This is a genomic window from Anaerostipes sp. AF04-45 (genome assembly GCF_003461725.1).
Lineage (GTDB): Bacteria > Bacillota > Clostridia > Lachnospirales > Lachnospiraceae > Anaerostipes > Anaerostipes caccae.
On the sequence record NZ_QTXQ01000005.1, the window covers coordinates 230,687 to 287,764 of the forward strand.

Sequence of the window (57,078 nt, forward strand, 5' to 3'; positions counted from 1 at the left end):
ATTTTAAAAATCTCGAAATTTCCCCTTTCCTGAGAGGTGTGCTGTGAAACTCTTCCCACACCCTCATCAGCTGTTTTTTTTCATAAACGCCGTACAAATGGGCCAGAGCTCTTGCATACCGGTAAAACTCCTGGTTGCGGACGACTGTCTCCCTGTTTTTTGTATTGGACAGGAATCTTGCGATCTTTGCTTCTACTTCGGGCGGCACAACTAACTTCCTCCCGCCGTCTTCACCGAACACAAAAAGCCAGCCTCTTCTCTGGTATGTCCAGATCCCGGTGCTTTCCCCGTCCGGCTCACTCAAAAGCAGCTTCAGTCCTCTCAGATCTTCGGAAGAGCTGTATTTTAAAACGGCTGGCGTCTGGGCTAAAATCTCGTATTCCAGTTTCTCCACCAGTTCATGCTTCCTGTACCGTGTGCCGTCCATTCCATAAAAAGAGGCAATCTCTAAAAGCTGGCTCTTTGTATAACACTGAAGGCAGTCCAATAAACCTTGTGCAGAGCTTTTCAGAATTGTCCATTTCATTTCTTTTTTCTGCTCCATCTTGCACCTCTTTTCTAAACTGTACATCTTTTTTTTATTTTACCATAGAATACGTATCCTTCCTACCAGTATACAATATACTTTTTCTCTGAAGCATCTTCCCCCTCGTTTTTTCTTTCACATATTTTATCCGGCACCATAAAATATAGAAAGACAAATTATGGATGTGATGTTTTGAATCATTTTACTGTCTCCTGCCAATCCATGGGAAGCCATCTGCCCTCCTGCGCCCAATATAGTATTGATGCCGATTCTGCCTCCGAAAGTCTCCTTCCCTTGTTTCAGGTCTTTGAACAGGGCGGACAGATCAGACAGGCAGATGAACATACAGCCATATTGATGCCGTCTTCGTTTTACTTTGTAAGCTATCATTTTATTGCGGGTCCCGGAAGCTGGAAGTATTTTCGTATCCTTCCGTGCATTAACAGCAATCCCGCGCTTTTATATGCTTCTTTTTCCCCCGCCGCCTCAGACGGGCTTGCATCGGCATCGGCTTGTTTTATCACAGATAAAGCCCTGCACAGCCCTGCTTCCCTGAGTTTCCGGGTGAGCTATCCGGAATCTCCAAAAGCCTTCAGCATTACGGGGGCCGTGAGCATTGCAGCATATGATGCCTGAACACAGGAGAGAACAGCAAGGACCATATCCCGCTGTTCTCTCTCAGCAGTTTCCCACAAATACATATTTCAAATAAGCTCTCGCTGTCTCTGCCAGCCGGTAGACCTCTTCGGTTTCCGTGGCCTTCTTGTCCGCCATGTTCCATATCGGAAAAAACCGGTTCACGTGAAGCGGAATGTCCGGATTTACAGAGGCCACCCAGGCGGCCATCTCCTCCATCTCTTCCCTCGAATCATTTTCTCCGGGAACGATCAGTGCGGCAAGTTCCACATGACATCTGTCTGCCGCTTTTTTGATAAAATTCTGTACCGTCCCCAGATCTCCTCCCAATTTCCTGTAGTAATCTTCTCTTATGCCTTTCAAGTCCACATTCATCGCATCAATATAAGGAAGCAGCGATTCTTCCACGGCTTCAGAAAAGGCACCGTTGGTCACCAAAACATTCTTCATTCCGTACTGTTTTACTATTTTTGCCGCGTCTCTCACATATTCATAACCTGTCAGCGGTTCGTTGTAAGTATATGCGACTCCGATGTTGCCTCTGGCCCTGAGTTCCGATGCCTTGAGTGCAAGCTTCTCCGGTGCAAGAAAGACCGTCTCCGCCTCATCTGCATTCTTCATGGAAATGTCATGGTTCTGGCAGAAGGGACAGTGTAAGTTGCATCCGAAGCTTCCCACAGACAGTATGACGCTCCCAGGATAAAACATAGAAAGCGGTTTCTTTTCGATAGGGTCCAGAGCCAGGGCAGTAATCCTGCCATAGTTTTCACACACGATCATACCGTTTACATTTTTCCTGGCCCCGCACCTTCCAAACTGGCCTGGTTTCAGCCTGCAGCGGTGCATGCATACCGTACATGTCTCTTTCATCTTCTCACCTGTGCCTTATGACTTCAAACCGTTCGACCTGTACAGATTCCTCTTCTCCGATTCCGGCTTTTTGTTTTGCAATCTCAATCTGTTCATCCACGGTATCCACGCCGGAAAGATTCGGAAGCAAAAGCCCTCTCCGCCCTCCCCGTGTTACGATGACTCCATATTTTTGGGCATCTAGTTCCTCCATTGATGTTACCTTCTGAGTCTTTCCCAGGACATCCACGCTGTACTCCAGCTGAGCCAGTTCTTCTTCTCTGACAGGAGAGAATCTCGGATCTCTTGCTCCGGCGCTGACTGCATTTTGTATGATTTCCTCCGCAACAGAAGATTTCGTCGCACATATAGTGCCGATGCAGCCTCTCAGCCTTCCCTCTTTCTTCAGAGAGACAAAGACTCCTGCCCTGCTGCTCAAGAGGTCTTCCGGAAGCCCTTTCGGAACTCCGATCATAGTTCCGTTTCTCACATAAGATTCCAATGACAGCCTCGCCAGACGCACAAAGCTGTCTTCCCTGGCCTGCCTTCGCTCCGCCTTCTTTCTCTGAAGTCTCACATACTCGTCCTTAAACTTTCGGCCCGGGTCCTCCCTGAGCGGCTCAAAGGCACAGACCCCATATCCCACGCCAAAAGGCCCCTCGTAAGAGAGTTTCTCCGTTTTCACTGCTATGCCGTCCAGGGCTCCTGCCAGCATCACAAAAGCCCTGTGGCCGCACTCTCCTGCTTTCTCAAGAAATTCCTCGTCAAAATTAAAAAGCTCCAGAAAATCTCCGCTTTCCATAGTCTTCATGATCCTGCTGTCATAACGCGGACCTTCCTCACAGTATCCGTAAGGCCCGTCCTCCATCAGCCGGTGGGACAAATCTCCGCTGGCAATAAAAACTGTCTTTCTTCCAAGGCAGTCTGCCGCCTTTTTCACATACTGCCCCATTGTATAGTGGTCAGAAAGAGAAAGACCCGAAAGGCTGATCCTGACCGTCTGAAACTCCTGATAAGTCTGCTGTATGAAATAGATAGGAATCATCGACGCGTGATCCAGCTGTTTCTCCTGCTCTCCTGCAGTGCCTGCCATAAATCCGTCTTCTTCGGCCAGCCGCGTGATCAGTTCTGTCATTTCCCGGTCATAGCCGGTACTGATCCGGCTCTCTTCCGCTCCAAACTGTGAGAAATCCCCCCGGGCCCCGTCTCCCGGAGAAATGTGAAAGTAGTCCGTATACATGACAGAGTGGGGTGTCGCGATCACGACTGTCTCCGGGGCAAGACATGCGATCTTTTTTCCGGCTTCTCTGTAAGCTTTTACGGTGTCTGCCGCCGCCTGCTCCTTTCCGCATCCCACCCCGGGAATGAGCAGCGGGGGATGCGGTACCATAAATGCACCAATTACAGCCATTTTCCATCATCCTTTCTGTGGTATTTATATTTGGTAATGTCATGGCAGGACAGCATACATGCATCTTTTTCTCCCCACCGGATCAGCGATGCATCTGCTTCCGTCCATACATTCAGGACAGGATTGAAAATCTCCATGGTCCTGTTGATATTTCTGCTTATATTCTTTGCCGGACACTCCTCACACGGCCTGGTCCTTGCAAAAAACACCTCATAGCAGTACATTCCTGTCTTCACATCCGGTGCCATCCTGTTTGTCTTTTCGTTGATATAAATCAGATGAAAATCATCGGGGTCGATGATATAGATCCAGGAATTCTGGTTATCAAGAGCCATCTGAAGGCCTGCGGCAGTTTTCTCGGCCCTGTCTTGTGCCCGCTTTTTTAATAAAAAAACCGAAAGGAACATTGCGGTCAGTGTCAGAGCATAAATCTGATCCTTCGTCCACATTCTCCTGATAACACACTCGTCAAATCCCACAAAGCCTTTGCATTCACCCCCATCCCTGATAGCGCACTGAAGGACTGATTTGATCCCTCTGAGCTCTAACGCTTCCTTCTGTTCTTTTGGAAGCTGCGCGATATCAGGGCAGTAGAACAGCCCGTTCTCATCAAAATTATTCTTGCAGTGTGCTTCAAACTGATCATCGGATATAGTCTGGCGATATTCTGCCAGCGGCCTGATGCCCCTGCTGCACCATTCAAATGTATTGGCGCACCCTTTTTCCGATTTCTCGAAGATATAAGCCCTGCTCACGCCGAAATGTCTGCCTGCTGTCTTAAGAATCGAATCTACCGCTGTCTCCAGATCTTTCTCTTCACATATCTTTTGAATGATCTGCTCGATCAGATCATTTATTTTCTTCCCCTGTTCTTCGTTGGAATCGATCCTCGTATTTGCGGCAGGCAGTATTCCGGGAAAACCGCCCCCCTGTTCTGACAGTGAATGCTCATACAGGCTGTACCCGTTTTTACCCCTGGATTTTGCATCATACAGTGCCAGATCACTGTGTCTGAACAAGTCTTCAAAACGGGTCCCGTCCTGAGGGCAGCAAGCGATTCCTATGCTTGTGGAAAACTCGCAGGATGTCATATTCTGCCGGAACATAGACTGAAAAGATTCCCTGATCTTTTCCGCCCTGCTCTTCAAGATATCTACCCTGCGGATATCCTTCATAAAAATCAGAAATTCGTCGCCGCCGATCCTTGAAATAACATCTTCTTTCCTGAGCACTCTCGTGAGAACCGATGATATCTCCTGAAGCACGGCATCCCCGAACATATGCCCGTACCGGTCATTGATCAGTTTAAAATCGTCCACATCAATAAGCATCATGGCTGCCATTTCTTTTGGATCTCTTCTTTCCAGATAGTATTCAATCTCTTTTCTGGCAGTTTTTCGGTTGTAAAGTCCGGTCAGTTCATCTCTGGACGCCTTTTCTTCCAATGCCTGTGAAGCTCTCTTTTCATCGTCAATATCTGCCATGATCCCCACGGCTTTAAACGGTTTTCCGGCCCGGTCGAACTGAGCCGTAGCTTTTACTTTGTACCAGCGGTAGCAGCCGTCCCTGTCCGCGAGGCGGAACTCAGCCTGCCCATACGGCATGCTGCCTCCCATATCACGGAGCAGTTCTTCCACAACTTCCAGATCTTCAGGATGAATATGGGACTGTGTCAGCAGTCTCTCACTGGCTTCCTCCATGACCGGAATATATCCGAACTTCTTCTCCCAGTTGGAAGAGTACAGCATTTTATCCTTCTTCATATCCCATTCAAAAATGACATCATTGGACTGTTCCATGATGATTCTGTGTCTTTCAAGAGTCAGCCTCAGTTCCTCCTGAGCCTGTTTGGACTGAGTGATATTGATCAGTGTCCGGAAGATATGTTCCTTTCCGTCCGTCCCTGTCACCAGATTTCCCTTATCCAAAACCCATATGATCTGCCCGTCCCTTGCCACAACGCGGTACTCCAGTTCAATAACATTCCCCGAACTCAGCTGTTTTTTCGTCTGAGCCAGGACTTCCTCCCGGTCAGGCGGGTAAATGACCTCAAGATAATGTCCGCGGAATTTTTCTTTGATTTCCCAGGCCTCATAGCCGAGCAGATTTTCCAGCCCTTCATTGATCTGAAGCATCGTAAAATATTTATCGTTTAAGCACTGCTGGATACCCCCGAGAAGGTTTCCTGCTCCCCCTGTGCCCGGAATCCTGGAAGTTCCGGGCTGCTTTAATTCTCCTGCTTCTTTCAACTCTTTCCAGACCAGCATGATCCTTCTCTGGTAAGGGTGCCCGTCGGAGATTCTGAGAATCGTACATTCACACCAGCCGTATGTTTTCAAGTGCCTGTCGTAAATGCGGAATTTCCGGCTTATTTTCATCAAACCGTCATCGAGAAACTGTTCCAGATCCGGTCCCAGAAAATGAAGCATGCTTTCCCGGTCCTCCGGGTGTGCAGATTTTTCCGCAAAATTTTTCAGGACATCTTCAAACCGGTCTCCGGATTTTAATGCTGAGAAGTTACTGCTGGCCGCATATACAAGATGGTGAATGCCTGTTCCAAGATCCACTTCCATAACTGTAGAGTCTGCATATCTCAGAAGAGTAAAATATTTTGCCTGCCCCATCTGAAGGGTGTCTATCGCTTCCCTGTGATGGTTTTTTTCCGATATATCCAGATCCGAAGACTCCCCTTTTGGCACGCTCCTGTCCGCATATATTTCTGAATATTCTGCAAATATGTCTTTTACATTTTTAAAAGATTCCAATAATTTCGGAGAAAAAGTCCCGCACTCGCCGTTCAGGATCATCGTAAATGCCTTCTCCGGAGCGATAGCTTTTTTATAGACCCTGTCAGTGGTCAGGGCATCGTAGCAGTCTGCAATCCCCACGACCTGGGCATAGATCGGGATGCTGTCCCCTTTCAGACCGTCCGGATACCCCCTGCCGTCCCACCGTTCATGGTGGTATCTGCATATATTATACGCATATTTAAGGTATTGTCTGTCACTCATCCGGTCCAGACCTGCAAGAATCTCACATCCTTTGACCGAATGGGTCTTCATGATCTCAAATTCTTCTTTTGTGAGGCGGCCCGGCTTGTTTAAGATTGCATCGGGGATTGCGATCTTGCCGATATCGTGCATGGATGAGGCGCTGACGATCATCTGGATCTCGGAATTTTCCAGACCGTATTCCGGGTAACTCAATGCCACATCATGAAGCAGTGCTTTTGTAAAAATCCTGATCCGCCGGATATGCTGTCCCGTCTCTGCGCTGCGGTATTCGATTATGGACGAGAGGGCATCGATCATGGCAGAGTTGGACTCCCTGAGCCTTGCCGCCTGTTCCTCGATGAGTTCTTCCTGGTTCAGCCGGTGCTGATTCAGCTCAACAATATTCTGAACGCGCCGTTTCACCACATAGGGTTCAAAGGGTTTCATAATGATCTCGGAAGCCCCCATGTCAAAAACCTGCATCTCATTCTGGACTGAATCTTCTGCTGTGATGACGATCACAGGAAATTCAGAGATCATGCCGCTTTGCCCGATCTCCTTCAATACTTGAAACCCGTCTTTTACAGGCATGACCAGATCCAGCAGCACCGCGGCGATCCGTCCGTGGTACTGCTCCAGAAGGACGTGAGCCTGCTGTCCGTTTTCAGCCTCAAGAAGATTATAATCTGCTTCAAACACTCCTCGGAGGATGACACGGTTTATCTCCATATCATCAACGATTAAAATAGTGTCTCTTCCTGTCATCACATTTCCCCCGTTACTTCACTCCAAATATTTCCGCTTTTATTTCCAATTTACACTATATTATTAATTATAACACAAAACAAGAAGAAAAACGGAACAAAGTGGGCAAACCCACACTTCATCTCCCCAACCCCTCACTCTTTGTGGGGCTTGACAACTTTGCGTACCAGATGCGATTTGACGTAGTCAAATGATTTCCTTACGCATCTGTGTGCAACCCGCGGAACGTTTTTTGTTACTTAGGAAAGACTCTCACGCATTAGAGTGACAAGGTCTTTCCTAAGTAACAAAAAACAGCCGGATAAACCAGCTGTTTTCATACGATATTTTCCACTCTGCAATCGTTTTTTCTTCATTTGCTTTCTCTGACAGATACTGCGTTAAATTCACTTGACAATACCTGTTAAGTTTTTATTTATACAGTACAGTGTGCAAAAAACGATCGCAGATGGCATCTTTGGTTTCTAAGTAACCTGCTCCAGCAGATATTACGTCCATTTTGACCAGTTTGGAGGCCCTGCATTCGAAGAGATGTTAGTTTTTCTTCTTTCAGCAAAGGCTCGGAGGCAATGAGGTTCGATTCACTAAATTCGCACTTCGCCTACGGCTCCTGCTCATTAAGTTCCTTCGAACGGCCTTCGTACTAAGCTCAGTTCGCACTTCGTTTGCCTTCCCTAAGTACTCTAGGCCAGCGTCAGCGAGTTCCGAATAGGCCGCCGCAGAGACTTTGCTGAAAGTTAGAAAATCTTACGTCTCTAAGACAGCAAGCCGGAAAACTGGTCAAAATGTCACACATAGATAATCGTCACTCCCCCAAAGCTGATTCTTCCGGTCAGTCTGATCCGTATCGTACCGTCGCCGTGGTTCCTGTTTTTCTCATCCACAGCCCCGAAGACAGCACTGGCCTGATTGATCACCGTCCACTCTTTCGGCAGGAAAAGTTCCATCCCGGCAAACGATACGTCCACATTGATTTCAGCATCTCCACCCTCTACTTCTGCGTTGTCGAAGTAAGCCTTGATCTCCCCGAAGCTTACGTCAAACTGTGCATATTTGAAATGATCAGAATTTACATATTTGACGGTAGAACCGAATGTAGTTCTGTGGCAGACAGCAGTTCCGTCCTCCTCGTCAATGACTGACTCAAACGGCTCATCTCTGTGCCATTCCTTCCATCTCTTTTTCCTGGAAGGAAACAGCAGATGGCACCCGATGCTTCCCAGGAGTGCAGCTCCTAATACCGGCCATGGCGTGACAGCGGTGATTCCCAGCGGCCCTGCATAAATGATGCAGAGAAATGCAATGGAAAACAGGATTCCCGTATACTCCAGATGCATCAGGCTTTTGATCAGCATAGCCGCAAAAAATATCGTCAGCATGAGGCTGAATACACTGACTTCTCTCAAGTATCCCAGTCTTCCAAAAATAATAAACACTGCTCCAAAGATAAAAAACAATCCCCAGAAAATCTTTTCTTTCTTCATCTCCCGATCCTCTTTTCTTCTAATTTTTGTTTCAGCGGTTTCAGATAAAGTCTCGACACATACAGCTGTTTATGGGTATGTTCAAACTGTATGATGCCGGAAGCCGATATCCCCCTGCTGATGGAATAGATCCTGTTGGTGTTGACAACGGCCGACTTTGAGATCCTCATGAAGGACCCCGGAAGCATCTCTTCCAGTTCATACAGCCGGTACCTGGTCTCGTAGATATCATCCGCCGTGTGCACGTTGATGGTGTTTCCGTCTGTCTCAAAAAACAGAACCTTGGACAAGGGAAAATAGTACTCCTGCTCTCCCTTGGAAAACACGGCCGTCTGTGTCCCGGATGCTGCCTCCGAGACCGCTTTCTGCACTTCCTGGACGATGTCATTTAAACCGGCACACCGGATGATGACCTCTTCTTCCATTAAATTTTCATCAATCTCAATCTGTATCTTCATCTTTTCATCTCCACGCCTTTATTATAGCAGAGCCCGTGAGGCTGTAAATGAAAAACAGCCAAGTGGTAAAAAACAGAGGGTAAGTGACACATTCCTCTGTATATATGGTATAATAGCTGCAATCAGAATGGAGGTATCATACTATGTCCAAAAAAATTTTTTTCTTTGATATCGACGGGACCCTTGCGGATCAGGAAGACATCCTTCCCTCGAATCAGAAAGCCCTTCGGGAACTGAGGTTAAAAGGACACACGGTCATGATCGCATCAGGAAGGCCCGCCGGCTATATCAGGCGTATGTTTTCCGGGCTGTCCGACGGATTTATCGCCGCAAACGGCAGACGCATAGAGCACGAGGGAAACGTCCTGCTGGACAACAGCTTCACCGTCGCAGAACTGAAAGAAATCATTAAGCTGTGCAGGGTTTCCCAGTGCTCCTACTGTCTCCTCGGAGACGGCGTCGTATACCACGGCAATCCGCTATATCTGTACGGACATACGAGACCATACGAATCCATCGATGTAATTCATGAAGATAGCTGGGACATCCGGGATGTCAGAGCCTATGCATTTGATATCATCTACAAAGATGCGGCACATCTAAAGACAATCAAGCAGAATTTTGACGGCAAATATATCATTAACGACCACTTTGACGGCTCCGCCGATGTCTCCAGCGTATCCTTCAACAAAGGACATGCTGTTGCCTATACGACCAGTGCCCTCGGCTTTTCACAGGATGACAGCTATGCATTCGGAGACGGAGACAATGACGTTCACATGTTTGAGGCCGCCGGTACGGCAGTTGCCATGGAAAACGCAACCCGGGCAGCGAAAAAAGCCGCAGATTACGTCACCCGCCATTATAAAGAGGATGGAATTTTCCATGCCCTGAAACACTTAAAAGTAATCAGCTGTCTGCTTTAATACAAAAAGAAAAATCACCAGACCTGCGAAACTACAGTCTGGTGATTTTTTTATGTGGAAAATTGTGAGTGGTAAAGCTGTTCGTAGTATCCCTTTTTTTCAAGCAGTTCCGTGTGCGTGCCGGTCTCGACGATCCGGCCTTCTTTCAGCACGAGGATCAGATCTGCATTTTTTATCGTCGACAGCCTGTGGGCAATGACAAAGCTGGTCCTTCCGGCCAGCAGCTTATGCATGGCTTCCTGAAGTATCTTTTCAAGCCTTGTATCCACGGAAGATGTGGCTTCATCCAGAATCAAAATTTTCGGGTCCTTTAACACCGCCCTTGCAATCGTAAGAAGCTGTTTTTCACCCTGGGAAATATTGCTTCCTTCTTCGTCGATCTCCATATCATAACCTTTCGGCAGCGTCCGGATAAAGTGATGAACATTTACCGTCTTGGCCGCGTCGATCACCTCATCCTTTCTGGCATCCAGCCTTCCATACCGGATGTTTTCATAAATCGTTCCGGAAAACAGCCATGTGTCCTGAAGGACCATGCCGAACATGCTTCTTAAGTCTTCTCTTTTCATGGACTTGATATCCACGCCGTCAATCAGGATTCTTCCGCTGTCTGTGTCATAGAAGCGCAGCAGCAGGTTGATGATCGTTGTTTTCCCGGCCCCTGTAGGACCTACGATAGCGACCATCTGGCCGCTTTTTATATGAATATCCAAATCCTTTATGACCGGTTTGTCTCCGTATCCAAAGGCCACATGCTCGAATGAAACCTCTCCTCTTACATCCAAGATGCGTGTTCCCGGTTTTGGATCTGGAATCTCCTCAGGTTCATCGAGGATCTCGAAAATTCTTTTCATCCCTGCAAATGCTGCCTGTATCTGTGCTGAAAGCTGGGCCACCTGTGAGAGGGGTTCATTGCACTGCCAGATATATCGGATGAAAGCCTGGAGATTGCCCACGGTCAGCATCCCCTGTATGACAAAGACAGTCCCGGACACCGCCACGCCTCCGATACACAGATATACAGACAGAGAAATCAGCGGACTCATCATGGAAGAGACAAACTGTGCTTTCAGAGCATGCTTCTGGAGTCTTCCGTTGATCTCTTTAAACCGTTCCTGGGAAGACTGCTGCCTTCCGAACAGCAGGATCTCATTGTATCCCGTATATAGCTCCGTGATCGTCCCGTTCAGTTCTCCCAGAGAATCCTGCTGCGCCTTGAAGTGCTTCTGGCTTTTCCTTACCACAGCCACACTGATCAGAATACTGACAGGAATGATCAGCACGACCAGCCATGCCATCACCGGCTGAATGGTAAACACCATCACAAGGACCAGGATGAGCGTCAGGACGCCGCTGATAACCTGGGTAAAGCTCTGCTGCAAACCGTTGGATACCGAATCGATATCATTTGTCACCCGGCTTAACGTATCCCCAAAGCTGTGGGTATCGAAATATTTCACCGGAAGCCTTCGGATCTTATCCTGCACCGCATTTCTCATATCATGCATGGCGCTCTGGATGGAATTGGTCAGCAGAAACATACTGATGACCTGGGATGCCATCTTTATGATATAGATTACCGCCAGTACAGCAAGAATTTTCACGATCACATCAAACTGTACTCCCGCGCCGGGTACTTTTCCTGCAATCTGCGCTGCGTCTTTGGCCAGCTGGGTGGTAATCATTCCCTCGATCCTTGGCGCCGAGGTCATGGCGGCCACGCTTAAAACCGTCATCACAACCGCTCCGATGAATCCCCATTTATAAGGAGCGATAAACGGCCTGAGTCTGCTGATCACCGCACCTGCCTGTTTTATTTTCTTAATCATGGGCCAGTTCCTCCTTATCCAGCTGGGATGCGGCGATCTCCTGATAAATCCTGCAGCTTTCCAGCAGTTCTTTATGAGTTCCGGCTCCCACGACCCGGCCCTCATTGAGCACCATGATCTTATCTGCATCCATGATGCTGGTGATTCTCTGGGCTACGACCATCATGACCGCGTCCTTCAAAACCTTTTTCAGTTCTTTTCTGAGCTTTACATCGGTCTTAAAATCAAGAGCAGAGAAAGAATCGTCAAAAATATAGACTTCCGGCTTTCTCACAAGTGCCCGCGCGATGGAAAGCCTCTGCCTCTGTCCGCCGGATACATTGGTTGCATTTTCCGTGATCTGCACGTCAAACCCGCCTTTTTCCATGATAAAATCATATGCCTGGGCGGTTTTTGCCGCCTCCTCCATTTCTTTCAAAGAGGCATCTTCTTTTCCAAACTTGAGGTTATCAGCGATGCTTCCGGAGAAAAGCATAGCCTTCTGCGGTATAAAACCGATAGAATTTCTCAGAGACTTAAGATCGATCTCCCTGATGTCCTTCCCATTGACCAGAATCCTTCCGCCGGACACATCATAAGCCCTGGGTACGAGATTGATCAGAGTGCTTTTCCCGGAACCCGTGCTGCCAATAAATGCAATCGTCTCTCCCTTTTTCACAGTGAAGGACACGTCGGTGAGCACTGCTTCCTCCCCGTCCGGGTATGCGAAGGTCACATGGTCAAACGTGATCTCATCAATGCGGATAGGGCTGCCTCCTTCTCCCGAAGCATTTTCAACTGCCGGCACAGCGTCGAAGATTTTTGTAATCCTCCTGGCGCTGACCGCCGCTTTCGGATACATCATGAAAACCAGACAGAACAGCATAATAGAGAACATCACATGGAACAGATAATCCATGAAGGCTACCAGCTGTCCAATGTTCAGCCCTCCCTGCTCTATCATAATGCTGGAAATCCAGTAAATGAGCATGCCGGCTAAATTCATAAGAAAATAAAAGGCCGGCTGAGTGACAGACATCAGTTTAAACAGCTTTTTGGAATATCCCATATAGGCACTGTTTGCCTCATCAAAGCGCTTCTTTTCATGCCGGTCGTTGGTAAACGCCCGGATGACCCGGATACCGCTGATATTTTCCTTGGAAATGCGGTTGATCCATTCCAGCGAAGACTGCTGGCGCTCACTTAAAAGTTCAGAGCGTTTTGCCACAATGATCACACCTACGACGATAAAGGGAACCGTCCCCAGGATCACCATGGAAAGACTCAGAGAAGCTTTCAGCACAAGCACGATGCTGCCAACAGTCATTACCGGGGTCATCAGCGCGGTGCGGAACAGAATATTCAAAAACATCTGAATCTGAAAAGCGTCGTTGGTCGTCCTCGTAATCAGGGATGCCGTCCCGAATTCTTTGAATTCCCTGTGTGAAAATTCCTGCGTCTTTTCAAACATGTCATTTCGGATGTCCCGCGTAATCGAAGTGGACAGATAGGCACAGCAGTAGCCCAGCAGGATCGTCCCAGCAGTTCCGAGCAGAGAGATCAGGAGGATCACTCCTCCCATCTCAAAAATAAAAGCCGTGTCCTTTTCCGATACGCCCCGGTCGATCATCCACGCTACGATGGTCGGTATCCCCAGCTCCACGAGAGCAAAGCCGAATACCGAAAAAACATTCAGCGCAAACATTTTTTTATAATGTTTCAAGTAAGATAAAATTAGTTTCATTTTGTCATTTCCTCGTTCATTCCCCCATCTTCATTCTTGACGGGATTTACGTGTACCATACAATGTTTCACCGGCGCAAACTTCTCCTCAATTTTCAAGTGGACTTTTTCCGCCGTCTCGTGGGCCTTTCTGAGCGGAAGATTCCCGTCCATACAGATTTCCACATCCACATATACCCTGGCTCCGAATTTTCTCGTCCGGATATCATCAATCCCCCTGACTCCCTTCTGGTCAAGGATCACGCTTCTCATCTGTTCCACCGTCTCCCTGCTGCACGACTCATCGATCATTTTGCGCACGGCATCTGCGAAAATGTCGTAGGACGCTTTTACGATAAAAATGCAGATCACTACACTCGCCAGGGGGTCCAGAATCGGAAAACCCATCCTGGCTCCCAGGACGCCGACAAAGCTGCCGACGGAAGACAGTGCGTCAGAGCGGTGGTGCCACGCATCCGCCATCAGCGCAGCAGAATCAATTTTCCTGGCCGCATTCCTCGTATACCAGTACATTCCCTCTTTGACGGCTATGGAGATCAGGGCGGCCGCCATGGCCAGAGCTCCGGGAATCACAAGTTTTCCCTGATCCCCCGCAAAAATCTTCTGAAGTCCGGCCGCTCCTATGAAAAGCCCTGTGATGCACAGTACTGCTCCCAGCAGGACCGCCGCCACACATTCCATCCGTTCGTGGCCGTACTGATGTTTTTCATCTGCTTCCCTGGAAGCCAGAACAACCCCCGCCATGACAATGACCGTGCTGAACACGTCGGATGCAGAGTGGGCCGCATCCGAGATCATGGCTCCGGATCTTGCCGCAATGCCGGCAAATAACTTAAATGCCGACAATATCAGGTTTACAAGAATACTATTGACAGACACTTTCATGGCTATCCGTTCTTTTCTTTGCTGTCTCACCGGTCCCTACACCCTTCAAATCTGAGTACTTATAGAATATGCATATTCTCTGAAAATGTACGATAAAGATTCACCGTCTGTCCGGGTGTGCATATTATAAAAACAACTGAAACAGCAAAGGATGTTTTATATGACATTTTGTGATTCTTACCATCCGGCGGTCACAGACCCCCATCCCTACCCGCCTGTAAAAGCAGCCCGGCGGAATCCCCGGTATGCGGAAATGATACTGCCAGCACTGAGAGCCCAGTCCAGCGAACTGACGGCTGTCACCACATATATTTATCAAAACTGGATCTTCTTTAAAAAGTATTCCTCGCTGGCCGATACTCTGATGAAAATAGCAAAGGTGGAAATGCACCACATGCAGATGCTCGGCACACTGGTCTCCCTTCTGGGCGGCGATCCCAGATTTGCGGAAGACCCCTGCCAGTGCTGGAGCGGAGATGCCCCTGATTATACAAAGGATCTTCACCAGGCACTGAAAAGCAACATGGAAGCAGAAGAGGCTGCCGCCAGCTTTTATCTGGAGACTGCCTCTAAGATACAGGACCCGTTTGTCTGTGCTGTGCTGAACCGGATCGCCATGGATGAAAAAGTCCATGTTCAGATCTTCCGTCATTATCTGGGTGCTTCTGGCTGCTGACATTTTTCGTTACAGCTTCAGCACCTCCAGGTCATCGGGCACATAGACATTCCCTGAGTACAGCAGTTTGACCTCTTTTGTATACTGCTTCTTCCGATTCTTTAAATCGGTATCCTCCGTATGGTAAAGCACCAGATTTCTGACTTTAAGTTTTTCGGCCAGATTCCCGGCGTCCAGCGCCGTGCTGTGGTGCTTTTCATATGGATGGAAAATATCCCTCATACCGTACAGACAAAAGGCTTCGCAGAGCATCCAGTCTGCTCCTTCCACATAGGGCTTACATAAGCTGTTGTACGGTTCATCACCAAGACATACCAGTGAAATGTCTTTCTCCAAATCCGTTCGAAATCCAAATTGCTTCGCCTTTGTGGAATGTATATCAAAAAAACGGACACACATGTCTGAGATCTGTATCCCTTCTCCGTCTTTTACTTCCTGTATTCGTATTTTACTGCCCAGAAACTTTAAGAATTTTCCGGCCAGCGTCAGTTCGCATATCTCCCTAAGAACCTTCGCCGCCTCATCGTGGCAGTAGATCGTAAAACGTCCGTGATAGGTTTCGGCGAGCATCATAGCAGCGGCTTTCCTTATGATCCACACGGCACCGAGAATGTGGTCTGTGTGGGCATGGGTTAAAAACATATGGCGGATCTGTTCAAATGGGATCTGTGCTTTTTCCAATTGTGAAAGGATCCCATTTCCTCCCCCCGCATCCACAAGAAAATATTCTTCCTCATTCCGGAGAGCAAAGCATGTATTATAGCACTTGGTAACCATCGCATTTCCGGTTCCAAGCATAATCAGTTCCGGCTTCATAAAATCAACTCATTCCTTTTTCGTTCACTGCACTCTTTTTTCAGTTTCACAGATGCTGCCATGAGCACCGGTCTGCTGACTTTCCTCGCGTGTTCCGGACAGACGGCGATGCACCGCATACAGGAGATACATGTTTCCTTCAGTGTCTCTTCCGGATGCTCTGCGGGTATGGCGCCGACCGGACAGAGACGGGCACACAGGCCGCACTTCTTACACTGTTTACCGGCAGAAGGCTTCATGGGAACTCCATTGTACTCCCGGTATGGCCGGTTTCCTTTCACGGAAAGTTCTGTCATGCCTTCGATATCTTCTGTCTGCTGTATCTTTTCCCGGATTTTCACAGCAAAATCCGTGAGTTCACTCTGATCCCGGCTGTCGGGCCTTCCTTCTGCATACTGGCGCATAATGGAATGTTCCGCCGCCGCAGCCACGGCTGCCGCAGGAACAAATCCCTGCTCCTCTGCCAGGTCTTTCATCTCAAGAAGAGTGTCGTCATAATCCCGGTTCCCGAATGCGGTCAGAAGGATGATCGGTGTCTTTTGTCCCTTTAAATTCCGAAACCGTTCTGCAGCCGGAGCCGGCACTCTTCCCCCGTAGGACGGAACTCCGAAGATCACCAGATCCTGTGCACCAAATTCGTGTATTTCCCTTTCCTTTGGTATCCTGGAAAGATCAATCTCCTGATGCGTTTCTTCCCATGCTTCACCAATCAGTCTGACAATGCGTTCCGTGCTGTATGTAGGGCTGAAAAATACTTCCGTCACTTTTGATATTTCCATACTCAAAACCTCCTGACTTCGCTTTCTGCCATTATAACAGAAAACTTTATCGTCTGGTAGCTTTATCGGTTCCTTTTCTGGTAATCCAAAACTCTCTCTTTATCTGCTGTTCTGATCTGATTCCCAATATAACGCACCCTGCCGTCCCCAAATTTTTTCAGAGTTACTTTATGGCGGAACAGGCAGTCCGTCCCCTTTTGTTTTAAAACAGCATCCACGGTGAGAACGATTCTTCCATCTCTTTTATGCTCTGCCCCAATCACCTCAGGAACCGGCATACTTTGGGGAATTAAATTTCCGCACCTTAAAGGCTCCCACAGATAACGTGTTCCGTCTTCGCTTCTGTCTGCCCGGACACGGATCTGTCTCTTTGAAAACGGAAGATATTTTTGCAGCAGAAGTTCAAATTCTTCAGATGGAATCCCTTTTGTCCCGTTGTCCCCGTCAAAATGTCTGCCGGTCTCTATGCGGTACAGATACTCATAGAGATCATTTACATAAAGTTTTCCCGGCTTTTTTTCATTCCAGTCGATAAGAAACAGATTATTTCCCCTGTAACCCACCGGTTCAATATATTTCCTGCAAAATCTGCGGTATTCTTTTTTAAGAGGGCGGATGCGGATCATGCTGTGGGTATCCATCTCCTCATTTTCTGTATGTTTGGTCTCCCAGATCAGCCATCCTTTCTTCGTCAGCCTCCAGGAGGATGCTTCCTCTTTTTTTACATAGGATACTGCCGGATTCCCCTGTTTGTTCCAGTCCAGATAAGCGTCTGTGAATTCCGCTTTGTTTCCTTTCGGCTTCAGTTCATATCTGTGGATTCCGCCTGATCTGGTGACACAGAAAAATACGGCGGAAGTCTTCCCGCCCTTTCCGGCTTTCAGCAAATCTTTCTCCACTGTCCGTCCATTCTGCATATCGCAGTCATTTTCCATACACGCGGCAGAATATCCGCATGTTCCAAGCCGCTGAACAATCTTGTGGATCTCCCCTTTTTCCAGCACAGGATTCATGCCTTTCCCTTTGCCTGCGGATGCATAAATTGTCTGATAGCAGTCTGCCGCCGCACAAAGTTCTTTTTTGATCTTTTCTGTCCTTCCTTTCGGATTCTTATTCGTTTCTGTGGCGCAGGCAGAAAGACAGAAAAGGCATCCCAGCACTGGGATCAAAATTTTTATGATTCTCATAGTCATTTGTCTCCTTTTTTAAATCTTACATCTGTAAGAATTAATTGTCAAGTATAGCTGTCTATGACAAAAGCCATATTAAAAAGTAAATATGATATTTAGAAAGGACGGTACAAATTATGGATGCGATTGTTTATCACGGAGTGAAAGATGTGGGAGTGGAAAAGGTTCCGGACCCAAGGATTGAAAGGGAGGATGATATCATCGTAAAAGTGACTTCCACGGCCATCTGCGGCTCCGATCTCCATCTGATCCACGGCCGGGTTCCTGCCCTGAATCCGGGATTTATTCTCGGACATGAGACCATGGGAATCGTTGCAGAAACTGGAAAAGCCGTAACCAATGTAAAGAAAGGTGACCGGGTCATCGTTCCGTTCCCTGTGGCCTGCGGACACTGCTTCTTCTGCGAACACGGGGAATACAGCCAGTGCGACAACTCTAATCCAAACGGAGGAGCCGGCGGCCTGTTCGGGTACAGTGACGCCTTCGGCGGATATCCGGGAGGACAGGCACAGTATCTGCGGGTTCCTTACGCCAATGTAGGGCCTGTGAAAGTTCCGGAAGAACTTGAAGATGAGCAGGTCTTATTCCTGACTGACATCCTCCCCACCTCCAGATGGGCCGTGGATATCAGCGGCATGAAACCGGGTGACACCGTCGTGGTCTTAGGCTGCGGCCCTGTCGGCCTTTTGACAGTCAAATGGGCCTTTTTGCTGGGTGCAGAACGTGTCATTGCCGTGGACAGCGTAGACTACAGGCTGCGGCATGCGGCATCCTACGGCGCCGAGGTCATGAATCTTAAGGACTATGATAACACCGGTATGGAAATCAAAGAAAAAACCCACGGCGGCGCCGATGTTGTCATCGACTGCGTGGGTATGGACGGGAAAATGTCAGTTGTAGAAAAAGTGGAATCCGCCCTGAAACTCCAGGCCGGCTCCAAGTCTGCCATCGAGATCTCCTCCGAAGCGGTGAGAAAATGCGGCACCGTGGCAATGATCGGTGTCTACGGCGGAAGATATAATCTGTTCCCTCTGGGCAACTTTTTTGACCGGAATATCACATTGAGAATGGGTCAGTGTCCTGCCCAGAGGTATGTGGACCCAATTCTTTCACAGATCGCGGACGGTTCCTTTGATGCCACGGATATCATCACCCACCGCCTTCCTCTGAGCAAAGGAAAACACGCCTATAAGATCTTCGATGAAAAAGAGGATGAGTGCATCAAGGTCATCTTAAAGCCTTAACTCTTATCTCCCTCATGGTAAACAATCTGCCCATTGATGATTGTATAAAGAGTCTTGGTAAGGGTATTCACCGGATTGTCAGAAAAAACTGCGATATCCGCATCTTTACCCGGCTTCAGGCTTCCGACCCGGTCATCCACACGGCAGATCTTAGCGGCATTGATGGTCACCGTCTTCAGTGCTCCTTCCATGGACATGCCCTGTTTCACGGCCAGTCCTGCGCAGAGAGGCAGATACCGGATCAATGATACCGGATGGTCTGTCATAATAGCCGTCAGGACCCCAGCCTTTTCTAAGATCCCGTTGGTCTTGAAGCTCATATTCTGTACTTCAATCTTGGACCGGGCAGTCAGATCAGGACCGATAATTGCAGGAAATCCGGATTCTGCAATTTCCTCAGCGATCAGATGGCCTTCCGTACAGTGATCCAGGGTCAGGTCAATCTCAAACTCCTTGGCGATCCGGATTGCGGTCAGAATGTCATCTGCCCTGTGGGCATGGGTCTTTAGCGGAATCTTTTTTTCCAGCACGGGAAGCCACGGTTCCATCTGAAAATCTTCTTTTTCCAGTATTCCCTCCTGTTTCTCTTTCTGGTACTGTTTTGCCTGAAACAGCACTTCCCTCAGGAGTGCAGCCGTTCCCATCCGTGTTCCGGGCATGAGGTCTCTCCCACCGTATTCATTTTTGGGGTTTTCTCCGAAAGCAGCTTTCATTGCCGCAGGATTGAGCACTGCCATTTCATCGACACACCGTCCGTGTGTCTTTAAAAATATGGACTGGCCTCCCACCACATTTGCACTGCCGGGTCCTGTCATCAGTGAAGTGATCCCTGCGATAATCGCATCGTGAAACGCAGGGTCCATCGGATTTACTCCGTCCACAGCCCTCACGGCAGGAGTTATAGGATCTGTAGCTTCGTTGCAGTCATCTCCTGCCGTACCTCTTTTCTCCTCCATAATTCCCACATGGCAGTGGGCATCAATGAGTCCCGGCATGACCCAGGCCCTTTCACATCGAGGACTTCTTCCCCCTTACCCGGCGACGGTGCCTGCTCCATTTTCCCCAGTTCTTTTATTACCTCACCTTTCGTCTGTACATATCCGTTTTCTATTGTTTTTCCTTCCATAGGAAGGATTTTCCCGTTTATAATCAGCATCGTTTTATTCCTCCTGTAACTAATGTCTCAAGCAGTATTTCCCAAAACAGAATTTTCAAACAGCGGAGCATTTTCCCGGACACATCAATAATTTTTTCTTTTTTTGGCATACTGATTATGATACGAAGTCTTATCAGATATAAAGGAGATTAAGATTATGCCAAAAAAAATCATTGTCATCGGTGTGAATCATGCAGGTACTGCAGCGCTGAATACGATACTCGACAATTATAAGGATGTGGACGTCACCGCCTTTGACGCCAATTCCAATATTAGTTTCTTAGGCTGTGGAATGGCACTCTGGATCGGGGGACAGATTTCCGGGCCTGACGGACTGTTTTATTCCAGCAAAGAAATATTGGAAGGGAAGGGCGCAAAGATCTATATGGAGACCTCGGTCAATTCCGTAGATTTTGACAGCAAGGTCGTCTATACAAAGGATGCAGCCAGCAAAGACTGTGAATACCCTTACGACAAGCTGATCCTTGCCACAGGCTCTACTCCGGTGGGACCTCAGCTGCCAGGCATGAGCCTTGAAAATGTACAGTTTGTAAAGCTCTATCAGAATGCGGCTGAGGTCATCGAAAAGCTTGGAGATACCTCTATAAAGAAAGTCGCTGTCGTCGGAGCCGGATATATCGGTGTGGAACTTGCCGAGGCTTTTCAGAGAAACGGCAGAGAAGTCACTTTAATTGACTGCGCAGACACCTGCCTGTCCGCCTATTATGACGATATGTTCTGCAAACGCATGGAAAAGCAGCTGTCTGACCACGGAATCCATCTGGCATTTGAGGAAAAAGTCGAACGCCTGGAAGGAAACGAAAAAGTCGAGAAGGTGGTCACAGACAAACATACTTATGATGCCGACATGGTCATATTCTGTGTAGGATTCCGCCCCAACACAAAACTCGGAAACGGCCAGCTTAAGCAGTTCCACAACAATGGAGCCTATCTTACGGATCTCATGCAGCAGACCAGCCGCCCGGATGTCTATGCCGTAGGTGACTGTGCCACCGTTTACAACAACGCCATCGAAGATACGGATTATATCGCACTTGCCACCAACGCCGTCCGTTCCGGAATCATCGCCGCCCACAATGCCTGCGGCACAGAGCTGAAATCTCCGGGAGTACAGGGTTCCAACGGAATCAGCATCTGGGGCTTAAACATGGTGAGCACCGGGCTTTCCCTGGAGCGCGCAAAAAAGCTGGGTTTTGACGCCGCAGCCACAGACTATGAGGACTGGCAGAAAGCCGGATTTATGGAGAAGGACAACTATAAAGTCGTAATCCGCATCGTCTACGACAAAAAGACCAGACGCATCCTCGGTGCACAGCTTTGTTCCGACTATGATATCTCCATGGCAATCCACCTGTTTTCTATGGCCATCCAGGAAAAAGTGACCATTGATAAGTTAAAACTGTTTGACCTGTTTTTCCTTCCCCATTTTAATCAGCCGTACAATTATATCACTATGGCCGCACTGAACGCAGAATAGGAGTGATTCATATGCCGGAAGCAAAAAAATCAACCTCTTTCCATGAACTCTATAAAGAATTACTCCAAAAACAAATGAAAAATGAAGATATCAGTGAGGCTGACTATGATCCCCATCAGCTGGACTGCCTCTTAAATCCGGACCAGTATGCCCCGGTCATCCACACCGAATCATGTGAGAGCTGTGCCTATGACAGGGCCTGCAAAAACAGCTGTATTTTTGACGCCATCGAAGAAGTTGACGGAAAGCTGTCCATCGATCCGGATAAATGCAGCGGGTGCGGTGTCTGTATTGAGTCATGCAGGCTTGATAAGCTGGCGGAAAGCAAGGATATCTTCCCAGTGTTAAAAGAAGTGCGCAGTGAAGAAAAAGATGTGTATGCTCTGATCGCCCCTGCTTTCGTGGGCCAATATGAAAATGCTTCCCCAGGACAGCTGAGAAGTGCCCTGAAGGCCGCCGGATTCAAAGGAATGGTGGAAGTAGCGGTCTTTGCAGACATCCTGACTCTGAAAGAGGCTTTGGAATTTGACGAGCATATCAACTCAAACGATGATTTCCAGCTTACCAGCTGCTGCTGTCCGGTCTGGATCGCCATGATCCGCAAAATCTATCATGAACTGATTCCCCATGTGCCGGGAGCGGTCTCCCCGATGATCGCGGCAGGACGGGCAGTAAAGCAGATCCACCCCGATGCAGTCACAGTATTCATCGGCCCGTGCATCGCAAAAAAGAAAGAAGCCAGAGAACCGGATATTGCAGATGCAGTGGACTATGTACTGACATTTCAGGAAGTACAGGATATCTTTGACGCGGCCGAAATACGGCCGGAAGAACTTGCCGACAACGACAGGGAACACTCCTCCAGGGCAGGCAGGATCTATGCTCACACCGGCGGCGTCAGCGAAGCCGTAAGGTCTACTGTGGAAAAACTCAGTCCGGGAAGAGACGTCCCGGTCCGCGCACAGCAGGCGGACGGTGTCCCTGCATGCAAAGCCATGATCGAACAAATCCAAAAGGGCGAAACAGACGCCAACTTTTTTGAGGGGATGGCATGCAGAGGCGGATGTGTCGGCGGACCTAAAATTATCATTGATAAAGACAAAGGAAAAAGAAACGTAGAAACATACGGAGAGGAAGCTCCTTATAAGACGCCCCTTGACAATCCGTATGTGATGGAACTTCTCCACCGGCTCGGTTTTAAAAATATGGAGGAGTTTGTAGAAAAGAGCGATATGTTTACCAGAGAATTTGCAAATAATTAAAAATACAAAGAATATATATTTCCCATTTAAACAAACATCCGTTACAGTAAAAATCAATTCTGTAACGGATGCTTGTTTTCGTTTAATCTAAACTTGTTTCTTTCCATTCATTCCTGAGATCTTCTACCAGATACTCATCGCTGTGGCAGTGCATATCAGAAATTCCTGAGCTTATTTCTTTATATAATTCTGAATGATAGAAAAAATCCAGTGCACTTTCCAACGGTATATGCTCGATTCCAGAAAACATCTCTATAATGCGGGAATATTTCCTTTGTAATAATATCCGGTTGGCCTGCATTATATCACCTCACATCCTTGATATTTTAAATATTTATCTAATATTTCCTGGGAGCAAAAACATAACTGCAAATTAGGTTTTTCATATTTTAAACGTTCTATAGCGGAATATTTATCAATTAAGCCAGAAAAATATTCTGATACAACACTCCTGCCACGTTTTTTCTTAAATCTAAGTGACCATTTCCTTGCCTGTTCATATATTGGTGTGGTATAAAATCATGGAATGACCTCCTCTTGCCTCATATACTCAATGATGTCCTCAACAATATACTCTTTGCTTTATGTATGCAATATATCATAATTAGGAATAATATACTCCTCTAAAATTTTGCTTTGTTCTGTGAGCAGCCGATACACCTCTTCTCCATCTAATCCAAGTTTTTCGGACACACTTTCAATACAAAATACAGAAAACTCTAATTCTTTGGTCTCCATTGTTTTACACCTCATCTTAGATATACTGAACTCTTTTCAGGAACTTCAGCTTATAAAATTTTGTACTATAATTTTGCAAATGATTAAACCAGGAATCCAAAATATACAATTACCACGATACCAAGCAGGATCCGGTAAACTCCAAAGACCTTAAAATCGTGTTTTCGGATATAACTTAACAGCAGACGGATTGCCAGGATGGACACTAAGAAAGAAACCACGGTTCCCACAGTCAGAAGAATCCATTCACTGCCTGAAAACATTCCTACCTTCAGAAAATATTTGATCAGTTTCAATCCGCTGGCTCCGGCCATAACCGGCACTGCAAGGAAAAAGGAAAACTCACTGGCAACATAGCGGGAGCAGCCCAGCAACACGGCTCCCAGGATCGTTGCACCGCTCCTGGATGTCCCCGGAATTGCCGCAAGCACCTGAAAACATCCGATGAAAAACGCCGCTTTATATGTCAGATCCTCCAGTGACCGCATAGACGGACGCCTGTTCCTGCTCTCAATGACAATAAAGGCAATCCCGTACAAGATCAAAGTTGCCGCTATGACATAAACACCGGAAAGATAATCTTCCAGTACCATATCCAGCGGAAGTCCCACGATGATGATCGGTATGCATCCTACAATGACCTTTTTCCAGAGGTTATATGTATCCCGTTTTTCCCTTCTGCTCTTGCGCGGAGAAAATGGATTCAGTTTGTGAAAAAATAAAACCAGCACCGCCAAAATAGAGCCGAACTGGATCACTACTTTGAATACTTCAAAAAACTCCGGGCTTAATGCCATCGGCCAAATATTGTCAAACAAAATGAGATGGCCCGTACTGCTGATCGGAAGCCACTCTGTGATTCCCTGAATAATACCGAGAACAATCGACTTTACGATTTCTATTACATTCATAATTAATCTCCCTTACATGTTTTGTCTATTATATTTCACATCAGGGAGAATTTCAACTTATAATACCGTCATTGATTGATATCATCAAAAAAATCTTTCAGGTCTTTTCTCACTTCCGGTGACAGATCCTTCTTTTTTATTCCTTCCACCGCCCCTTCCAGTCCCCAGAGCAGATGGAGGCAGGCAGACTCGTCAAAAGCTCTTATCTTCAGCCACGCTTCTTTACTTCCGGCCTTAATTAGCTGCTCTTTTGTATAGATTCCTGCCTGGTTCAGCTGCTCCTCTGTTTTTGCCCCGATATTCTCAAGATCTTTCAGTTCTCCCATAATAACTCCTTTCCGGCTCACACTCCTCATAAGAATGCAGCGCTGATTACGATGATTCCTAATAAAATTTCAAAAATAGCTTTCCCGATCATATTACGATCCGTAATATAAAGATAGGGCTCGTTTTCGCAGATAAAAACAGGATAAGGTTTTCCTGCCTCATAATTCTTTGATATTTCAGGAGGAATGTTTTCGCCGCTCTCATTTTTATAGACAACTCCCCCGTATGTATATTCAAAAGTAGGTGTGACGCTTCTGTTTCTTCCCGTGCCTGATATCTTACTCTCTACAAACCTTCCATAAACCATTGTTTTACATATACGGATTTTTATGAGATCAAAAACACCCAGAGAAATACTGAAAAGTCCAACGCAGCTCCAAAAAGCGATCCTCAAAAGTACCGAATTTTCTGTATAGACTGCATAGAATCCCACAATTCCCCCTGCCAATAAAATAAGACCCGAAATTTCTTTTTTAATCCAATAAAATCTTTTCCCTTTAAATCCGGAAGAAAAAAGAAAAAACAGACCTGACAATATATCTGCTGCTAAAAGAATTTTAATTACTGTATCCAATCTTGCTCCTCTCTCATATATTCCAATAATAAATCATTCAGTTCCATTTTAAAATCATGAAAACGAAAAATAAAAACAGTCCCAGAATTCATATAATATCCCGGAACTGTTCTATATCTAATTTCTGCCGCCTTTTAAAGGCGCTCCTGTTAATCGCATATCTCTATTGTATAACTTATTTCTTTTGTTTCCCCTGCCTTCAATGACTGGATTAAATATTTTTTCCTGATATCCTGCACGCCCTGTCCCACGAAATCATTCATGCCATACCACGGTTCAATACAGATATATTCAGCTTTATCAATAGCAGAAGGCATACTCCAGACCGCCGCTGCCGGAAATCCCGGGAAACTTACTTTCAGATGATAGTCTGCCTTGTCACACTCAAGAAGCATGGATGAAATCCCGTCTTCAAATATGAATGCATCCTGCCTTAGCAAATCCGGTGTCAGCTTTAATTCACTTACTTGTTTTGCAACCGGATAAGTTTCCCTGGTAACCAGACGGCCCTGGACTTTACGTGAATGTAAATCAAATTTTCTGTCAAAAACAAGCTTATAATCAGATAACTCTGTTTGAGGTGCCAGCTGGAATCCAGGGTGAGCGCCGATCGAATAATACATTGTTTCGTCTCCTGTATTCTCCACAGTCCATGTGATCACAAGCTTTCTGCCTTCCAGCCGATGGGAAACCCTCAGACAAAAACTGTAAGGATATAACTTATAGGTCTCCTCACTGCTTTTCAGCTGCATGATAATCTCATTTCCTCTGGCAGAGACCGGAGTAAAGTCCATGTCACGAGCAAAGCCATGGGCGCCTATCTGATATGTTCTTCCGTTTGCTGTATATGTTCCGTCATAAAACCCGCCGATGGCAGGGAATAAAAGCGGACTATGTTTCGGCCAGACCTCACCGGCCTGCCATATGTACTCACGGCAGCTGATTTTATCATACATTCCACAGAGCTCACTGCCATGTTTTTTTACTGAAATCCTGCACACTTCATTTTCGATTTGATACATTTTCATGTTCCTCACTTTCTTTCAAACAGCTGGATTTTTACAATGAGATATAGTATAATGAAGCAACAAAAATATGGACAAAACACTTTCCATATCCCTGATCAGGAGGATTTTTAATGAACCGAAAATTTATATCTGTCAAAAACTGTATTTTAGATAAAATCAATAAAATGTCTCCCAATGACAAACTGCCCTCTGAACGTGATCTGATCAATGAATTTGGGTTTTCACGTCCGACCATACAAAAAGCGCTGACGGAACTGGAAAATGACGGTATCATTTACCGCATTCCCCGTCAGGGATCGTTTGTGTCTGACCGTCGGCTTAGGAAATCTCTGGATTCTCTCCAGAGTTTTCCCGAAGACCTGCGTTCCAGCGGTGATGTACCTTCCACCCGTCTGATCGCATTTGAGATCACAGAGGCATCGGAGACCGTTGCAGAAAAGCTTGAGATGAATGTGGGAGATCCCGTATATTATCTGTGCCGCCTGCGTTTTAAAAACGGTGACCCCATTATTTATGATTATTCTTACTATGCACCGTTTGCCATTAAAGATGTCACCTGCGAAGTGCTGGTTGACTCTATTTACGATTTTATGGAAAAGCACGGAATGAAAGTCTCCATGGCCCATAAGACAGTGGATGCTATACTTCCGCCGAAGGAAATTGCAGATGCACTGGAACTCGGAAATAACGAGCCGGTCATCCGGATTGCCATGGTAGCCTATCTCTCCGACGGACGTCCGTTTGAATACACACTTTCACATAAGAATCCTAAGAAATATCTTCTTGAAATAAAATCCTACCGCTGAATCATAAAATATTAATACTATTCGATGACTACCCGGTCACCTGTCTGATAATCAGGATAATCGCCTTTTACATGTACCGTTCCGGGAAGCGCTGCCTTCCCGGCCCCGTCAAAACGCACCGTACAGTGTCCAAGGTCTGAAAATGTTTCTTCCACCTTGCCGCCCACGGCTGTGACCGGATAACTGCTCTCCCCGATTTTCAATACGTCACCCGAACATATGGTGACTGTGTCCCGGGGTTCTTTTATGAGTACGCTGTAATCTTCAAGTCCTCCGCTCGCGCGCTGTCCGAAAAAGATCAAAATCTTTTCATCCCGAAAGTCTCTTGCCTGATCACCGATTCCCATAATTTCCGTCTCAAATTTCATTGTTTTTCCCCCTTAAAATACAAGCTGTCCAACAATGACCGCTATAATGATTTCAATCGGTGCCACGATAAATTTAGAGAACAGGACTGCTGATACTCCCACCTCAACGGTTTCGGGCTCCGCCTCACACAAAGACATTCCTACCGGAATAAAGTCTGCGCCGCAGGGCTGATGAATGGTAAACACTGTGGGCAGTGCCATCGTCAGCGGAACTGCACCGGTACTGATCAGCCCTCCGATGAGAGCCCCGATTACCTGCGGGATAACCGCTCCCGGTCCGATGATCGGAGAGAGAAGCGGGAAGGTAATAATCAGTCCCATGACCACCAGTCCAAAAGGAGATGTTGCAAGGCCAGATAAAGCATTTGCAATGATATTTCCCACTCCTGTACTCGTGATCAGTGTAAATACCGTTGATACAAAGATCAGGAAGGGGATAATTGTCTCAAGACAGAGTTTAAATGAGTTTCTTGCCGCCTGAACAACTGTCATGACAAACTTTCCGATCGCCGAAGCGACCATCGTCATAAAATTAGAAACTGCTTTCATATGTTTACTCCTTTCCTTTGCTTATTCCTCTGCGGTGACGTTTTTCACATTTGAGCCGGATACATACAGGCCCTCTTTGCAAAAGGAACCGAAAGGACCGCTTGGACCTGTTGGATTCAGGTTGATGGTCTTAAGTCCTTTTTTAGGAAACATTCCCAGGCGGAGACTTCCCCCGCAGTTTACGATCACACATGCCGTCTCGGCGTCCGGAACCGGTTTACGGAAACCGTCCACTGCCTCTCCCCCGATCACCTCGGCAATCTTTTCGGCTAACGGGTGGATTCCCGCACCTGTCATACATACAACTTTTGTCCTTTTACCTTCTGCACTAATTTCCAACGGAGTACCGTATCCTCCGCCTCCTTTTGAAACAATCGCTTTTGCCATATCTGCAAACCTCCTATATAGATGATACATTTATTGTTCTCAGCATTTTATCAGCACGCTTCTCCGTGTTTCCGTGCTTCAATCTCATCCCAGTCAATGCCCTGGCGCTTGGCCATAATACCGTTTACTGTCTCGATTGTCAGACCGATCAGTGAAGAGGTACACATTCCTACCAGAAACGTACATACCGCCAGCAGTCCTCCTGCCTGTGTGCCGTACATCTTGACGACTCCCTCATATACACCCAGCCATACGTACATTTCTGCAGGATTCACATGCGGAAACAGACACATCATAGGAGCCATATTGGTACGGTTTGCCACTTCAAAAAATGCAGCTTTATACTTTTCTTTCAGGTAACGTCCGAATGTAAATACGATCGGGCTGCTCACAAAGAAATTTCCCAAATACGGAAGTACCGTGTAGCGGGTAAAGAAATTTCCTGTCAGTTTCTGCGCAAACTTGTCAAAACGGTCCTCCCCTACTAAACTTACAATCGCATTGAGAACGGTCAGTGCGATCAATGCCATGGGAAGGATGCTGTACATATTGTCGATGAAAGTCGTTCCGGCTGCCCTGAAAAATCCTGTCAGCCCTTTTGCGGCAGTAACCAGCGCTGTAATGATACCGGGCAGTTCAAATGCCGTTTCGTTCACCGCTGCTCCAATTTCTAAAAGCATATTTTTTCCTCCTTTTACTTTTTGCAAAGAGCAGAGCTCTTCGCATTTCTAGGCGATATCAAAATCTTTCTTGTATTTTGAGATGGCCATATCAACCCACTCGCCGGTGATCGGTTTTGCATTGATGATCGTATACCTGAGTCCTTCATGTTCCGTGAAATCACGCAGTGTGAGCAGACCGGTGCGCAGCTGTTCTTCCGTGATGTCCAATCCCTTCAGCGTAACGTCAATCCCCAGGCGTTTCAGCATCATGAGCGCCCGTTCATGTTGATTGTCCTGGAACAGTGACATAAAATAAACGGTCAGGCCGATGATCTGTCCATGAAGAAACGGCTTTTTGCAGACAAATTCCATATTGTCGAAGAAAGCATGCTCACTGGCACTCTCCCACATGGTATGGTTCATCTTCGCGCTGTGTTCGGCTATCCAGCGGAAGGCTTCACACATAAAATAGATGCCTTCGTCATTGACTTCACGGATATTATCAATATTCTCAGACAACATTCCCAGAAGATATTGTGCTCCGTCACTTATTTCCTGGGAGTACGCGTGGCTTTTTGTAACCATGCTGTTCAGTTTCCAGTCATAAGAAGCTGTCAGACATGCCAGCAGATCTCCGGCTCCTGAGACATTTAAGTACTTTGGCGCTCCTTTAATAATGTCAAAATCTATGTAGATGGCTTCCGGGAAAATACGTCCCATATAAGTAACCACATTGTTGACTCTCATCGCAGATTTATAACAAAACGCTGCGTTGACAGACAATACAGTCGGAACACTGTGAATCTTCTTTCCCAGGTGTTCTGCCATCCATTTGCCGGCATCGATTGCCATTCCGCCGCCCATTGCTACAACTGCGTCCACACCCTCATAATCTTTCACGTCATTTTCCAGCGTGGCAACTTCAACATTTTTTACTATATATACTTTATGTTCATTTTTTAACTGATCCTTATATTTTTCATACACAAATCCATCGGCTACAACCAGATAGTTATTCAGACCTTCTGTCAGTTCCGGCAGCAGATTTCTGCCGTAAACCAAACGGAAACGGTCCCCAACATGCGGAAACATCATTTTACGATTCCTCCTTTTAAGAGAGTTGAGTGCAACGATGATATGTGTTATAGTAAAGTCAGGTATTGTATTGATTACTATATACATATCATTTTCTATACGGTGTCTGTCCCAAAGACACTGTATCTTTCAAAGTTGATTCCGTCAGAAACCTTTGGGGAGGCTTCTGCGGAATCAATTTTTAGGTTCAGGCTTTATATCCTGCAGCAGCAGCCAGTTCTTCGTCGATTACCACTGTAACATCCCTGTGCATTTTCAGCATCGTAGCCGGAACTTTGCAGGTAACCTCATCATTTGTGAGCAGCGCTTTCATAACCGGCACCTTATTTTCCCCTGTCACGATCATGACAATTTTTTCTGCCTTCATAATATCTCCGATCCCCATTGTGATGGATTCTCTCGGCACATCATCCGGTGAAACAAAGAAACGGGAGTTAGCCTCAATGGTGCTCTCATCAAGTTTTTCAATATGTACTCCGGCAGTAAGTTTCTCCCCCGGCTCATTGAAACCGATATGTCCGCTCACTCCGACTCCGAGAAGCTGGAGGTCTACCATTTTATCTCCGTACAGCTTTTCATTAAATACTTTAATCTCATCTTCCGGTTTGTTCATGCCTGAAGGGCAGTATGTTTTTTCTTTATCAATTTCAACCTGATCGAAAAACCAGCTGTCCATGCACTGACGGTAACTCTGCGGGCTTGACGGGTCCATTCCAATGTATTCATCCAGATTGACCGTTGAGATTCCGGAGAAATCAACTTTCCCTTCCTTGTATGCGTCAACCAAAAACGGATAAACATTTTCTGCAGTTCCGCCAGTTGCCAATCCCAATTTAGAAGACGGGTTTTCCTTAACCTGTTTGATGATCTCTTCAGCTACTGTCCTGCAAGATTCTTCATAGCTCTTTGTCACAATAATTTTCATGATAGTGTACTCCTTTTCTTATAATCTTCAACAATATGCTTCGTGGACCTGTCCACAAGTAGATTCTACTACACATGTCCAGAAAAAGCAATAGCTTTTATTAAGATTATTTTCAATTTATATTTTTTTATTTATATATATCGCTCTATAAACTGCATATATTCAGCATTTATCTGTATTTTTTTCTTGTCTTGACCTAAAAACAAATTAATGCTATACTATGTCCTCGCACAGTATCTGGATAATCCAATCATTTTGGATAGGTTCAGTTTAGTGCTTCAGAGCAGCCCGTATTTCTTTTTGGGAGGATCTTAAAATGGACAGAAAATTTATGTCAGTCAAACATTGCATCTTAGAAAAAATCGATAAAATGTCACCGAATGATAAACTTCCATCTGAACGTGACCTGATCGGAGAGTTCGGCTTTTCACGCCCCACGATCCAGAAAGCGTTATCCAGCCTGGAAAACGACGGCATCATTTACCGGGTCCCGCGCCAGGGTTCCTTTGTCTCGGACCGACGCCTGCGCAAGTCATTGAATAAACTCAAAAGCTTTCCGGAAGATCTCAGATCCGGCGGTGACATCCCTTCCACACGCCTGATTTCCTTTGAAACCACACAGGCAAATGAGACCGTGGCGGAAAAATTGGATATCTGCACAGGCGATCCGGTATATTCTCTGGTCCGCCTTCGCTGCAAAAACGGTGACCCTATTATTTACGACCGCTCTTACTTTACACCTTTTTCCATCAAAGATATTACCTGCGGTGTATTGGTCGATTCTATTTACAGTTTTATTGAAAAAAATGGTATGAAAATATCGATGGCTCAGGAAACCATCAGTGCCGTGATCCCGCCGGAGGATATTGCCCGGGCTCTGGATCTTAAGTCAAATGAACCTGTCATCAAGATCGAAATGACTGCTTTCCTCTCCGACGGCCGGCCGTTTGAATATACAATTTCGCACAAAAATCCAAAGAAATATCTGCTTGAACTGCAGTCCTACCGATAAAAAACAGGAAGAAATTCTTTTTCATGAATCTCTTCCTGTTCTTTGAATTCTATTAAATTTTCCCCTGTCTCTTCTTATCCCTGTTTAAACTTCTCCCTGCTGTTTAAGACCATCCTCCAGATATTCAGCTGCCATCTGTTTTGCCTGTTCCAGCCTTGTAAGCTTCTTCTTTTGTGACAGATTCTCTATAATCTCCAGATAGTTGGTTTCTTTGAGTTCCCGGTCTTCCCGGAATCCGGAAAACACCGAATTGCCGCTTGTCTGATACCCGCACACAATATTCCCCTGCAGATCGGTAACTAACACATAGGCGCGGTTCCCCCGCCAATGACGGGCCATCCCGACACTGGATACCGGACCGGAACGTTTGATTTCCATAAGCTGCTTATTCAATTTGTGAATCTGGGGCAGCGCCATCAGTTTGCTGACAATGGCCATTGCTAAAAACAGTAATACGACACCAAATAAATTTCCATTCATAAAGACTACCTCCTCAGAAAACCGATCAACATCTGTGCTTCAACATATGGACATATCCATATAGCAACCTAAAAATCACATATTTATAAGTGTTTTGATTTATATTTTTAACACCGAAACATAATTTTTCATTTTGGACATGTCCAATATCAATTATATTGTATATGATTTGGTCATTGAATGCAACCGTTTTCTGAACCGGTATTATAAACATCGTTCCGTCATTCTTTTTTCTAAAGCATCAGCCGATATATCTTCTCCACATCTTCCTCCCCAAGCCTCACAAATTTTCCGACGGTTCCTTTCCGTCCGTTTCCATAGCAGGCAGTGTGTGCCATCTTTTTGATATCTTCTTCCTTTGCCCCGATCTCTCCGAAGTTCAGCGGCATGCCGATGGATCTCAAAAAGTTTTTAAGTGCCCGGATTCCGGCCCTGGCTGTCACCTCAGGATTTTGGAAATCCATCTGGCATCCCCATACCCTGACCGCAAGCTGGACAAATCTATTGACATCATGTTTCAGATTATAAGTCATCCAGGCAGGGACCACCATTGCCAGGCCTGCTCCGTGTGTACAGTCGTAAACTGCGGAGAGTTCATGCTCAATGTCATGGCTTCCCCAGTCCTGTTCCCGCCCCACGCCGCAGCTGTTATTGTGAGCCATCATTCCTGCCCACATAATATTTGCTCTCGCCTGGTAATCGTCCGGGTCGGCGATAACCTTGGGTGCTTCATGAATCACAGACAGCAGCAGACCTTCGATCAGCCGGTCTGTGACCTCCACGTTTTCCGTATTTGTAAAATACCGTTCAAACAAATGGGCCATAATATCCGTAATACCTGCCGCAGTCTGGTATGCCGGAAGCGTCTGGGTAAGCGCAGGATTCAGAACGGAGAATTTCGGACGAAGGCCCTCTCCCGTGGCTCCTCTTTTCAGCATTCCTTCTTCCTTTGTAATGACAGAATCCGGACTTCCCTCACTTCCTGCGGCAGCGATGGTAAGAACGGTTCCGACAGGGAGTGCCTTTTCCACTTTCTTTCCCTGATAATAATCCCAGAAATCGCCGTCATAGACAGAGCCCGCGGCAATGGCTTTGGCAGAGTCGATCGTACTTCCTCCTCCCACTGCCAGCACAAAATCCACATGCTCCTTCCTGCAGAGCTCAATACCTTCATACACCAGCCCGCTTCTGGGATTTGGTTTCACCCCTCCCAATTCTACATAAGAAATGTCTTCCTCCTCCAGGGACTTTTTGACACGGTCCAAAAGGCCGGAACGCACAACGCTTCCGCCGCCGTAATGGATCAGCACCCTGCTGCCGCCAAACCTCTTTATATAACTTCCGGTATGGTTCTCCTCCCCGTTTCCAAAAGCAAAATACGTTGGGCTGTAAAACGTAAAATTCTCCATGCTGTGTTCTCCTTTCCCGAACTGTCTTTTCAGATTCTAAGAGGATTATACCAGATTTCCATTTCTTTTAAAAACTTGTACTCTGTCTCTGTATTTTTTCTAAAGTTGTTGTCTCATAAGGCCGCAGAGTCAGCTGCCCGTTTCCTGCTTTTACGCCTTCATAATTTCCTAAAAGCTTCCGGTATCCTTCTGTATCCACCCTAAGAACATATTCCTGATCAGTCAGATTGTTTAAAACAATCAGTTCCTCATTGCCGTAAAACCGCCGGTACGCCAGGACTTCAGGCCGTTTTCTGAAGAGGAATTCGATTTTCCCGTCAGATATAACTTTTTTCTCTTTTCTCAGACTGATCAGTTTTTTATAAAATGACAGGACAGAATTTTGATCCTTCTCTTCTTCCTGTACATTGATCTTTCGGTAGTTTCCGGTATGGATATCCATGGCAGAGAGGATGAAAATCCTGCGTTGGTACTGCCGGACCACTGCATCGGCGTGCGGCTGTTATCCCTGGATCTGGCCCTCAGCACTTCCTGCGCCTCCTGCTCCGTCTTTCCCTGTTCTCTCATGATCCGGTAATAATTCAGGCTTTCCACATCCCGGTACTGTCCGATCTCCGTATAGCCTGGATTTGTCATACCGATCTCTTCTCCCTGGTAGACATAAGGGGTTCCTCTGAGCAGGTGGATACAGGCAGCCAGCATTTTGGCAGACTGGCTCCAGTAGTTTCTGTCATTCCCAAGTCTTGAAACGATCCGCGGCTGATCATGATTACACCAAAACACCGCATTCCATCCGCCGTGTTCCTGCATATTGAGCTGCCAGTCCTCCAAAAGCCTTTTCAGCTCAATCAAATCCGGTTCCATCAGTTCCCATTTTTCTCCGTTCTTATAATCGATCTTCAAGTGGTGGAAATTAAAGCACATGGAAAGTTCTCTCTTCGGGTTGTGAATACCGGATACAGTTTTCAATGGTTGTGGAAGACATTTCCCCCACAGTAACCATTTCCTGAATCTCTGTATCCCGTACCAGTTCCTTTAAAAACTCGTGGACACGGGGACCGTCCGTGTAAAATCTCCGGCCGTCTCCTTCTATGTCATCTTCAAAAACTTTTGGTTTTGAGATCAGATTAACAACATCAAATTAAGACCTCTGCTGCCCGCTTCCCGGATCAGTTCCTCCAAATCTTCCATGGACCCGAACAGCGGATCAATCGTATAATAATCCGAAATATCATAACCATTGTCATTCTGAGGCGAGGAGAAAAATGGTGTCAGCCAGAGATAATCCACTCCCAGCTCACTGAGATAATCAAGTTTTTGTGTCACTCCTTTTAAATCTCCAAATCCATCATCATTAGAATCGTTGAATGATTTCGAATAGAATCGAAAGAGACCTGGGCATGCAGATTGTCACAAGTAAAAGGAAGATGACGGTAGAGCACAGCACCCAGATTGACGAAAAATATATGGATCTTGGCGACTACAACTGCCTTACAGTCATCACCAGCCAGACATTCAATGCGGACGGCATCATGTTTGAGTATACCCAGTCAAGGCACCGTCCGGACTACTTCTGTTTTCAGGATACGGCAGTGAGGAGACGGTGACAAATACACTCACAACAAAAAGAACAGGGATTTCATTGAAAACATTCAAAATCCCTGTTCCTATAAACTTTGGCTAAACTAATTTAAAATCTACGTTCTCTTTTTTTGGAGCAAAATATCCTTTGATACAGTTTGGGTTTCGGACACAGATTTGAATATGTGTTTTTTCATAAAACCCAGAATTAGGATAAATTCTCTTTCCTTCAATAAACGCTCCTCTAACACTGTCATATTCTTCTGTATTCATTTCTTCTCCAAATCTATGAATACGCTCTATAACAGCGCAATCCAACTCTCTTATTAATAAATCTGTATTTTTTCCGATATTTTTATTAATAGGTAGCTGTACATGAAATTGCTTACATTCTTCAACCAAAATATCATATCCGACTTTTAAGACTTCTCTGGATGAAAAATCCATCAAATCCAAGCAAAATCCTAAGTCAAGTACAGTACCTATAACCTCTGCATCTTCTTTTTTATAATGATTTAATGCCCAGTCCATTGCCCGGTCATAGCTGTTCTCCCAAAAATAAACCCCATTTCCAAGCCAGTCGTATGTATTATTGCTGGGTTCTAATTCCTGATGATGATACAATACTTGTTCAAAGGTATCTTTTGTACATCCATGAAATCCCAGAACTAAATTTGGAGAATGATGATACATTTAACGCTTCTCCTGTTTTTTGCTGTATATATACCGACTAGTTAATTTTCCGTCAGCATCAGCGATTCCTGCTTTTATAAGATTATTCCCTGAAACCCTCCTTGCTTCTTCTTTAGACATTGCGCGTAGCCGCTTTAAGTATAGATTCATTTCATTTGCCTGCCTCTTATAAACCTTATCCATAGTTCCTGCAGTCATAATATCACCTTCTCTTTTGGGATTATTATTTTTATCTATATAATATTTGTTCTTCATAAAAATATCATATAGTATTTAATTTGTAGAATCCTGTCATTTAAAGTATAAATCGTTCGGCAAAAAAAGTCAATTACTCAAACATTGTTTTTTGCTTATTTTCTCCATTTTTTACTTAATCAACTATTTCTTAGGATTGATACCTATATTGGCAGCCTTTTTTTATTCCTGTATTTTCGCCCATAACTCAATATAGCAGTCATTCTGCATGGGCCTGAAATACTTCTGCATCAAAACAGGCTCCGGAATTATTCCTTTCTCGGGCAGCCAGACATCATACAAATATCTGCTGGCTTTATACAAAGCCTCTGAGACAAGGGTTTCAAAATCTTCCGCATCATAACTGCACACAATATATCTGCCTTTCGGCATAATTCTTTCCTCAGGGCCACGGTCATTTTCCCGTTTCTCCGTCCCCACAAAGTAATCAAAATATTCCGGGTCGCTGTCTGGTGTGAGGATGTCCGCGTATTCCCTGTCGGGATCGTCCGGCAGTTGTTTCCACAGTTCTGTGAGCATATTGATCTTCGGCTCTCCCAGTTCTTTTACGGACGCAGTCCTGCTCCTCCCAGTGTAAATGATATCCCGTTCCAGTTTCTTCTCTCTGATTTCCAGCACCATCTGGTCCACTGCAAGGGGAACCCCCTCCTCGATCAGAGTGTGGTTCAGCATAAGATCGGGCTTTACAAAAGCATCCAGAGTCAGATCACTTTTCCTGTACTCATCCGGCGTAATGCCGTATGTCTCCCGAAATGCCTTTGTCAGGCTGCTGTGGCCTGCAAACCCACACTCCAGGGCCACGTCGAGAATCGTGCAGCTCCGATCCCTGAGCTTTTCTGCGGATTTTGCAAGGCGTCTTAGTTTCAGATATTCATTTACATTTTTGCGGACCAGACGGTGAAACAGCCTCTGATAATAGTACTTAGACAAATGTGCCTTTGCTGCCAGAACATCTACCGAAATCTCATCTCCATAGTGTTCTTCAATATAATCCAGCGTTTTTTGTATTGCTTCCCAAGCGTACATATTCTTCCTCCTGATTCTTTGTGATATAAGACAAGTCTAAAGGATGTTCAAGTTGTATGCTTGCCGTAGAATGCTCTCTTTTTCAACTTTTTCCTCTCTAAAGGAGGTGTCCTGCCGCCCCGCTGTGCCCGCAGTCGGCCAGCTGTTCATCGGGAAGCGTACACACTCTGCGCTCCTTTTCCACCAGCCGGCTTACAAACTCTGTGGACGGGGCTTTTAAAAGATCTTCGGGTGCGGCATACTGTTCAATCTTTCCGCGGTCCATGACCAGCACTTTTGTTCCAAGCTTCAGCGCTTCCGAGATATCATGGGTCACAAACATGACCGTGATCCCGGTTTTCTCATAGATCTGCCTGAGTTCAGTCTGGAGCTGTCCTCTCGTGATCTCATCCACGGCTCCGAAAGGCTCGTCCATCAGCAGGATGTCCGGCGAGGCAGCCAGGGCTCTTGCAATTCCGACTCTCTGCTGCTGTCCGCCGGAAAGTTCTGAAGGATACCTTTCTCTCATATCTTCATCCAGGCCCACGATGCCCATCCACTTCTCCACCGCTTTTTTTGTGCGCTCCTTATCCTTTTTGTTGAGCAGGTCAGGAACATAGGAGATATTTTCTTCCACCGTCATATGCGGAAACAAAACGCTTCCCTGGATGACATAGCCGATATTTCTTCTCAGGCTGATCATATCCATCTCTGAGATATCCCTGCCTTCCACAAAAATACTGCCGCCATCGGGGATTACAAGGCCGTTTACCATTTTCAGAACCGTCGTCTTTCCGCAGCCGGAGGACCCTATCACCGTCACAAATTCACCCCGCTCAACCGTCAGGTCAAAACCTTCTATGACGGTTTTTTCGCCGTATACTTTTTTAATCTGTTTGAATTCAATCGCTTTGCTCATCCGGGCCTCCTTACTTTAACAGTCCTTTGCTTTTGAGAAAATCTTCTGCCGCTTCCTTAGGTTCTTTCTTCTTCGTCTCCACTTCATAGTTGATCTTTGCCATCAGCTCATCGGAGAGGATGCCGTTAAGCTTTTGAAATACCGCTTTCAGTTCCGGATGCTCATTCAGCACATCATCCCTGACTACATTTCCGCAGGAATAAGAAGGATAAAAGTTCTTGTTATCTTTCAGGACGACCACATCCGATACGCTCAGCTGTCCGTCCGTCGTAAAAATATTCATCACATCGATCTTCTTTTGTCCGATCGCTTTATATTTCAGGCCAATATCCATGTCCATCGTATTTTTAAACTTGAACCCGTAGGTCTTGCACAGAGCGTCGTAGCCATCTTCCCGCTCGAAGAAATCATACTCCGCTCCAAAAGTCAGCTGACCCGCCGCCCTCTTTAAATCTGAATAAGTCCTTAAGTTATATTTCTCCGCAGTCTCCCGGCGCACAGCCAATCCATAGGTATTGTTAAATCCGTACATTCCAAGCCACTGCATCCCGCATTTTTCTTCATATCCGGCTTTCAGCTGTCCGAACATATCCTCTGTATAAATGCCGCTCTTTTTCAGTACCATATTCCATCCGGTTCCCGTGTACTCCGGATAAATGTCGAACTCCCCTTTTTCCATGGCCGGCTGGATATTAGAGGTTCCTCCGCCCACACCCTGGGTCAGTTCTGTGTTCAGCCCCGTCTCCTGCTCAATAAGAATACTCAGCATCTCTCCCAGGACATACTGTTCCGTCATCGGTTTGGTTGCAATATGGACAGTATCCTTCTTCTTTTGCCCCCAAAAGGCCCCAGCCGTCAGTGCTGCCGCTATCACAAGAACCAGGATCAATAAAATCCTGTTTGCCTTCCGTGCTTTCCTGTCCCTTACCTTCATTCTTTGTTCCACAAAGCCGAGAATAAAATCCATGGCCAGCGCCAGAAGTGCGATCAGAAGGCTTCCCGCCAGAGTCATCGCCCCATTGTTGGTCGTTATACCGCGGTAGATCGCCACTCCCAGTCCTCCTGCCCCGATAAACGATGCGATACCTGTAAGAGCAATGGTCATTGTGACCATATTTCTGATTCCGGACATGATGACCGGCATGGCAAGCGGAAGTTTGATCTTAAATAAAATCTGCGCCCTTGTGCTGCCCATTCCCTTGGCAGCCTCAAGGATTCCTTCATCAATGTTGCTCATTCCCGTATGCGTATTTCGCACCATCGGGAGCAGCGCGTATACGGTCAGAGCGATCACCGCAGTGGCATTTCCGATTCCGGAAAATGGGATCAGAAATCCCAGCATGGAGATCGATGGAATCGTATAGAGAAAATTGATCAGTCCAAGAGCCGGTTTTGCATACCTTTGATACTCACTGATCAGGATTCCCACAACACCTCCAAATATAATCGCAATAAAAATAGCAATAAGAGAAATTTCAAGGTGCTCGAAAGCCAAGCCCATGAAAAATCCGCTCCGCTGTGTTAATACGTTCCACATTTGATGCAGCATAGACTATCCATCCTTCCTTTGAATTGCGCCCGCAGGACACTGTTCCTTACAAAGTCCGCAGTGCAGGCAGTGTTCCTGCTGTATTTTATAAGGCTTTCCCTCACTGATGCATTGCTGGGGACATACGTCCCTGCACGTCCCGCAGCCGATGCAGGCTTCTGTGATCAAAAAGCCTTTTTCTTCTTTTTTCATTGTGCCGATGGTGAAGCGTTCCCTGTAAATCGGAACTTTCCCCAGATCGAAAAACTCCAGCCAGCCGTCCTCGATGCAGAAAGCCTCCGAGATATAACGGCTTTCCCCCGGATACACATCGTTCATCATCGGGTTTTCCTCAAAGATCCGGTCAATCCACATTTTTTGATCCGAAAGCTTTTTCACCGGGCCGGAGAGCCGCACCATCTGAAATTCTTTATTCATTCCTGTAATGGCTGTATATTCATTTGCCATCAGCTGTCGGTAAAAGTCTTTCCCTCTTTCCGTACAAAAATACAGCTTTTCTCCCTCTGCGATCATGACATCGATGATGCGCACCTGGGGATGTCCTTCTTTATCGACCGTTGCGAAGGCCACATCTTTGATCTCTCTTAATAATTTAATACACTCTTCTGCTGTCATCCCTTTATCCTCCTTTGTGACTGCCCAGATTCTAACCACATGATAATTCCCCGATCTCCAAACGTAAAGTACGCACAAAAAAGTAGGATGGTTACCGCCAGGAAATCTGGTATCTTTCGGATACCATAAAATGCAGAAAGGAGCGGCTAACTCTGATTAACCGCTCCTCACTATTCTTCACTGATAATTTCAGCTTTAAAGACATTGATCGTATCCGCGTCAGGACAACAGAACACCGCCGTTCCTTCCGGCTGACCCGGAATGGTTCCCCCGTATCTTAAAATATCAACATACGGAAACGCCACATGCATAGCCATCGGACAAAGCCGGCCCCTCTCCGTATCAAAATCAAAACTGTCTCCGACCCTGTGTCCCCGGTGACAGCCGTGATCCCCTTTTCTTTCGACCAATGTAAGTTTAATCTTCGGACGACTCAAAATTAAGCACCTCCAAATTTTTCTCAATCGGTATTCCCTTAAATTTATCAGCTGTTTCATGGTTAATAGCAATCAGCTGTCTGACCGCAGACATAGCTCTCTGCGCCGCTTTTTCAAGCGCTGTTCCATTCAGCACCTGGCTTGCGAGAATGGCTGAAAATATATCTCCGGTTCCGGGAAAGCGAACCGGAATCTGTTCAAACGGAAGCTCAGACACCGTATCCGTCTGATGATCATAGATCAAAACAAAATCCCCGGCCTCCGTCTTTACACTCGTGATGACGATAGATTTCGCACCAAGCTTTCTGAGCTTTTTGAGAATCTCTCTGCCCTCTCCCTGGGTAATGACTTCCTTTCCCTGACACATACCCGCCAAAAAGCTTGCTTCCGTCAGGTTCGGCACAATCACATCGGCCAGGGAACACAGATCTCTCATATAGCCGACGGTTTTTTCTTCAATTCCATTATAAAGCTTTCCTTCATCTCCCATAATGGGATCGACAAAAATCCAGGTTCCTTTCTTTTTCTGCTCTCTCAGATAGCCTGAAATCAGTTTCACCTGCTCTTTGGAAGCGATAAATCCCGTGCAGACGGCGTCAAAAGAAAATCCCAGTTCCGCCCAGACTTTCATCGTCTTCCTCATATACTCAGTGGTCTCTAATATCTCGAACTTTCCATAGTCGAGAGTGTTTGAGACCAGTGCAGTGGGAAGGTTATATAAATTAAGTCCGGCGTGGGTCATGACCGGCAGCATGGCAGACAGGGCCACTTTGCCGTAACCGGCCAGATCATTGATCAACAGTATTTGGTCTTTCATGTAATTCCTCATCTTTCCCTACTCTATATTTTTTTCCAAAACACTTATGAGCCGCTTGTAGTCAATCGGTTTTGAGACATGATCATTCATGCCTGCTGCCAGTGCCTTAGCCATATCCTCCGCAAAGGCATTGGCTGTCAGAGCGATCACCGGAACCTTAAGAGCCTGGGGATGTGTGCTGCTCCGGATCTCTTTTGCTGCGGTGTATCCGTCCATGACGGGCATCTGCAGATCCATAAGGACTGCCTGATAATATCCGGGTTCAGAGGCCAGAAACATATCCAGAGCTTCCTTTCCATTTTCTGCGTTTTCAACCGCGAAGCCCGCTTCGGTTAGTATGGTTTCCGCAATCTCCATATTAAGTTCATTGTCTTCTACCAGCAGAAGCCGTTTGCCCCTGAGTCTGTCCGAGCACCTGGTATCAGACCCTGGCCCATCCTGAATTTCAAATCCCGCCATCCTGTGCTCCGCAACCTGATCCGAATCGGCGATCTTCAGATTCAGAGTGACGATAAAACGGCTTCCCTGACCCTTCCGGCTTTCTGCCTGGATATTTCCGTTCATCGCAGAAACGATTCCCTGGGCAATGGACATTCCAAGCCCTGTTCCCTGTACTCTGCGGACCTTGGAATCATCCGCCCTGGAAAACGGTACAAAAATATAATTAAGAAAATCCGGGTCCATTCCGATACCGTTATCCTCCACAGTAAAGACAAAGCTTGCCGCCCCAGGCGTACGGCCAGTAACCTCCTGGACTTCAACGATGATCCTGCCCCCGTTCTGGGTGTACTTTACAGCGTTCGTAATCAAATTGATCAGCACCTGCCTGATCCTCCCCGCGTCACCGATAAAATCAGTGTGGACTACATCCACAGTTCTGAATAAAAGCTCCTGGCCCTTCTGCAGTGCTTCCGGACGTGTGATTGAGTTAATATCCGTGATCAGTTCCCTCAGACAAAACGGTTCTTCTGTCAGTTCGATCTTTCCCTTTTCTATCTTCGACATATCCAGAATCTCATTGATCAGATCCAGCAGGTGGCTGCTCGACATGTCTATCTTTGTGAGACATTCCCTCACTTTTTCAGGATCATTGATCCTGGATGCGGCAATGGAGGTCATGCCCATGATCGCATTCATCGGAGTCCTTATATCATGGGACATCTGGGCCAGAAAACTGCTTTTTGCCTCATTGGCTTTCTTGGCGGCCTCGTACGCTGCCAGCAGCGCCTTTCTGTTTCTCTCTTCCTGCTCTTTCTCCTCCTCTACGCTGTGGGCAGCCAGGATGACTTTTACCGGAATTCCGTTCCGGCTCTCCGCCAATATGATATGGATGCGCATCCATCCGTAACACCCGTCATAGTCCCGTCTGAATTCCCTTGCATAAATCGTTTCCCCGGCACCAATCCTCTGCCGTATGGAATCAACAGAGAGCTCTGCTGCGAATTTATCCCTCTCATATTCATGGATCAGTTTCATGTACGCTGATTTGAGTTTTTCATAGCGGTCGCTGCCGTCCAAATACCCCTCCAGATCTTTTCTGATACTGAAAGACTGGAACGACTCATCTGCCAGATCCACATAAAACACAGAGTGATAGAAGGATGAGAGTCCCTTGATAATATTTCTCGACTCAAAGTAAAGCTTCTTCTGCTTTTCTTCCTCATATTCCTCCATCTTTTGTTCATTGATATTCATATTGGCAAAGACAACCTTCGTCACCTTTCCGTCTCTCATCTCAGCAATACTGAAACGGGAGCGCACCCAGCCCAGACGATCCGGATATATCCTGCGGAAATCTACATCATATACAGGATTCTCCTCAGACAGAGTCTGTCTCAGAAACTCAGGACTGCCGGCTCTCTGCATCTTCTCCCGATCTTCTAAAAAGACATGCTCCCGCACAAACTTCCCATAATAGCTTTCAAGGCTGCCTTTCGGAAACTCTCCCTTCCTGTAAATAGTATCCTCCTGCCAAATGGCTTCCTGCATATCCTCCTCCAGATCAAACAAATAGATCGAATAATAACACTCGCAGAGATTGGAGAGCACATTTTCCCGCAGCTGGGATTCTTTTTTATCATCAATGCAGCGAAGAGTCAATAAAATATGTTCTTCCAGGCTCTGCCTGATGCAGGCAGAATAAAAATTATAATAATGCAGATTCCCCTGTTCATCTGAGAGACGAAGAGTTCCCTCCAGATAATTCTTTTCCCGGTAACTCTGTCTGTCAAATATATGATCAAATATTTTCCGGTCCTCCGAAGGCATCTTCGGCTTCATCTTGCTGCGGAAGTCCGGAAACGGCCCATGTCGGTTTAATTCAGCCCATTCTCCTGATCCATGGATACAGCTGTACTCCGATTTCCCCAGATCCGCACTGATGACCAGCTGATAGATCTGCGACACCGCAACCTGAGCAGTTCTGGCACTGATCCTTTTTTCCATCTCCTGATCCTGCTCATCAAATGCCACGATCACCCATGGAAATTCCTCAGAATACCCTGTGGACGGCACAATCCTGATCTTTCTCCAGCCACCGGTCCTGCTCCGGTAGAATTCCTCAATCTGAGACGCTCCTTCCCTGATCCTTCCGGCAATATAACTGCTCTTTGATGACTCTGAAATCATCTTTTCATATGCAGGTGACGCTTCATTGGCAGCATAGCAGCTTAAAAATTCTTCATAATCAGAAAACATCTGCGTATAAACCCTGAAGGAATCTGTCGACTTGATCGTCTTATAGGTTCTGTTCTTCATGTTGCAGAGAAAAATCCCGGTATAGCTGTCGCTCAGAGTCTGTATGACTGCGTCATACTCCTGCTTGAGCATGACGGTATTGGTAATATTCTGGTGATACCCTCTTAAGCATACTCCTTCTTTGTAGCTCCAGTCCCGGACTCCTCCGCAGCGCACATAGATACGCCCCCACTTTGGATGTTCCCATGGATACTGCACTTCTGCCCGCTCATCTTTCATTATCTTTTCCACCGCAGACTCAACAATCGGACAATACTCATCCTCGATGCGTTCATACCATGCCTGATAGCATTGCTCCGGCGAAGGTTCCGATTCAAGCCCCAGCAGCTCCAGCATAGCGCTGTCGGCGTACATCCTCGGTTTTTGCCCGTCATCTAATTCGATCACCCACAGTCCTGTCTGTGCCTCCCGCAGAATCTCCTGCATTTTCTGCGTATCCCTGAAATGGTCAAGCATATCTTTTTCCTTTCCTGTTTTAGATCTATCCCATCTGTCATTAGTATAACACGGTTTATTCTCTGTGCCCATTTGCTTATAACAAAACTCAGATGATTTTCACTCCTAAGAACCGCACCAGATCCATAGCCTGCATCGGGCCGATCTTCAGCCCGCGCAGTTCCCGAAAAGTATCGGATATCATGATTCCCTCGATGTTGCTGTCCGATAAGTCGATTCCTTCCAGCTGTGTCTTAAAAAAATCGACCCGGGAAAGGTTTACTTTTTCAAACCGGACTTTTTTAAATTTGACTTCCGCAAAAAATGCTTCGCTGAAGTCAACTCCTTTGAGTCTGCATCCGTCCCAGAGTGTGCTTTCAAAGTTGGCATAGTGATAACATCCTTCTTCCACTATTGTTTTGCGGAATGTGCTCTGGCTGAAGTCCCCTCCGTCACCTTTGCATCCCGATATCTCCGTTTCTTTTAAATAGCAGGACTGAAATCTGCAGTTGGAGAAATCACAATTCACAAATTTTACATTGTAAAACATAGAACCACTGAAATCACATGATACAAACCTGCATTTTTTGAAGCAGACATGATTAAATTCCACCTTCACAGGCATTTCCAGACACAGGGTCTCTCCTTCATAGTTTTTTTGTATCAGCGGCTCTTCCTCGGCCGCCGCCTTTATCACATCGTCTTCCAGCATTCCAAGCCTCCTTTTGTCACTCCTTTTCTGCCGCCACGATCAACATCATAGGACGGCGCATTTCATCCCGCATACCCGGCAGATCCAGCATTTCCTCCGGCGGCTTGGGTTCTGTGATATGTCTCAGCACAAAGCCATGCCGCAGCAGTGTATTCAGATATGTCGTCAGCGTTCTGTGGTATTTTACTACCTGTTCTCCGAGAAAGACCGCATCCCTTTTTCCCTCAAAAAAATACCGGTCCACAGGGAAATGCAGAATCTCTCCATCTTCGTCATAATACCAGTCCTGACTTCCATATGAAGTAAATACGGGATGTTCTGCCGAAAACACAAACTTCCCGCCCGGCACAATCCATTGGCTGATCTTTTCTGCCAGCGCTTCAAAATCCTTCACGTAATGGAATGCAAGTGAGCTGATGACCACATCAAACGATTCCTTTGGAAAGTCCAGATCTTCCATGGCACATCTTCGGTACCGGATCTTTTCATGGCTGTTTTTTTCACCTGCTGTCTCCAACATTTTTTCTGAAATATCAATGCCTGTCACAGATTCAGCCCCATGTTCCGCCGCATAAATGCAGTGCCATCCGTAACCGCATCCCAGATCCAGAACTCTTTTTGAAGCAAAATCAGGCAGGACCTTCTGAAGCTCAGACCATTCCCCGGCACCTTTAAGCCCTCTTTTTGAACGGTCCATCTGACTGTATTTCAGAAAAAATTCCTCGTTGTCATATTTATTTTCTTTCATAATCCTCCCGGCACCTCCATAGCCGCATGACCTGCTCCGCCGCAGCCGCCATATTCTTCTGTGCATATTCGGGTTCCATGGCTTTTCCGATCGTCACTGTCTCTCTCAAAATCGGAAAGAAAGCGTCGATCCCGCGGCTGTTGCACTTCAGCGCATCTTCTGCAATGCATCCCGCAAATGCAATGACAGGCTTGTTATATTTTTTTGCCAGCTCTGCCACACCCACCGGTGCCTTTCCCATTGCGGTCTGGCCGTCCAGCCGTCCTTCCCCTGTGATGACCAAACCGGACTCCCGGATATATTCTTCCAGCCTGGTTTCTTCCAGCACAATTTGGATTCCGGATTTCAAGACCGCATTTGTAAATGTCAGAAAAGCGAATCCAAGCCCTCCGGCGGCGCCGGTTCCCGGCTGTTTCGGATCAGCGCCGCAAAACTTCTCCCCCGCAAGCTCAGCATAGCCTTCAAGCCATCGGTCCATATCTTTTATCATCAGAGGATCAGCCCCTTTCTGGGGTCCGTAGACCGCACTGCACCCACGATCCCCGCACAGAGGATTGGTCACGTCACATGCAATCTCAAACTTACATTCACTTAATTCCGGAAGCACGCTGGTGTCCGTGATTCTCTCAAGCTCAGCGAGTCCTCTGGCTCCAAAAGGAACCTGCTCTCCCTCGGCATCCAGGAATCCGTATCCCAAAGCCTGAAGCATCCCAATCCCGCCGTCATTGGTTGCGCTTCCGCCAATTCCAATGATGAATTTTCGGCAGCCTTTCTGCACGGCATCCCGAATGACTTCTCCAACGCCATAGGTTGTTGTGTACATCGGATTTCTGTCTTTTTCAGGAACCAGCGTGATTCCGGCTGCCCCGGACATTTCAATAACAGCTGTGCCGTTTTTTTCAATCATACCATAACTGCACTCCACGGGCTCCCCGACCGGTCCGGTAACGGTAATTCTCTCTTCTTTGCCGCCCATACCGCAGACCAGTGCTTCCACCGTTCCTTCACCTCCGTCTGCCAGCGGCCTTACCTGCACTTCTGCTTCAGGATATACACGCAGAATACCGTCTGATACAGCCTGTCCCGCCATCATAGAAGACAGACTTCCCTTAAATGAATCCATAGCAACTGTTATTTTCACCCGAACTACCTCCTGCTTTTTAAATCCGTAAAAGCACGCGCTTCCCTCATTCTGTGCCGACTCTTTGTGATAATTGTAGCAAATACACTGTTTAAAAGCAATTACGGGACTGCGCTCTCAAATGAGTAATCTTGAACCATACTGCGAAAAAGAACCGATTCCTCCGGAAACTTTCCAGAGGAATCGGTTCTTGGTCTTTCTTCTAATTACACATTGTCTCTGTCAGTAAAGGTACAATCTTTCCTTTCACCACATCTACGAGTCCCCGGTCCGTAAGTTTCAGGGCCGGACTCACCGGAAGACCCAGCGTACAGAGGGACATGATCGGATTATAGTGACGGTACCCCAGCTCCTCAAGGCTTTTTCTGACCCGGCTCAGTTTCACACCAATTTCGTCCGCCGAAAGTTCGGATAAGATCCCGCAGACCGGCAGCGGAAGCTCTGCTTTTACCTGCCCATTCTGCACCGTGCAGATCCCGCCGTTTTGCTTCAGAATCCTGCGAACGGCCACGAGCATATCGTCCGGATTGGCTCCGATCACCATCAGATTGTGGTGGTCATGGAAATATGTCGTGGCAGCGGCTCCCCGCTTTATACAGTCACCGGTCACAAATCCAAATCCGATATTTCCGTTTTTCCCGTGGCGTTCCAGCACCGCTGCCAGCATACATCCGCTGTCCTGCCATTGAAGCTTTCCGCCTTTCACCTGCATCTGTACTCTGCGCTCCCCGGTCTGTGTACGCCCGTCATTTACTTCAATCACACGGACTTCCGCTTTCCCGTCATCCATTTCCAGCCGGGGTTCTATCTGTCCGGCAGATATACTGTCAAGATGAACACTCCGGTAAAAATGGTCCGGGAACCGGTACGGCTCTGTCTTCTTACCCGGCTCACCGAGATGATAGATCTCCCTGCCGTCCTTAAATACATAGTCCGGCTCAAAAGAGGCGCAGTCCTCCGCCTTTACCAGCTGGAAATCCGCCTTTCTTCCCGGCGCCAGCGACTCCCGGTCTCTTAAATTCATCCTCCCTGCCGGGGTATAAGAGGCACAGTAAATCGCTTCATTCAATGGAAATCCCATCTCCACGGCTCTCCTGACCACATAATTCAGCTGCCCCTGTTCTTTCAGCTTATCTGCCATCGTATCGTCTGTCACAAAACAGCAGTGCTCATACAGGCGGTGTTCTCTTATATAATCAAGAATCTCCGGCCGGAGCATTTTCTCCTGCAGTTCCACGAACATTCCATTCTGAAAACGCTCTTTTATTTCCTGAAGCGTGTGCTCCGTGTGATCGCCGTCGATCCCCCGGTATAAAAATTTTGCCAGATCCAGTCCAACCAGGGAAGGACAGTGTCCTTCTATGACGGCCTGAGGAACTTCCTCCTCCAGGTAATCGAGAAACTTCGTGATCTCAAGCTCGTCTCCCTTAACGATCTGCCGGTAGTTCATGACTTCTCCCACACAGACAACCCCGTCTTCCTGCATGAGCTGCTTCATCTGTGCAAGACCGATCACCCCGCCCGTGGTCTCCAGCTCCTCGTTGGTAGACGGTACACTGCTTGGAATCCCATAATAAATATCAACAGGAGAATCCTTGGCTCCGTTGATCATCTCATGAACCCCTTCAACCCCCATCACATTGGCGATCTCATGGGGCTCCGACACCAGGGTAGTGACACCGCATTCTGCCGCCCGTTTTCCAAAGGAGGCCGGAGTCATCATGGAACTCTCGATGTGCATATGAATGTCAATAAACCCCGGAAGCATTTTCAAGCCGCGTCCGTCCAGCACACGAACGGCCTCAAGTTCATGCCTGTGTTCCGTGTCCACATAATAAATTTTCGTTCCCTTGATATATACATCCGCATTTATAAACTGTTTCAGATACGAATTATAGACTTCTGTATCTTCAACGAGCAAATCCACTTTCTCCATCAAAGCACCCCTTTTCTAAAGAATGGAATAGAAATACAGCAGGCACACGGCCACAAGAATCCACATGACCGGACGAATTTCCCTGCCTTTTCCAGCTGTCAGCTTCATCACCACATACGTCGGCAGGGCCGCACAGATCCCATTGGCAATGTTGTTTCCAAAGATCGTAAAAGCAATACACACAAATGCCGGAAAGGCCTCTGTTATGTCGTCAAACCGAATATTTTTCATGGCTCCCAGCATATTGATGCCGATATACATGAGGACCGGCGCCGTTGCCGCAGACGGGATCATCAGTGCAACAGGTGCCAGAATCAGGGACAGTCCGAAAAAGACAGAAGTAAAGATTACCGTAAGCCCGGTTTTGCCTCCTGCCTCCACACCCGCTGAAGACTCCAGATATGTGGTCATACTCGGCATTCCGAATAAAGCCCCAAAACTGGTCGCCACGGCATCCACCTTAAAACATTTGTCAATGCCCGGAAGGTCTCCGTTTTCATCCAGATATCCGGCCTTAGCCCCGACTCCGAGAACCGTTCCGAAGGTAGAAAAAAAGTCCGGCACAAACAGCGCGATCAGAAACGGAATATATGCAAAATTAAGCGCTCCGATAAAATCGACTCTCATGAACTGGCTTCCGATATTGGCCGGCATTGTAAACAGGCTGTCCGGCAGTGCTGTCACTCCGAACGGAATCCCCACCAGAGTCGTGAGCACAATCGCCAGGATCATATTTCCCGGAACATTTCTTGTCTTCAAAATCAGAAGGATGATAAATCCGATCACAGCTACAATCACTTCCGGTGACTTCAGATCCCCGAATCCCAAAGAATTTTTCGCCTGGTTTGCAATGATAAGGCCGCAGCTTTTTGCCCCCAGCAGTGCGATAAACAGGCCGATCCCGGCACTTACCGCATGTTTTAAGCTGACGGGAATGACTTTGACGACTGCCTCCCGAAGCCCCAGAAATGAAATCGCAATGAAGAGGACTCCGCTGAAGAAGATGACTCCGGCCGTCACAGCGGGAGAAATCCCGTCATTTGCGATCATCGCAGTGACGATCCCCACACTTCCGAGTCCCGGCGCAAGCGCGAAAGGCCTGTTCGTATAAAAAGCCATGGCGCAGGTCGTCAGGATCACCAAAAGAATCAATACCGTAAACATCACGTGTTTATCAAGTCCCGCTGACGCCAGCATGTTAGGGACCGTAGCCAGCACGTAGGCCATCGTTACGAATGTCGTCAGACCTGCTATCAGTTCTGTCTTTACATCTGTATGGTATTCAGATAATTTAAAATGCTTCTCTAACCATTGTTTCATAGTTTTTCACTCCTTTTTCTCCTATGTAAACCCTTGCTTTGTCATGTCTTTCATTGTATGCTAATCATAATTATTCGTCTAATTCATCTTGGTTATAAAAAGTATTCCATATCAGAATACTGAGAGATGATCAATTTAAAATGGCTTGACTTTGCCGGATATGGAGTTTGTTATGAATATCCACGAATTAAATTATGTACTCTGTATAGCTAAACATCAGAACCTGACGAAAGCGGCACGGGAACTTTTTATTTCTCAGCCTACTCTGAGCAAACATTTAAAAAAGCTGGAGCGGGAGCTGGGCATGAAGTTGTTTGCCCGTATAGATAACTGCTACATTCCTACCTATGCTGGCTCCCGCTACCTTAAGTATGCAGCCGGAATGCTTGCCCTCAAACAGGATTGGGAAAAGGAGCGCCTTGAGCTGTCTTCTTCAAACGACGGAGAGCTGCATGTGGCAATCCCTCTGATGAGAAGTTCCTGCATGGTTCCTGTTATTCTTCCCGTCTTCCACGAAATGCATCCAAATATCCGCGTGCATATTTTGGAAGAAACCTATGCCATACAGGAATGTCTGTTAAAAGATACCTCTGTTGATTTTGCGCTCTTTAATGAAACAAATGAGAATCCAAAGCTTTCCTATGAGTTTCTCGGAAAAGAACCGATCCTGCTGGCCGTCTCTCCTGAACATCCCCTTGCCGGCACTGCCAAGGTTAAGAACGGGAGAGAAAATGCATATCCTCCGGTCAACTGGGAAGCGATCAGAGATGAAAACTTTATTCTGCATTTTCCCGAGCAGAATACAGGAGCTATCACTGAGCGTCTTTTGAAGAAACATCATATCACTCCCCGGGTTCCTTTTTATACCCGGAATACACAGGCCGCCCTTCTTCTCATGATGAAAAACCAGGGGATCTGTTTTGCCCCGGAGACTTATATCCGCAACATGTCCTTTGAGAAGGACCCTATATGCTTTTCCCTTGAGGATGAGGAAGCATTTACATCCACCGTTCTGGCTTACCGGAAAGGAGCTTATCTGACTTCATATGCCGAGGATTTTATACAGCTGGCTAAAGATTATTTCAAATAAAAACTACGGCCATATTAATAAGACTGGCCGTAGTTTTTTGATTATTTTATTTTTCGAACCACACTCACATTTTGAATCTCTAGCAGTCCAGCTTTTTCAGCAGGCACTCCATTTCTTTGATGCCCTTTTTCTGGGATACAATGATCTCATTCAGCAGAGGCACAAGTTCCGGACAGAGACAGAACCGCAGGGCATTCTCCGACATCCGCACGGCTCCTCTGTGATGGGGAATCATTTCCCGCATAAAATTGCAGTCGATGCTGTTGTCTGTGCATGCCGATTTCATCTCACGGAACATCTCGCTGATGATCCGGTGATTCTCATTTGTATAGCAGCGAATCTCTCTTGGATTATTGATGCACGCCTTACATTCCGGGAGTGCTCTTGTCATATTCTGAATACTTTTTTCCTGGGAGGAGATAATATTCAGCGCAATATCCTGTAACGGAATATTGGTTGTATAGCAAAGCAAATTTTTTGACATCTCAATGGCGGCACGGTGATGGATGATCATCTGTGTGATAAAGCCGGCCGAAATGCTGTTTGTCATCTTTACACAAGTCATCTGATCGATCATTTTATCCAATATGCACTCATATCTTTTCGCATAATCTCTTGTATTATTACTTAAACGACATTTATTCATATAATTTTCACCTCTTGCTATTATATGACCGCATCGCCTGTTCGGTGTATTGATCCGCTATGTTTTTATTTCCCTGCTTTTCTGACTTTCCGCACCTTACCCTTCATCGGTTTCGTCTGGAGATAGTCTAACACCTGATTTCCTTTCCGATTCAGGATTTCCACATAACTTATGCTGTCCCTGATATCCACAATCCCTATATCGGAGGCTTCCAGCCCTTCAATACTGCAGATCGTCCCCACAATGTCACCGGCCCGCATTTTTGATTTCCGGCCTCCTCCAATCGACAGGCGGGTGATCCCCTCATTTAATGCCTCACCCTTCTCAGGCTTTCTCTCTGCCTTTATCCGCTGGAACTTCCAGAAGGCTCTTTCCTTTTCGTCACCGATGACCGGCGGTTCTGTGACGGGCAGTTCCCGTCCCAGATACGTTTCCACCTGCTTTAACATCCTTTGGTCATTTTCGGTCACCAAACTGACTGCAGTACCTGAATTCCCGTTTCTTCCCGTTCTTCCGATCCGGTGCACATAGGTTTCTTTCCCCGTCGGAAAATCATAGTTCACCACATGGCTGATCTCTTCAAAGTCGATTCCTCTTGCCGCCACATCTGTCGCGATCAAAAAGCGAAAACCGCCCCTTCTGAAGGCATCCACAGTTTTCAGGCGTTCCCTCTGCTCCATATCTCCGTGAAGCATCCCGCAGAAGATCCGTTTTCTCCGCAGCTTTTGAAACAATACATTTGTCATCTCCCTGGTACCGCAGAAAATCATGCAGCTCTGTGGATTCTCGTCCATGAGAATGTCAAGAAATGTATCATATTTTCTCTCCTGGCTGGCGAAGTATAGCTTTTCCGTGATGGCTGATGCCTGTTCTTCCCCTGCCTCCTGCATCACAAGCACTGCCTCCGGGATAAACCCGTCGGCCAGTTCCCGGATTTCCGGCTTTAGTGTGGCAGAAAACAGAGAGATTCTGCAGTCTGCGGGAACCAGTGAAAGGATCTGTTTCACTTCATCAATAAATCCCATATCCAGCATCAGATCAGCTTCGTCTATAACCAGCCACTGTACGTTTGAAAGTTTTAAGGTTTCCCTTCGGATATGATCCATGACACGCCCCGGGGTTCCCGCCACGATATGGGATTTCTGCTTCAAAGTCCGGATTTGTTTGTCAATGGGGAATCCCCCGAATACCGCCGGAACCTTCAGGCGCTTCTTCCGCCCTATATGAAACATTTCCTGGCTGACCTGAACTGCCAGCTCTCTCGCAGGCTCCAGCACCAGGGCCTGCGGTGCGTTTTCCTCCCACCGGACATTCTGGCAGATCGGTATGGCAAACGCCGCCGTCTTTCCGCTTCCTGTGGGGGCTTTGGCCACTATATTTTTTCCTGCAAGCATGGGCGGAATCACTTCCTGCTGTATGTTTGTGGGTTTTTTATATCCAAGGCCGTTTAAGGCCTCCAAAATTTCTATTGAGAGACCAAAATCCTGAAACTCATTTGTCATTTCTTTTTACCTTTCTTAAATTTATAAACTAGTTTTCTCATCCGTGTATCTGCACAAAACTTCTCCTGTCAGATCCCATATAATTAATTTATGGTCTCATTCTATATGTAAAACAGAAAACTGATGACTTCCGCGTCACTGCAGAAGTCATCAGCCTCTTGGCACTTCCGGCTATTCTTTATCCTTCCAGTACCACCATTTGAGTTTTTCCGGATCGTGTTCCTCATGTTCCGCATAATAAACCGCGCACCGGAACACATAAAGCTCACACCGGTCCTCTGTAAATCCCTTTTGAATACAGTCCATACTGTATAATTCCTCCGGATCTCTGCCTTTCAGGTCATCCACGCAGTAAATTCCAATCGCATTTAAATGCTGAGCGATTCTCTTCCCTATTCCGGGTACTGTCTGTAAATCCTGTGATCCGGAACTGTTTTCTTGTTTTTGCCGCTTCCCATATTCCTTTAAATTGTTGATCTGTACACGAAGGCCGGCTGCATTTTCTTCCGGAGTTTTTGTTGGATCATCACGCTCATAGCGGCTGCACGGCAAATCTTTGCAGCAGCCGCAGTGATCATATTTTTTCGTGTTCATGCAGCAGTCATAGATATCGCAGATACTTTCCTGTGTGTACTCCAGCCAATATACCCTGCCTTTGATCTCATGACACCCCCGGCAGCTGTCCGGATAAAATTCACATTCAGAACATATAGTGCCGCAGCAGCTCATCTTCCCTTCCACAAGCGCTTTCTCCTTCCCTGTTAATTACATAATGTACGCATCTTATGCTGACACTCACTGCACTCCGCATCATGTAAAGAAATAATACCGCCGCAGTCCGGACATTTGTACTTCTCCCGATGTTCTTCTAATAGAATTTCTGCACCATACTCCTTCGCAGCTCTGCTGTTTTCGATCAGACTTGCACGATACCGGGAGTTATAGCTCTTTTCCAATGATTTTATCTGCTTACATGGAAAATCAGAACACTCATAACAATAAGTAATATTTTTACCGGCGGTACAGTCTTTAATCCTGCATTTCCGGCAGTGTTCCGGCTTTCCCCGGTCGCTGTTCAGACATCCGGCACAAGGTTTTTTATGATAGCAATGCTTGTAACAAACCATACAGTTCATCCCGCAGGGTGCGAACATGTCTGATTCAATCTTTCCCGGCATTCTCATCTTCCGGCCTCCTTATGATTCTTATTCTTCCAGGAATCTCGAAATGGCCTCTGCAGCCTTCTCCGCACAGGAGAGGATTGCAGGATGTACCCCTTCCGGGAATATACATATGTCTGCATTTGTCTCTCTGGCAATGACACGATATTCATCCTGAAAATCTGCTCTGCACATGTCATCTCCCTCACTGCCCATGAGCAAAAGGTGATTCTCCAGTGCACTCAGAGGTTTCGTAAATAAGGGCAGCTTCTCTTTGGCACACTGTACCATCGCATTTGTGTCCATATCCACGATGCGTTCCCAGTCATCCCCCTGGCACCACTCGTAAAATGCTCTCCCCATTTCGTCCTTCTTGGCTTCTGCACGCTCCTTAAGCAGATTCTCCGAAAAGTCATCTGCCAGCGTGCGTCCGTCAAAACTGTCCGCCACTACCTTGTCCACCAGATACGGTTGTTCCAAGGCCGCATTAACTGCTGCCCACGCACCGCCGCTGGTTCCCACAAGGTTTACCTTTCCAATATCCAGATGCTCAAGCAGCGCTGTCGTCTGTCTTGCTTCTTCCGTCCAGAGTTCCGCCGGAAATTCTTCCAGCCTGTCTGATTTCCCATGCCCCAGAAAATCAATGAGAATCACATGAAACTTATCTTCATATAAAGGCAGTATAAGTTCAAACATCCTGGAAGATGCTGTATTCCCGTGCAAAAACACGATAGGTTTTCCACTTCCTGTTTCTTTGTAATAAATCTTCTTTGACTGATAATTAAAATATGACATCCTTTGCCTCCTGACCGTATCTTTGTTTACGCCTCTTACCGATCAGCAAGGCTTTGGAAACACCAACGCCCTGCTGTTAGTGCTTCAACATCCAAATTCCCATAATTTCAACCTCCGTTCTTTCTGCCCTGACACACAACGCTCATCCGCTCAAATGAAATAAAGTGCGGCAGCGTGCGGGCGTCTGTTTTCAGTATAACATAGAACTGTATGGATTCCATTGAATTTTTCTTAACCCCATAAAGTTATTGAATTCATACTGCCTTGTTCTTGACATTTCTTCTGTCTTGCAGCATGATTTCATTAGCATAATCCATTCTATAATTTGTGAGGATATACATATGAAAAAGATTTTAGATGAGCGATTAATTTATGAAATCCTCTCTGTTGTGGAGGAAATTCCCCGGGGAAAGGTTGCGACTTATGGGCAGATTGCCCGTTTGATCGGAAAAGAAAAAAATGCAAGACTTGTGGGCAGGGTCCTCAGTATGGCAGAATACTACGGCAGTTATCCCTGCCACCGCGTAGTCAATCACGCCGGAAGACTGGTTCCGGGCTGGCATGATCAGGGACTGCTTTTATTAGAAGA

Annotated in this window: 56 protein-coding genes and 2 pseudogenes (2 of these 58 only partly in view); 11 read left to right on the forward strand and 47 right to left on the reverse strand. The window is 46.6% G+C overall.

Going from position 1 to position 57,078, the window contains the following annotated elements; all coding sequences use genetic code 11:
- Positions 1-544 carry the 5' portion of a hypothetical protein gene (locus DWV34_RS09710; protein ID WP_022260869.1) on the reverse strand. 440 nt of this gene lie to the left of the window's left edge, so the window shows 544 of its 984 coding nt (coding positions 1-544); the start codon lies at positions 542-544; its stop codon lies beyond the left edge, outside the window.
- A 174-nt stretch (positions 545-718) separates the two neighbouring features.
- On the opposite strand from DWV34_RS09710, the gene DWV34_RS17395 reads away from it, so the two are divergent.
- Entirely contained in the window at positions 719-1,162 is a 444-nt protein-coding gene (locus DWV34_RS17395; protein ID WP_187115060.1) for a hypothetical protein, read from the forward strand.
- 42 nt (positions 1,163-1,204) lie between these two features.
- On the opposite strand, the gene amrS is transcribed toward DWV34_RS17395, so the two are convergent.
- The 5 genes from amrS to DWV34_RS09745 form a co-directional block, all read right to left on the reverse strand.
- Positions 1,205-2,032: an AmmeMemoRadiSam system radical SAM enzyme gene (gene amrS, locus DWV34_RS09725; protein ID WP_022260868.1), complete on the reverse strand. Its 828-nt coding sequence runs from the start codon at positions 2,030-2,032 to the stop codon at positions 1,205-1,207.
- A gap of 4 nt (positions 2,033-2,036) precedes the next feature.
- The gene (gene amrA, locus DWV34_RS09730; protein ID WP_022260867.1) at positions 2,037-3,422 is read right to left on the reverse strand and encodes an AmmeMemoRadiSam system protein A; all 1,386 of its coding nucleotides are present in this window, start codon (positions 3,420-3,422) and stop codon (positions 2,037-2,039) included.
- Complete coding sequence (locus DWV34_RS09735) at positions 3,413-7,180, reverse strand: diguanylate cyclase domain-containing protein (RefSeq protein WP_118476157.1); 3,768 nt, start codon at positions 7,178-7,180, stop codon at positions 3,413-3,415. Before DWV34_RS09735 ends, amrA begins: the two co-directional genes overlap by 10 nt.
- Positions 7,181-7,968: 788 nt before the next feature.
- Positions 7,969-8,664, reverse strand: coding sequence for a LiaF transmembrane domain-containing protein (locus DWV34_RS09740; RefSeq protein ID WP_006568590.1), 696 nt, complete (start codon positions 8,662-8,664; stop codon positions 7,969-7,971).
- The gene (locus DWV34_RS09745; RefSeq protein ID WP_009289121.1) at positions 8,661-9,122 is read right to left on the reverse strand and encodes a LytTR family DNA-binding domain-containing protein; all 462 of its coding nucleotides are present in this window, start codon (positions 9,120-9,122) and stop codon (positions 8,661-8,663) included. Before DWV34_RS09745 ends, DWV34_RS09740 begins: the two co-directional genes overlap by 4 nt.
- Before the next feature lie 143 nt (positions 9,123-9,265).
- Here DWV34_RS09745 and DWV34_RS09750 point away from each other — a divergent pair, with 143 nt between their 5' ends.
- The gene (locus DWV34_RS09750; protein WP_009289122.1) at positions 9,266-10,048 is read left to right on the forward strand and encodes a Cof-type HAD-IIB family hydrolase; all 783 of its coding nucleotides are present in this window, start codon (positions 9,266-9,268) and stop codon (positions 10,046-10,048) included.
- A 50-nt stretch (positions 10,049-10,098) separates the two neighbouring features.
- On the opposite strand, the gene DWV34_RS09755 is transcribed toward DWV34_RS09750, so the two are convergent.
- Genes DWV34_RS09755 through DWV34_RS09765 form a run of 3 tightly spaced genes read right to left on the reverse strand, consistent with a single transcriptional unit; the run spans position 10,099 to position 14,484 of the window.
- Positions 10,099-11,877: an ABC transporter ATP-binding protein gene (locus tag DWV34_RS09755; protein ID WP_022260905.1), complete on the reverse strand. Its 1,779-nt coding sequence runs from the start codon at positions 11,875-11,877 to the stop codon at positions 10,099-10,101.
- A complete protein-coding gene (locus DWV34_RS09760; RefSeq protein WP_118476159.1) occupies positions 11,870-13,600 on the reverse strand; it encodes an ABC transporter ATP-binding protein in 1,731 nt (576 codons plus the stop codon). The genes DWV34_RS09755 and DWV34_RS09760 overlap by 8 nt, the downstream gene beginning before the upstream one ends.
- Positions 13,597-14,484, reverse strand: a complete 888-nt coding sequence (locus DWV34_RS09765; protein WP_022260906.1) for a cation diffusion facilitator family transporter — start codon at positions 14,482-14,484, stop codon at positions 13,597-13,599. Before DWV34_RS09765 ends, DWV34_RS09760 begins: the two co-directional genes overlap by 4 nt.
- A 160-nt stretch (positions 14,485-14,644) precedes the next feature.
- Here DWV34_RS09765 and DWV34_RS09770 point away from each other — a divergent pair, with 160 nt between their 5' ends.
- On the forward strand, positions 14,645-15,160 hold the full coding sequence (locus tag DWV34_RS09770; protein WP_009289126.1) for a ferritin-like domain-containing protein: 516 nt from the start codon (positions 14,645-14,647) through the stop codon (positions 15,158-15,160).
- A 9-nt stretch (positions 15,161-15,169) separates the two neighbouring features.
- On the opposite strand, the gene DWV34_RS09775 is transcribed toward DWV34_RS09770, so the two are convergent.
- From DWV34_RS09775 to DWV34_RS09785, 3 genes are all read right to left on the reverse strand, one after another.
- On the reverse strand, positions 15,170-15,976 hold the full coding sequence (locus DWV34_RS09775; protein ID WP_118476161.1) for an MBL fold metallo-hydrolase: 807 nt from the start codon (positions 15,974-15,976) through the stop codon (positions 15,170-15,172).
- Entirely contained in the window at positions 15,973-16,755 is a 783-nt protein-coding gene (locus DWV34_RS09780; protein WP_118476163.1) for a 4Fe-4S binding protein, read from the reverse strand. The genes DWV34_RS09775 and DWV34_RS09780 overlap by 4 nt, the downstream gene beginning before the upstream one ends.
- 62 nt (positions 16,756-16,817) lie before the next feature.
- Positions 16,818-17,942 carry a DUF6070 family protein gene (locus DWV34_RS09785; protein WP_227051975.1) on the reverse strand — a complete coding sequence of 375 codons (1,125 nt, stop codon included), beginning with the start codon at positions 17,940-17,942 and terminating at the stop codon, positions 16,818-16,820.
- A gap of 119 nt (positions 17,943-18,061) precedes the next feature.
- Between DWV34_RS09785 and DWV34_RS09790 the strand changes: the two genes are divergently transcribed.
- Positions 18,062-19,189 carry a zinc-dependent alcohol dehydrogenase gene (locus tag DWV34_RS09790; protein WP_009289130.1) on the forward strand — a complete coding sequence of 376 codons (1,128 nt, stop codon included), beginning with the start codon at positions 18,062-18,064 and terminating at the stop codon, positions 19,187-19,189.
- On the opposite strand, the gene DWV34_RS09795 is transcribed toward DWV34_RS09790, so the two are convergent.
- Positions 19,186-20,145 carry an amidohydrolase gene (locus DWV34_RS09795; protein ID WP_330416998.1) on the reverse strand — a complete coding sequence of 320 codons (960 nt, stop codon included), beginning with the start codon at positions 20,143-20,145 and terminating at the stop codon, positions 19,186-19,188. The genes DWV34_RS09790 and DWV34_RS09795 overlap by 4 nt on opposite strands.
- Positions 20,088-20,345 (reverse strand): hypothetical protein, encoded by a 258-nt coding sequence (locus DWV34_RS17985; RefSeq protein ID WP_330416999.1) that lies wholly within the window; start codon positions 20,343-20,345, stop codon positions 20,088-20,090. The genes DWV34_RS09795 and DWV34_RS17985 overlap by 58 nt, the downstream gene beginning before the upstream one ends.
- Before the next feature lie 157 nt (positions 20,346-20,502).
- Between DWV34_RS17985 and nox the strand changes: the two genes are divergently transcribed.
- Both nox and DWV34_RS09805 read left to right on the forward strand, forming a co-directional pair.
- Complete coding sequence (nox, locus tag DWV34_RS09800; RefSeq protein ID WP_118476168.1) at positions 20,503-21,843, forward strand: H2O-forming NADH oxidase; 1,341 nt, start codon at positions 20,503-20,505, stop codon at positions 21,841-21,843.
- 11 nt (positions 21,844-21,854) lie between these two features.
- The gene (locus tag DWV34_RS09805) at positions 21,855-23,105 is read left to right on the forward strand and encodes a [Fe-Fe] hydrogenase large subunit C-terminal domain-containing protein (protein WP_009289133.1); all 1,251 of its coding nucleotides are present in this window, start codon (positions 21,855-21,857) and stop codon (positions 23,103-23,105) included.
- A gap of 582 nt (positions 23,106-23,687) precedes the next feature.
- Here the strand turns inward: DWV34_RS09805 and DWV34_RS09820 are convergent.
- The 5 genes from DWV34_RS09820 to DWV34_RS09840 form a co-directional block, all read right to left on the reverse strand.
- The gene (locus DWV34_RS09820) at positions 23,688-23,843 is read right to left on the reverse strand and encodes a DUF3791 domain-containing protein (protein WP_009289135.1); all 156 of its coding nucleotides are present in this window, start codon (positions 23,841-23,843) and stop codon (positions 23,688-23,690) included.
- A gap of 83 nt (positions 23,844-23,926) precedes the next feature.
- Positions 23,927-24,754, reverse strand: a complete 828-nt coding sequence (locus DWV34_RS09825) for an undecaprenyl-diphosphate phosphatase (RefSeq protein WP_009289136.1) — start codon at positions 24,752-24,754, stop codon at positions 23,927-23,929.
- A gap of 68 nt (positions 24,755-24,822) precedes the next feature.
- A complete protein-coding gene (locus DWV34_RS09830) occupies positions 24,823-25,080 on the reverse strand; it encodes a TfoX/Sxy family protein (RefSeq protein WP_022260908.1) in 258 nt (85 codons plus the stop codon).
- 26 nt (positions 25,081-25,106) lie between these two features.
- Positions 25,107-25,655, reverse strand: a complete 549-nt coding sequence (locus DWV34_RS09835; RefSeq protein WP_009289138.1) for a hypothetical protein — start codon at positions 25,653-25,655, stop codon at positions 25,107-25,109.
- A 149-nt stretch (positions 25,656-25,804) separates the two neighbouring features.
- On the reverse strand, positions 25,805-26,683 hold the full coding sequence (locus DWV34_RS09840; protein ID WP_243000843.1) for an aldose 1-epimerase family protein: 879 nt from the start codon (positions 26,681-26,683) through the stop codon (positions 25,805-25,807).
- A 110-nt stretch (positions 26,684-26,793) separates the two neighbouring features.
- Between DWV34_RS09840 and DWV34_RS09845 the strand changes: the two genes are divergently transcribed.
- On the forward strand, positions 26,794-27,489 hold the full coding sequence (locus tag DWV34_RS09845) for a GntR family transcriptional regulator (RefSeq protein ID WP_009289140.1): 696 nt from the start codon (positions 26,794-26,796) through the stop codon (positions 27,487-27,489).
- A 17-nt stretch (positions 27,490-27,506) separates the two neighbouring features.
- On the opposite strand, the gene DWV34_RS09850 is transcribed toward DWV34_RS09845, so the two are convergent.
- The 6 genes from DWV34_RS09850 to DWV34_RS09875 form a co-directional block, all read right to left on the reverse strand.
- Positions 27,507-27,857, reverse strand: coding sequence for a PTS glucitol/sorbitol transporter subunit IIA (locus tag DWV34_RS09850; RefSeq protein ID WP_009289141.1), 351 nt, complete (start codon positions 27,855-27,857; stop codon positions 27,507-27,509).
- Between the two features lie 12 nt (positions 27,858-27,869).
- On the reverse strand, positions 27,870-28,406 hold the full coding sequence (locus tag DWV34_RS09855) for a PTS glucitol/sorbitol transporter subunit IIB (RefSeq protein WP_009289142.1): 537 nt from the start codon (positions 28,404-28,406) through the stop codon (positions 27,870-27,872).
- A gap of 21 nt (positions 28,407-28,427) precedes the next feature.
- On the reverse strand, positions 28,428-28,793 hold the full coding sequence (locus tag DWV34_RS09860; RefSeq protein ID WP_009289143.1) for a PTS sorbitol transporter: 366 nt from the start codon (positions 28,791-28,793) through the stop codon (positions 28,428-28,430).
- A gap of 50 nt (positions 28,794-28,843) precedes the next feature.
- Entirely contained in the window at positions 28,844-29,473 is a 630-nt protein-coding gene (gene srlA / locus DWV34_RS09865) for a PTS glucitol/sorbitol transporter subunit IIC (RefSeq protein ID WP_009289144.1), read from the reverse strand.
- A 48-nt stretch (positions 29,474-29,521) separates the two neighbouring features.
- Complete coding sequence (locus DWV34_RS09870) at positions 29,522-30,550, reverse strand: iron-containing alcohol dehydrogenase (protein WP_009289145.1); 1,029 nt, start codon at positions 30,548-30,550, stop codon at positions 29,522-29,524.
- A 187-nt stretch (positions 30,551-30,737) separates the two neighbouring features.
- On the reverse strand, positions 30,738-31,475 hold the full coding sequence (locus DWV34_RS09875; protein ID WP_118476172.1) for a glucosamine-6-phosphate deaminase: 738 nt from the start codon (positions 31,473-31,475) through the stop codon (positions 30,738-30,740).
- A gap of 316 nt (positions 31,476-31,791) precedes the next feature.
- Between DWV34_RS09875 and DWV34_RS09880 the strand changes: the two genes are divergently transcribed.
- Entirely contained in the window at positions 31,792-32,487 is a 696-nt protein-coding gene (locus DWV34_RS09880) for a GntR family transcriptional regulator (protein WP_009289147.1), read from the forward strand.
- An 84-nt stretch (positions 32,488-32,571) separates the two neighbouring features.
- Here DWV34_RS09880 and DWV34_RS09885 read toward each other — a convergent pair whose 3' ends face one another.
- The 3 genes and pseudogenes from DWV34_RS09885 to DWV34_RS18105 all read right to left on the reverse strand — a co-directional run.
- Positions 32,572-32,967, reverse strand: coding sequence for a transcriptional regulator GutM (locus DWV34_RS09885; RefSeq protein WP_009289148.1), 396 nt, complete (start codon positions 32,965-32,967; stop codon positions 32,572-32,574).
- Between the two features lie 233 nt (positions 32,968-33,200).
- A complete protein-coding gene (locus DWV34_RS09890) occupies positions 33,201-34,376 on the reverse strand; it encodes an iron-containing alcohol dehydrogenase (protein WP_022260909.1) in 1,176 nt (391 codons plus the stop codon).
- Positions 34,377-34,443: 67 nt separating this feature from the next.
- A pseudogene (locus DWV34_RS18105) lies at positions 34,444-35,768 on the reverse strand (alpha-amylase family glycosyl hydrolase); the annotation flags it as partial.
- On the opposite strand from DWV34_RS18105, the pseudogene DWV34_RS09900 reads away from it, so the two are divergent.
- A pseudogene (locus DWV34_RS09900) lies at positions 35,759-35,983 on the forward strand (UTRA domain-containing protein); the annotation flags it as partial. The pseudogenes DWV34_RS18105 and DWV34_RS09900 overlap by 10 nt on opposite strands.
- Positions 35,984-36,056: 73 nt before the next feature.
- On the opposite strand, the gene DWV34_RS09905 reads toward DWV34_RS09900, so the two are convergent.
- The 14 genes from DWV34_RS09905 to DWV34_RS09970 all read right to left on the reverse strand — a co-directional run bounded on the left by DWV34_RS09905 (position 36,057) and on the right by DWV34_RS09970 (position 51,296).
- Positions 36,057-36,650, reverse strand: coding sequence for a hypothetical protein (locus DWV34_RS09905; RefSeq protein WP_009289153.1), 594 nt, complete (start codon positions 36,648-36,650; stop codon positions 36,057-36,059).
- Positions 36,651-36,905 carry a hypothetical protein gene (locus DWV34_RS09910; RefSeq protein ID WP_009289154.1) on the reverse strand — a complete coding sequence of 85 codons (255 nt, stop codon included), beginning with the start codon at positions 36,903-36,905 and terminating at the stop codon, positions 36,651-36,653.
- A gap of 162 nt (positions 36,906-37,067) precedes the next feature.
- Positions 37,068-37,931 carry an AraC family transcriptional regulator gene (locus DWV34_RS09915; protein ID WP_009289155.1) on the reverse strand — a complete coding sequence of 288 codons (864 nt, stop codon included), beginning with the start codon at positions 37,929-37,931 and terminating at the stop codon, positions 37,068-37,070.
- A 97-nt stretch (positions 37,932-38,028) separates the two neighbouring features.
- A complete protein-coding gene (locus DWV34_RS09920; protein WP_022260913.1) occupies positions 38,029-38,829 on the reverse strand; it encodes an ABC transporter ATP-binding protein in 801 nt (266 codons plus the stop codon).
- A gap of 10 nt (positions 38,830-38,839) precedes the next feature.
- Positions 38,840-40,378, reverse strand: a complete 1,539-nt coding sequence (locus tag DWV34_RS09925) for an ABC transporter permease/substrate-binding protein (RefSeq protein ID WP_054335196.1) — start codon at positions 40,376-40,378, stop codon at positions 38,840-38,842.
- A gap of 3 nt (positions 40,379-40,381) precedes the next feature.
- The gene (locus tag DWV34_RS09930; protein WP_022260915.1) at positions 40,382-40,993 is read right to left on the reverse strand and encodes a 4Fe-4S binding protein; all 612 of its coding nucleotides are present in this window, start codon (positions 40,991-40,993) and stop codon (positions 40,382-40,384) included.
- A 170-nt stretch (positions 40,994-41,163) separates the two neighbouring features.
- Positions 41,164-41,430 (reverse strand): TIGR04076 family protein, encoded by a 267-nt coding sequence (locus tag DWV34_RS09935; RefSeq protein WP_009289160.1) that lies wholly within the window; start codon positions 41,428-41,430, stop codon positions 41,164-41,166.
- A complete protein-coding gene (locus DWV34_RS09940; RefSeq protein ID WP_054335195.1) occupies positions 41,411-42,247 on the reverse strand; it encodes a pyridoxamine kinase in 837 nt (278 codons plus the stop codon). Before DWV34_RS09940 ends, DWV34_RS09935 begins: the two co-directional genes overlap by 20 nt.
- Before the next feature lie 18 nt (positions 42,248-42,265).
- On the reverse strand, positions 42,266-45,430 hold the full coding sequence (locus tag DWV34_RS09945) for a hybrid sensor histidine kinase/response regulator (RefSeq protein WP_330417006.1): 3,165 nt from the start codon (positions 45,428-45,430) through the stop codon (positions 42,266-42,268).
- A gap of 118 nt (positions 45,431-45,548) precedes the next feature.
- The gene (locus tag DWV34_RS09950; RefSeq protein WP_009289163.1) at positions 45,549-46,151 is read right to left on the reverse strand and encodes a pentapeptide repeat-containing protein; all 603 of its coding nucleotides are present in this window, start codon (positions 46,149-46,151) and stop codon (positions 45,549-45,551) included.
- A 16-nt stretch (positions 46,152-46,167) separates the two neighbouring features.
- Positions 46,168-46,899, reverse strand: a complete 732-nt coding sequence (locus DWV34_RS09955; RefSeq protein WP_009289164.1) for a class I SAM-dependent methyltransferase — start codon at positions 46,897-46,899, stop codon at positions 46,168-46,170.
- Positions 46,886-48,040: a glycerate kinase family protein gene (locus DWV34_RS09960; protein WP_009289165.1), complete on the reverse strand. Its 1,155-nt coding sequence runs from the start codon at positions 48,038-48,040 to the stop codon at positions 46,886-46,888. The genes DWV34_RS09955 and DWV34_RS09960 overlap by 14 nt, the downstream gene beginning before the upstream one ends.
- A 202-nt stretch (positions 48,041-48,242) precedes the next feature.
- Complete coding sequence (locus DWV34_RS09965) at positions 48,243-49,976, reverse strand: adenine deaminase C-terminal domain-containing protein (RefSeq protein WP_009289166.1); 1,734 nt, start codon at positions 49,974-49,976, stop codon at positions 48,243-48,245.
- A 15-nt stretch (positions 49,977-49,991) separates the two neighbouring features.
- A complete protein-coding gene (locus DWV34_RS09970) occupies positions 49,992-51,296 on the reverse strand; it encodes an NCS2 family permease (protein ID WP_009289167.1) in 1,305 nt (434 codons plus the stop codon).
- A 172-nt stretch (positions 51,297-51,468) separates the two neighbouring features.
- On the opposite strand from DWV34_RS09970, the gene DWV34_RS09975 reads away from it, so the two are divergent.
- On the forward strand, positions 51,469-52,386 hold the full coding sequence (locus DWV34_RS09975; protein WP_022260917.1) for a LysR family transcriptional regulator: 918 nt from the start codon (positions 51,469-51,471) through the stop codon (positions 52,384-52,386).
- 79 nt (positions 52,387-52,465) lie between these two features.
- Here DWV34_RS09975 and DWV34_RS09980 read toward each other — a convergent pair whose 3' ends face one another.
- From DWV34_RS09980 to DWV34_RS10005, 5 genes are all read right to left on the reverse strand, one after another.
- Entirely contained in the window at positions 52,466-53,032 is a 567-nt protein-coding gene (locus tag DWV34_RS09980; protein ID WP_118476176.1) for a DUF305 domain-containing protein, read from the reverse strand.
- Between the two features lie 65 nt (positions 53,033-53,097).
- Positions 53,098-54,534, reverse strand: coding sequence for a DEAD/DEAH box helicase (locus tag DWV34_RS09985; protein WP_009289171.1), 1,437 nt, complete (start codon positions 54,532-54,534; stop codon positions 53,098-53,100).
- A 171-nt stretch (positions 54,535-54,705) separates the two neighbouring features.
- Positions 54,706-55,275 carry a helix-hairpin-helix domain-containing protein gene (locus DWV34_RS09990; protein WP_009289172.1) on the reverse strand — a complete coding sequence of 190 codons (570 nt, stop codon included), beginning with the start codon at positions 55,273-55,275 and terminating at the stop codon, positions 54,706-54,708.
- Positions 55,276-55,295: 20 nt separating this feature from the next.
- Positions 55,296-55,718: a DUF3795 domain-containing protein gene (locus DWV34_RS10000; RefSeq protein ID WP_009289173.1), complete on the reverse strand. Its 423-nt coding sequence runs from the start codon at positions 55,716-55,718 to the stop codon at positions 55,296-55,298.
- 21 nt (positions 55,719-55,739) lie between these two features.
- Positions 55,740-56,489, reverse strand: a complete 750-nt coding sequence (locus DWV34_RS10005; protein ID WP_118476178.1) for an alpha/beta fold hydrolase — start codon at positions 56,487-56,489, stop codon at positions 55,740-55,742.
- A 341-nt stretch (positions 56,490-56,830) separates the two neighbouring features.
- On the opposite strand from DWV34_RS10005, the gene DWV34_RS10010 reads away from it, so the two are divergent.
- On the forward strand, positions 56,831-57,078 hold the 5' portion of the coding sequence (locus DWV34_RS10010; RefSeq protein ID WP_009289175.1) for an MGMT family protein. Its footprint extends 61 nt past the window's final position; only the first 248 of its 309 coding nucleotides appear in the window; it begins with the start codon at positions 56,831-56,833; its stop codon lies beyond the right edge, outside the window.

Bases quoted from the DNA above. Each gene is read 5' to 3' on its own strand.
- amrS (WP_022260868.1), bottom strand. From the start codon at position 2,032: ATGAAAGAGACATGTACGGTATGCATGCACCGCTGCAGGCTGAAACCA.
- amrA (WP_022260867.1), bottom strand. From the start codon at position 3,422: ATGGCTGTAATTGGTGCATTTATGGTACCGCATCCCCCGCTGCTCATT.
- DWV34_RS09735 (WP_118476157.1), bottom strand. From the start codon at position 7,180: ATGACAGGAAGAGACACTATTTTAATCGTTGATGATATGGAGATAAAC.
- DWV34_RS09740 (WP_006568590.1), bottom strand. From the start codon at position 8,664: ATGAAGAAAGAAAAGATTTTCTGGGGATTGTTTTTTATCTTTGGAGCA.
- DWV34_RS09745 (WP_009289121.1), bottom strand. From the start codon at position 9,122: ATGAAGATACAGATTGAGATTGATGAAAATTTAATGGAAGAAGAGGTC.
- DWV34_RS09750 (WP_009289122.1), top strand. From the start codon at position 9,266: ATGTCCAAAAAAATTTTTTTCTTTGATATCGACGGGACCCTTGCGGAT.
- DWV34_RS09755 (WP_022260905.1), bottom strand. From the start codon at position 11,877: ATGATTAAGAAAATAAAACAGGCAGGTGCGGTGATCAGCAGACTCAGG.
- DWV34_RS09760 (WP_118476159.1), bottom strand. From the start codon at position 13,600: ATGAAACTAATTTTATCTTACTTGAAACATTATAAAAAAATGTTTGCG.
- DWV34_RS09765 (WP_022260906.1), bottom strand. From the start codon at position 14,484: ATGAAAGTGTCTGTCAATAGTATTCTTGTAAACCTGATATTGTCGGCA.
- DWV34_RS09770 (WP_009289126.1), top strand. From the start codon at position 14,645: ATGACATTTTGTGATTCTTACCATCCGGCGGTCACAGACCCCCATCCC.
- DWV34_RS09775 (WP_118476161.1), bottom strand. From the start codon at position 15,976: ATGAAGCCGGAACTGATTATGCTTGGAACCGGAAATGCGATGGTTACC.
- DWV34_RS09780 (WP_118476163.1), bottom strand. From the start codon at position 16,755: ATGGAAATATCAAAAGTGACGGAAGTATTTTTCAGCCCTACATACAGC.
- DWV34_RS09785 (WP_227051975.1), bottom strand. From the start codon at position 17,942: ATGAGAATCATAAAAATTTTGATCCCAGTGCTGGGATGCCTTTTCTGT.
- DWV34_RS09790 (WP_009289130.1), top strand. From the start codon at position 18,062: ATGGATGCGATTGTTTATCACGGAGTGAAAGATGTGGGAGTGGAAAAG.
- DWV34_RS09795 (WP_330416998.1), bottom strand. From the start codon at position 20,145: ATGGAGGAGAAAAGAGGTACGGCAGGAGATGACTGCAACGAAGCTACA.
- DWV34_RS17985 (WP_330416999.1), bottom strand. From the start codon at position 20,345: ATGCTGATTATAAACGGGAAAATCCTTCCTATGGAAGGAAAAACAATA.
- nox (WP_118476168.1), top strand. From the start codon at position 20,503: ATGCCAAAAAAAATCATTGTCATCGGTGTGAATCATGCAGGTACTGCA.
- DWV34_RS09805 (WP_009289133.1), top strand. From the start codon at position 21,855: ATGCCGGAAGCAAAAAAATCAACCTCTTTCCATGAACTCTATAAAGAA.
- DWV34_RS09820 (WP_009289135.1), bottom strand. From the start codon at position 23,843: ATGGAGACCAAAGAATTAGAGTTTTCTGTATTTTGTATTGAAAGTGTG.
- DWV34_RS09825 (WP_009289136.1), bottom strand. From the start codon at position 24,754: ATGAATGTAATAGAAATCGTAAAGTCGATTGTTCTCGGTATTATTCAG.
- DWV34_RS09830 (WP_022260908.1), bottom strand. From the start codon at position 25,080: ATGGGAGAACTGAAAGATCTTGAGAATATCGGGGCAAAAACAGAGGAG.
- DWV34_RS09840 (WP_243000843.1), bottom strand. From the start codon at position 26,683: ATGAAAATGTATCAAATCGAAAATGAAGTGTGCAGGATTTCAGTAAAA.
- DWV34_RS09845 (WP_009289140.1), top strand. From the start codon at position 26,794: ATGAACCGAAAATTTATATCTGTCAAAAACTGTATTTTAGATAAAATC.
- DWV34_RS09850 (WP_009289141.1), bottom strand. From the start codon at position 27,857: ATGAAATTTGAGACGGAAATTATGGGAATCGGTGATCAGGCAAGAGAC.
- DWV34_RS09855 (WP_009289142.1), bottom strand. From the start codon at position 28,406: ATGAAAGCAGTTTCTAATTTTATGACGATGGTCGCTTCGGCGATCGGA.
- DWV34_RS09860 (WP_009289143.1), bottom strand. From the start codon at position 28,793: ATGGCAAAAGCGATTGTTTCAAAAGGAGGCGGAGGATACGGTACTCCG.
- srlA (WP_009289144.1), bottom strand. From the start codon at position 29,473: ATGCTTTTAGAAATTGGAGCAGCGGTGAACGAAACGGCATTTGAACTG.
- DWV34_RS09870 (WP_009289145.1), bottom strand. From the start codon at position 30,550: ATGATGTTTCCGCATGTTGGGGACCGTTTCCGTTTGGTTTACGGCAGA.
- DWV34_RS09875 (WP_118476172.1), bottom strand. From the start codon at position 31,475: ATGAAAATTATTGTGACAAAGAGCTATGAAGAATCTTGCAGGACAGTA.
- DWV34_RS09880 (WP_009289147.1), top strand. From the start codon at position 31,792: ATGGACAGAAAATTTATGTCAGTCAAACATTGCATCTTAGAAAAAATC.
- DWV34_RS09885 (WP_009289148.1), bottom strand. From the start codon at position 32,967: ATGAATGGAAATTTATTTGGTGTCGTATTACTGTTTTTAGCAATGGCC.
- DWV34_RS09890 (WP_022260909.1), bottom strand. From the start codon at position 34,376: ATGGAGAATTTTACGTTTTACAGCCCAACGTATTTTGCTTTTGGAAAC.
- DWV34_RS09905 (WP_009289153.1), bottom strand. From the start codon at position 36,650: ATGTATCATCATTCTCCAAATTTAGTTCTGGGATTTCATGGATGTACA.
- DWV34_RS09910 (WP_009289154.1), bottom strand. From the start codon at position 36,905: ATGAAGAACAAATATTATATAGATAAAAATAATAATCCCAAAAGAGAA.
- DWV34_RS09915 (WP_009289155.1), bottom strand. From the start codon at position 37,931: ATGTACGCTTGGGAAGCAATACAAAAAACGCTGGATTATATTGAAGAA.
- DWV34_RS09920 (WP_022260913.1), bottom strand. From the start codon at position 38,829: ATGAGCAAAGCGATTGAATTCAAACAGATTAAAAAAGTATACGGCGAA.
- DWV34_RS09925 (WP_054335196.1), bottom strand. From the start codon at position 40,378: ATGCTGCATCAAATGTGGAACGTATTAACACAGCGGAGCGGATTTTTC.
- DWV34_RS09930 (WP_022260915.1), bottom strand. From the start codon at position 40,993: ATGACAGCAGAAGAGTGTATTAAATTATTAAGAGAGATCAAAGATGTG.
- DWV34_RS09940 (WP_054335195.1), bottom strand. From the start codon at position 42,247: ATGAAAGACCAAATACTGTTGATCAATGATCTGGCCGGTTACGGCAAA.
- DWV34_RS09945 (WP_330417006.1), bottom strand. From the start codon at position 45,430: ATGCAGGAGATTCTGCGGGAGGCACAGACAGGACTGTGGGTGATCGAA.
- DWV34_RS09950 (WP_009289163.1), bottom strand. From the start codon at position 46,151: ATGCTGGAAGACGATGTGATAAAGGCGGCGGCCGAGGAAGAGCCGCTG.
- DWV34_RS09955 (WP_009289164.1), bottom strand. From the start codon at position 46,899: ATGAAAGAAAATAAATATGACAACGAGGAATTTTTTCTGAAATACAGT.
- DWV34_RS09965 (WP_009289166.1), bottom strand. From the start codon at position 49,976: ATGGAGAAAGTGGATTTGCTCGTTGAAGATACAGAAGTCTATAATTCG.
- DWV34_RS09970 (WP_009289167.1), bottom strand. From the start codon at position 51,296: ATGAAACAATGGTTAGAGAAGCATTTTAAATTATCTGAATACCATACA.
- DWV34_RS09975 (WP_022260917.1), top strand. From the start codon at position 51,469: ATGAATATCCACGAATTAAATTATGTACTCTGTATAGCTAAACATCAG.
- DWV34_RS09980 (WP_118476176.1), bottom strand. From the start codon at position 53,032: ATGAATAAATGTCGTTTAAGTAATAATACAAGAGATTATGCGAAAAGA.
- DWV34_RS09985 (WP_009289171.1), bottom strand. From the start codon at position 54,534: ATGACAAATGAGTTTCAGGATTTTGGTCTCTCAATAGAAATTTTGGAG.
- DWV34_RS10000 (WP_009289173.1), bottom strand. From the start codon at position 55,718: ATGAGAATGCCGGGAAAGATTGAATCAGACATGTTCGCACCCTGCGGG.
- DWV34_RS10005 (WP_118476178.1), bottom strand. From the start codon at position 56,489: ATGTCATATTTTAATTATCAGTCAAAGAAGATTTATTACAAAGAAACA.